We start from the raw sequence: 57,377 nt of genomic DNA, 5'->3' as shown, positions 1-57,377 counted from the left end.
CAAAGTGCTGACACGCTTGCGCGAAGAAGGCGTGATCAAGGGCTGGGGCCTGGGCGTGAACAAGGTCGAACCCTGCGAGCTGACCCTTGATCTGAGCGAGGCGCAACCGGACGGTTTTCTGCTGGCGGGTCGCTACACTCTTCTCGACCATGATCGCGCCTTGCAGCGTTTGATGGACGCCGCCCTGGCGCAGCATGTCGAAATCGTGGTCGGCGGTCCTTACAGCTCGGGCATCCTGGCCGGTGGCGCGCACTTCGAATACCAGCAGGCCAGCCCGGCGATCATCGACAAGGTCGAGCGGATCAAGCGTATCGCGGCGGCCCATGGCGTCGACGTCAAGGCCGCAGCCTTGCAGTTTTCGCTGGCTAACCCGGCAGTCGCCGCGGTGATTCCGGGTTCCAGCCGTCCGCAGCGGATTGCCGAAGACGTGGCCGCGTTGTCGGCGGTGATTCCCGCTGCTTTCTGGCAGGCGTTGCGTGAGGCGAAGCTGGTTTCCGAGCGCGCGCCCTTGCCCCTCACTGGAGCTTGAACATGAAGATTGATCTGAGCGCAAAACTGGCAATCGTCAGCGGCAGTACCGCCGGCATCGGCCTGGGTATCAGCCAGACACTGGCCGAGGCGGGCGCCACGGTGGTGGTGATCGGCCGCGATACGGCCAAGGTCGAGCAGGCACTGGCGAGCATCCGTCAGCGTGTTCCAGCTGCGCAATTGCGTGGCGTGACCGCAGACCTGGGCACCGCCGAAGGCGCCGAAAAACTGTTCGCCGCCGAACCACGGGCCGACATCCTGGTGAACAACCTCGGGATCTTCAATACGGTGGATTTCTACGACGCCCCGGACAGTGAGTGGACGCGCTTCTACGAGGTCAACGTGATCTCCGGTGTGCGCCTGTCCCGGCACTACACACCGGGCATGGTCAAGCAGGGTTGGGGGCGGGTGATCTTCCTGTCTTCGGAATCCGGCGTGGCGACACCGGCGGACATGATCAACTATGGCGTGACCAAAAGCGCCAACCTGGCGGTGTCCCATGGCCTGGCCAAACGCCTGGCCGGCACCGGGGTGACGGTCAACGCGATCCTGCCCGGCCCGACCTTTACCGATGGCCTGGAAGACATGCTCAAGGATGCCACGGCCGAATCCGGACGCAGCGCCCGGGACGAAGCCGATGCGTTCGTGCGCAAGGCCCGGCCGACGTCGATCATCCAGCGCGTGGCGGACGTCGAGGAGGTTGCCAATCTGGTGGCCTACATCGCTTCGCCGTTATCCTCGGCCACCACCGGTGCTGCCTTGCGGGTCGACGGCGGTGTCGTCGACAGCCTGGCCATCTGAACCTTATTGATTGGAGAAAGCATTCATGGCAACTGCAACAGCCTTCATCGACATCCCGGCTTCGGCCGATCAGGTCTGGCAATTGATTGGCGGGTTCAACTCGCTGCCGGACTGGCTGCCGTTCATTCCCAGGAGCGAGCTCAGTGACGGCGGGCGCGTGCGCAGCCTGCAAACGGCGGATGGCGCGGTGGTGATCGAACGCCTGCAAACCTTCGACAACGCGGGCCGAACCTACAGCTACTCGATTGAGCAGGCACCGTTTCCGGCGACTGATTATCTGGCGACGATCAAGGTCGAGACGCAAGGCGAGGGCGCGCGGGTGACCTGGTCCGGGCGGTTTGAACCGGTGGGCGTGAGCAATGAGGAAGTGGAGGCGTTGTTTACCGGGATTTATTCCGGCGGACTGCAAGCATTGCGGGCCAACTACCCGGGTTGAGATTTTTAAAAGATCGCAGCCTTCGGCAGCTCCTACAGGGTTATGTGTACACCTGTAGGAGCTGCCGCAGGCTGCGATCTTTTGGTTTTCAAGTCTGCGCTATCAAGCTTTCCCGACAATCAAGCACCAGCTGCGCGCCACCCAGTTCGCTGCTGCCCACCTCCAGCGTAAATCCGTGCAGGCTGACAATCGCCGCGACGATGGACAGTCCCAGCCCGAAGCCGGTCTTTTGATTGCCGACCTCGGCGCGATAGAAACGCTGGAATACCGCTTCACGCTCCGCCTCGGGAATGCCGGGGCCTGAGTCGAGCACTTCGATCCGTGTATGCCCGCCAGCATTGACCCCGCGCAGGATCACCGCCCCACCGGGCGGGGTGAATTTGATCGAGTTGCTGAGCAGGTTCGCCACAGCTTCGAACAGCAGCGCCCGGTCGCCATTGAGAGGTGGCAATGACGCGGGCAGGTGCAGTTGGAAAACCAGGCCGTCGTCTTCCGCCAGGGGCAGGTAGAACTCATGCAGTTCCTGCAGCAACGCCACGGGGTCCAGTTGCACGAAACCGGAGCGGCGCCGGCGATCTTCCAGTTCGGAAATTCGCAGCAGGCCACGGAAACGCGCCATCAGCGTATCGGCCTCGGCCAGCACCAGGTCCAGTTGCATGGCCTGCGGCGAGCCTTCGCCGGCTTGCTGCTGCATGCGGTAAAGCTGCGCGCGCAGACGGGTCAGGGGCGTGCGCAGGTCATGGGCGATGTTGTCGCACACGCCCTTGACCTCGTGCATCAGGCGCTCGATGCGCTCGAGCATGGCGTTGACGATGGCGGCGAGCATGTCCAGTTCGTCACGCCGATTGGACAGTGGCAGACGCCGGCTCAGGTCGCCAGCGACTATGGCTTCGGCACTGGCCTGGATCCCGCGGATGCGGCGCAACGGCCGGCGCCGCAGCAGATACCAGCCGACGATGCCCGGCAGGATGGTCAGGGTCACCCCCCAGAACAACGCGTGAAGAATGATGCGGGTCACGGCGAACAGCGAACCGTTGTCGCGCACCAGCACTAGCCAGCGGCCGTCGAGGGTGCGGGTCGCCACGGCGTCGCAACTGTCGGCGGGCAGCGTCTGGTCATCATCGCCGCCGGAGGCATCGCAGTCACGCAGCATGTGGATCTTGCCATCGAGCGGCAGGCCGTCCGGAATGTAGCGCAGGGCGCCACTGAGGTAACGGTGCCGGGCATCGAACAGGCCGTAGGCGTCGATGCCGCGGATGTCGAAGGTCATGCTGACGGCGAGGGCGTCCACCAGTTGCTCGCCCGAGAAGCGCGAAAACAGGTGCTGGCGCTGCATCAGTGAATGCTTGGCCAGGTTGTCCAGGTAGGCGGAAACCTCGTAGTACATGACCCCCATGAGGATCCCGCTCCAGATCACGAACAGCGAACTGTAGAGCGCCAGCAAACGGCTGCTGGAAGAGCGCCAGCCTTTAGACGGGTTCGGCAATGACATAACCGGAGCCTCGCACGGTCCGAATCAGTGGGACATTGCCAGGCGGGTCGATTTTCTTGCGCAGACGGCCGATGTGTACGTCGATCAGGTTGGTGCCGGGGTCGAAGTGGTAACCCCAGACTTCTTCGAAAATCATCATCCGCGAGAGGATTTGCCCGGTATTGCGCATCAGGAACTCCAGCAGTTTGTACTCGGTGGGCAGCAGCGTCAGCAGTTGACCGTCGCGGCTCGCTTCGTGGCTGATCAGGTTCAGCTCCAGGTCCGCCACCCGCAGCGTGGTGGCCTGGGCGGTCACGGTGTTCTGCCGGCGCAGCAGGACTTCGACCCGGGCGGCCATTTCATCGGTGGCGAAGGGTTTGGTCAGGTAGTCGTCGCCGCCGGCGCGCAAGCCGCGCACGCGTTCATCGACGTCGGACAGTGCGCTGATCATCAGGATCGGTGTCGCCACGCCCATGGTCCGCAGCGTGGTGACGATCGCCAGTCCATCGAGTTCGGGCAACATGCGGTCGAGGGTAATCAGGTCATAGTTGCCGCTCACCGCACGCTCCAGCCCTTCACGGCCATTGTCGACCCAGTCGACGTCGAGGCCGTGGCTACTCAGTTCGGCGACAATTTCCCGGGCGGTCACGGCGTCGTCTTCGATGGTCAAGATGCGGGTCATAAGGCTGGCCTGATTTGCAGTTCAATACGAAGTTGCGAGCATTTTGCCAAGAAAAAACCGCGAGTTAATAAATTAACTTTCATCTGGACGGGGTCGCTTCACGCATTCCCGGGGAATTGTAGGAGCCAGCCTGCTGGCGATGGACTCACATGCGCCGCGTTTATCCAGTTCACACGCGTCATCGTTAACGACCATCGCTGGCAGGCCAGCTCCCACAAAAGACCGCAATTGTAGGAGCCAGCTTGCTGGCGATGGACTCAAGTGCGCCGCGTTAATCCAGTTCACACGTGTAATCGTTAACGACCATCGCTGGCAAGCCAGCTCCTACAAAAGGCCGCGTCCTAATCGAAAAACCGGTGAAAGCCCCGAAAAAGGTTGTCTGACTCCCCAGTGGCAATAAAAGCTACAAATAACCAATGCATAAAACCCGTTGGATCAACCTGTTCCTTGCAGTTTGCATGGGTCCGGGAAGTTCAAACTTTCTAAGCGATTGAAGCGCAACGATTTATTCAAAGTGCGTGACTGGCACGGTGACTGCAATTCCTTCCTCGAAGAGTTGTAACACCATCTTTCTGCCTGGAGCGATACAACTATGAATAGATCCTCTGATGGTTTCTATCGCGCCATGGACGAGTCAACCACGCTGTCCGGCGTGTCCTGGGGAGCGATTTTCGCGGGTGCCGCTGCCGCGGCGGCGTTGTCGCTGATCCTGGTGTTGCTCGGCTTTGGCCTGGGTTTTTCGGCGGTCTCGCCTTGGGCCAATGAAGGTGTGAGCGCCAAAGGCCTGGGGATCTCGACCATTGTCTGGCTGGCCTTCACCCAGATTGTCGCTTCGGGACTTGGCGGTTACATCGCCGGGCGACTGCGGGTGAAGTGGGCGTACATGCACGGCGATGAAGTTTACTTTCGCGACACGGCCCATGGTTTTCTGGCCTGGTGCGTGGCGACGCTGGTGACGGCCACGCTGGTCGCCGGGTCGGTCAGCAGTCTGGTCGGCGGTGGCGTGCAGGCCGGGGCGAACCTGGTCGGCGGTGCGGCCAGTGCCGCGACGCAAGCCGTGGGCACTGCGGCGGGCAATACCCAAGGCGATGAGTACGGTTACTTCGTCGACAGCCTGTTCCGTGATGATCGCCCGGTTGCCGTCAGCGATGATGCGGCCCGGGGCACCGTCACCCGGATCTTTGTGCGTTCCCTGAACAGGGGTGAACTGGCCGCCGAAGACCGGACTTACCTGGCGCAACTGGTCGCGCAGCGGACCAACCTCACTCAGGCCGACGCCGAACGTCGTGTCGATGAGGTCTATGCCCGCACCCAGAAAGCCGTGGCCGACGCCAAGCTGGCCGCTCAACAAGCCGCTGACACTGCTGCGAAAGTGGCTGCGTGGACCACGCTGTGGATGTTCGTTGCGCTGCTGGCCGGTGCGTTCTTCGCCAGCCTCGCCGCAACCTTCGGCGGTCGTCGTCGGGATGCGGTGGTGTATCTGGAAACCGATACCTACGTCACCGCTGCACCGATTCGTTAATCCAGGAGAACTACCATGCGTTCATTACTGCTGTTCTTTCTCGGCGTGCCGATCCCGATCATCATTTTGATTGCGTTGTTTGTGCATTGATTCGACTGCCGCTTCTGCCTTTGGGTGAAGCGGCGCTTTTGCTTAAGCCATCGCGAGCAAGTCGGATCGCCGCACCGTCGCTCCCACAGAAAAGCGTGATTCCCTGTGGGAGCGAGCTTGCTCGCGATGGCGGTCGATGAGGCGAAATGAATCCGTCAGTCAATCGGCGTACTGACAAACACCTCAAGCCCTTCGGCATACGCCGTGAACGCGGCAATTCGCGGAAACTGCGCGGCACTCACCTGATCCGGCACCACCAGGTTGGTAAAGCTCCAGGCAACCGCCAGCGTGATGCCGTCCTGCTCGATCGCACCCTCAGTCTTCAGCGGCTGCCTTTCCAGCTCCCGCTCCAGCGCCGAATAGGCCGCCACCAGTTGTCCCTCGACCCGCTGTACCCAAGGCTCGAATTGAATTTCCGCCGGCCGCAGGTTGCGCTCGTAGTAAAGCTGCACGGATTTTTCGCTGGCGGCCAGCGCCAGGCCGATCAGGCGCAACGCGCGCAGGCGCTGAGCCGGTTCGACGGGCATCAGGCTGTTATCGGCGAGGGTTTCCAGGTAGTCGATGATCAGCGTCGAGTCCATCAACACCTCACCGTCATCCAGCACGAGCGTAGGCGCCTTGACCACCGGGTTGATCTGCCGGAATTGTTCGAAGTGGCGGAATACCGAGACCGATTGATGTTCCAGCGTGATTCCCAGGCATTTGGCAGAAATGGCGGCGCGCCTGACATAGGGCGAGTCCAGCATACCGATCAGCTTCATGGTCCTTTCCTTTATATGGCCATTTCGGGAGGGACAACCTTAGCTGAGGTTCGCAGCCATGCAAATGGCAGGGAAAAAGGCCGGGAAAATGGCCCGTGCAGGCCGTTTGTCTTCTATATACAGCCGCTCGATTGAATTTCTTGCTATAAACGCACTCCGATTACCGCCTCAAAGCCAGCCGTAGAGCATTTTCAGGGCTTTGTCGGACAAATTCGCTGTCTTTTCAGTTGCTGAGGCCTCAAGTCGGCCGTAGACTGCCGCCCCTCGTAAATTGAGTGCCGGGTGGCGCTTGGAACAAACGGCGCCTTTCCGATGGCCTGCCCAGGTCTGCCGGAACGCTCCCTTATTCGCCTTAATGCACGTTTTTTTATAGAGATATCAATGACAAAGGACAAGTTGCTGGCCATGCCGGCGGATGACTACATGAATGCCGAGCAACATGCTTTTTTCTCCGAGCTGTTGCAGAACATGAAAGTCGAAACCCATGAGCGCATCGAACAGAACCGCATCGCCATCGAAAGCCTGGACACCCCGGCCGATCCGGCAGACGCGGCTTCGGTCGAAGAAGAGCGCACCTGGCTGGTGAACGCGATCGATCGCGACCAGCGCATGCTGCCTCAGTTGGAACAAGCCCTTGAGCGCATCAAGGAAGACAGCTTCGGCTGGTGCGACGACAGCGGCGAGCCGATCGGCCTCAAGCGCCTGCTGATCAGCCCGACCACCAAGTACTGCATCGAAGCTCAAGAGCGTCACGAGCAAATCGACAAGCACCAGCGTCAGGCCTGATTCTGTGAGGCAGCCCTGTTAATCCCGGGCTGCCTGGAAAAGATCGCAGCCTTCGGCAGCTCCTACATTTGTTCCGTAGGTGCTGCTGAAGGCTGCGATCTTTGTTTTCTGCCGTCTGCGATTTCCCGATTCTTCTATTGATCTGCTGCAACGTTCGCGACTAAAGGCTCATGGATAATGGCCTTATGCTGGCGTTTAATGCGATGACAACAATTAGAAGTTTTGCGGGGTGACGATGATGACAAGAGACGGGTCTCTGGCTGCGGCAGTGCCTGCACCAGTGCTGTTGCCGAAAAACCGCTGGCTGACACCGACGCTGCAAAGCATCGCCCTGATGCTGTTGTTATGTGGCATGACGTTGGGCGGTGGGTCGCTCTACCTTGGCCTGCCCCTGGCCGTCCTGATCATCTGGCTGCCTCGCTTGCGTTCGCGTGCGACCCCACAGACGGTTTCCCCCGACAACCCCGATGCCATCGGCGAGTTGACTCGCGATCTTTCCTACACCACCAGCCATAACGCGCTTTCGGCCGCCGGGGTGGCGTTTTCGGTTCGGCAACTGGCGGAAAAACTGCAATCGCAACTCTCGGCGGCGGCACAGATTGTCAGCAACGCCGAGGTCATGATTACCACCGAACACGCCACCTCGCTGCTCAGTCGCCAGGCGCTGAGCGCCGCCAGTGAGGCTCATCAAAGCGGCGCGGTGGGGCGTACGGAACTGATCGAGTCCATTGCCCGCATGCATCAGCTCAGCCAACGCGCCAGCAACAGCCGTGAACTGATCGAAGCCTTGAGCCTGCGCAGCGATGATATCCAGCGCGTGACCCTGGTGATTCAGTCCATCGCCAGCCAGACCAACCTGTTGGCATTGAACGCCGCCATTGAAGCGGCGCGGGCGGGGGAGCACGGTCGCGGGTTTGCCGTGGTGGCCGATGAGGTTCGCGGGCTTGCCGCGCGCACGGCGACCGCGACGGGCGAAGTCGGCGAGATGGTGGCCGATATCCAGCAACGTACCGCACAGGTGGTTGAGCAGATCCGCCAACTGTCCAGCGACCTCGACACCGGCGTCGAGCAGGTCGAGCGCACGGGGCAGCATCTGGAGAACATTGCCCGTCTGGCGGCCAGTGTCGAGTCCCAGGTCGGGGAAATCGCCCAGGGCGCAGACACCAACCGTGAACAGCTTGACAGTCTGTTTCACGCCATCGAACAGATGCGCAGCGACCTGGCGGTCAGCGACCAGCAGACTCAGCGTCTGGCCCAGGCGGCGGTGCAAATGGAAGGGCAGGCCGAAACCATCAGCGAGCGACTGGCCGAGGTGGGGCTGGATGATTATCACCAGCGGATCTATGACCTGGCCCGGGAAGGCGCGAGCCGGATTGCAGAGCGTTTCGAGGCGGATATCGATGCCGGTCGAATCAGTCTGGACGATCTGTTCGACCGCAACTACCAGGTCATCCCCAATACCAGCCCGGCCAAGTTCCAGACGCGTTTCGACCGCTACACCGATCAGGTGTTGCCAACGATCCAGGAACCCTTGTTGCCGCGTCACGAAGGATTGGTGTTCGCCATCGCCTGCACCCAGCAGGGTTATGTGCCGACCCACAACCATGCGTTCAGCCAGCCGCTGACGGGGGACGCGCAGGTCGATGCCTTGCAGAACCGGACCAAACGCAAGTTCGCCGACCGCACCGGGATCCGCTGCGGCAGCCATCAGAAGGCCGTGCTGCTGCAAACCTATACCCGCGACACCGGCGAGTTGATGCACGATCTTTCGGTGCCGATCATGCTCAAGGGCCGGCATTGGGGCGGTTTGCGCCTGGGCTACAAGCCGGAAAAACCGCGCTAGAAACCCCGGGTTGCCGGGTAATGCTGTTCAACTGTAGGAGCGAGCTTGCTCCGGGCGGCGTTCCGACGATGGACTCAAGAGCGCCGCGTTTAGTCAGTAAACCCGCGGCATCGTTAACGACCATCGCGAGCAAGCTCGCTCCTACAGTGGATCGGGTTGCCGGGTGATTGTTACAAATCCTGCAACTGACCTGTGCAGCGTTTTGCTGTTTCCTCGCCGAAAATTTAACTAGCATGCCTATTAATTAGGTTGCTAATGAAATTCGAGGTCAGCATGCAAGGCAAAGTTGATGTCGCGGTCATGATCGGCAGCGGTGTGCCTGCCAATCTGCGCTCCATGGGGCGCAAGGTTTGCTGGGTGGTGTTGCTCAATGGCGAGCGCCGGGGCACGGCGTTTTCCAGTCGCGACGAAGCGGAGGAGTGCAGGGCTGCCTGGTTGGCGCAATTGAACGCCGAACGACCGGACAGCCTGCATTGAAGTGGTCAGTGGGTCTGATGCATGCGCAGGTTCAGGTCGTCGACCACCCGCGCCCAGTCTGCGTCTTCGCGTAGTTGTTCCTTGAGGAAGCCGGCCTGCTGCGGTGACCAGAACTCGGCGTCGATGAGCTTCTTGTTGTCGGGCAGGGAATGGCCGGCAATGAAGTCGTCGATCGCTTTCTGGCTCGAGTCCAGGCCGAGCTGGTCGAACAGGCCTTTCAAGTCGTGTGTCGGTGATTCCATCTTCATCTCCTTGCAGGTCATCAGTCGGGCCGAGGGGCGACGTGCGGTCTCCTGGTTTCGAGGGCGCCGCACGGGTGGAGTTCGATCACGATGTTCAAACGCAACAGAGAGCATAGACCGCCAATCCGGGTATCAGGCTTTCAGTGCCCCGGCATCGACCGCCGCCTTCAGTTCCCTGGCCGATTCCTGGGCCGCAATCGCAGCGACATCGGGGGTTTTGAACCAGCGATCTTTTTCGACCTGGTGATAGGTCACGGTCTTGAGCGGAGGTTTGGCGCGCATGACAATCACGGCCTGGAATTCACCCTCGACTTCTCTGGCTTCACCCCGGATAAAAAACTCGCCGATATCAAATTCCGTCACGTTGCAGACTTCCCCTGGAAATACATTGTTGTTGTCAACGCAATCCGATTGGTTACGGATTCGTTTTATTGGGCGGGCAGTATGGCAGTAGTTGCCCGTCGACGGCTGAGATAAGTCGACGGGCAGACCAAACGTCGATGAAAATGAGCGCGGCGGGGCTGTCAACCGTGTGATTCAAGGAACCGGGCGAGGGCGCAGGCTTCGTTATGATTGGCTCGGAAACCTCTTACACAGCCTGTAGAAATATCCTTGATGTGGAAGAAGGCAATGCCCGCCATCACCACCTGAAATCGCGGGCGGGGAGGGGCATCGGAAAGCGGTTCAGATCGGGCGAACGGTATCGGCTGCGAGATCGTTGCTGTTTCCGTGTCAGGCACCAAGGGATAGGCAAAGTGTGTCAGTGTGCGCATATGAAGTCCTTTTCATTGTTTTACCGACGTATGTACGTCGTTTTGGCTAGTCTCCAGGAGCATCGCTGCTCTAGAATCACCCTTACTGGCGGGTGAATGATGTTTATCTAAAGCAATTTTTTGCTGATGATATGTAGGAAATTTTTTTCTCTTGGTGAGATTTTTCCCCGAAGTTGATAGTCCATAATTTTCTGGCAGCAGGAAGGGCGTTTTCCTTCAGCCTGTGACGAACGCCAGTCAGGACGACGCGAGTGACGTTCCAGTAGTCTTCTCAAGCTTCGTGATGAATGAGTGCACTGCTCATTCAGGACTTCAATTCGGGTTCTCTGGCTACACCTTCGGCATTGCCGCTTTTTTGGCTGTGCGATTATTTTTCGCGTACGGCACCATTTTTCAGATGTGGGGATGTTTCCTTGGCAGTAAGTAATCTCGATATGCATGCCTTGTTCGTGCTGGGCGATTTGCGCGCAAAGCTGGTCAAGCAGTTTCAGTCACGTTTCGTTTACATCACCGAACAGAACGCTGAAGGCATCTACATTGCCGAAATCGACACCGAATCAGCCCTGGTGGTGGACGACAAACCCGGACTCAAACTCAAGGTCGGCGATCATTTCAGCGCGTCCGTGCTGCCCAGTCGCGAAGGCGGCAAGCTGGACATCAGGTTCCGCGACATCAAGCTGACGGTTTACGGCATTGGCGATTACGCCTTCGTGACCACGGCCGACGGTCAGGGGATCGTGTTCAAGGAAGGTCACAGCGTGGTGATGGTGTTTGCCGCCCACCAACAGTTGCAGGAAGGCCTGACCAAGACCCTCAAGGCCGTGACCGCCAAAGCGGCCAAGTGGCGCAAGGGCGAGCTGGTGACCTTCAAGGCCAGCGAATGATGACCCTGACCCGCGCCGACTTCCACGAACAGAACCTGGCCAGCGCTCAAGACGAAGCGCGGCGGCTGTTCGGGCAGAAGAAACTTCTGCAAGGAGCCTGGCTGAACTGGGTGGCGTCACAGCTTTACCAACTGCAACCGGCGCCATACGCCAGCATGGTCAGACGTGAGCTGACGCGTTTGCAGGAAACTTCCGAAAACTGATCCCCGCACCTCGAAATCAGGAACCTCTACTACAGTCATTGGACTGAGTATTCAGAGGCTTCGCGGTCTACTGCCAGGCCATCCTGCTATTGCTGTGAACAGCACGAGGTGCAAAAGCATGAACGGATTTCGACGGTTGCTGGCTGCTGTCCTGGCCACTTTCGGTTTGCTGGTGACACCCGCCCCGGTGTTTGCCGCCCAGGCGCCAATCCACTTCGCCGACTTGAACTGGGAAAGCGGCAGCCTGATTACCGATGTCCTGCGCATCATTGTCGAGAAGGGCTACGGGCTGCCCACCGATACCTTGCCGGGCACCACCATCACCCTGGAAGCCGCGCTGGCCAACAATGACATCCAGGTCATTGGCGAAGAGTGGGCCGGTCGCAGCCCGGTCTGGGTCAAGGCCGAAGCCGAAGGCAAAGTCGTCAGCCTCGGCGACACGGTCAAGGGCGCTACCGAAGGCTGGTGGGTGCCGGAATACGTGATCAAGGGCGACCCGGCCAAGGGCATCAAGCCGCTGGCGCCGGACCTGCGCAGCGTCAGCGACCTGCCGCGCTACAAAGACGTGTTCAAGGACCCGGAAGCCCCGACCAAGGGGCGTTTCCTCAACAGCCCTATCGGCTGGACCTCGGAAGTGGTCAACAAGCAGAAGCTCAAGGCGTACGGGCTGGAAGACAGCTACGTGAACTTCCGCAGCGGATCGGGCGCGGCCCTGGATGCAGAGATCAGTTCGTCCATTCATCGTGGCAAGCCAGTGCTGTTTTACTACTGGTCGCCCACGCCGTTGCTCGGCCGCTTCAAGCTGATTCAACTGGAAGAGCCACCGTTCGACGCCGAAGCCTGGAAGACCTTGACCGACGCCGACAACCCCAATCCACGGCCGACCCGTTCCCTGGCTTCGAAGCTGTCGATCGGTGTGTCCACTCCCTTCCAGAAGCAGTATCCGCAGATTGCCGAGTTCTTTGCCAAGGTCGACTTTCCGATCGACCCGCTGAACAAGGCGCTGGCCGAGATGAGCGAGAAACATACGCCGCCGCGCCAGGCAGCGCAGGCTTTCATGAAGGCTCACCCGGACGTCTGGCGGGCCTGGGTGCCCAAGGACGTGGCGGACAAAGTCTCCGCCGCCCTGTAGGCGCTGGCGCAGGCTGCAATCTTTTGATCTCGTCTGAAAAAGCAAAATCAAAAGATCGCAGCCTGCGGCAGCTCCTACAATGTTCTGTTCAAATCCCTTTCAAGGATTCCTGACCATGACCTTGCTGTTGGCTCAATGGCTGGTGACGATCTTCGCCGTGATCAGTCTGGTGCATGTGTATTGGGCGTTGGGTGGCGAGTGGGCGGCGGTGGCAGCGGTCCCGCAAGTACCGCAGGAGGGCAGCACAAAACTGCGACCGGCGTTCAAGCCTCGAGGCTGGATCACGCTGGTGGTGGCCGGGGCATTGCTGTTGATTGCCGTGCTGGTGTGCTGGCGGGTGGGTTGGTGCCTGCCACCCTTGCATCACTGGTCGTTGCAGTGGGCGATCAGCGCCATTGCGATCTTGCTGTTTGCCCGGGCCATTGGCGATTCGGAGCTGGTGGGCTTTTTCAAGGAGGTCAAGGGTTCGAAATTTGCCCGGCTCGACACCTGGGTTTATTCGCCCTTGTGTGTGGTGTTGGGGGCGGGGTTGTTGGCGGTGGCCTGGGTCTGATTGATCGACATTTCTTTAGTGACAGTACCGGCCTCATCGCGGGCAAGCCCGCTCCTACATTTTGACCTGTGTATGAAGATCAATTGTAGGAGCGAGCCTGCTCGTGATGGCGACAGACCAGGCACCACAAATTTTCGCCCTAACTGCCACTCTCCGTACGCCGACTACTCACCTCAGCCGGCACATCATCCCCGGCCATGCGTTTGCGAAACAGCGCCGCCCGGGCCAGCAGCAAGGTGGTCACCGGCACGGTAATCGCCAGCAGGATCGGAATCAGCCAGGCGTGCAAGACCGGCCCAGACTTGAGCGCCGAAAAATAGATGATCGAAGCCAGCGCCACGCACCAGGCCCCGAGTGTCGAGGCCAGGGCCGGTGGGTGCATGCGCTGGAAGTAATCCTGCATGCGCAGCAGGCCCGTGGCGCCGATCAAGGCAAACAGGCTGCCGAGCACCAGCAGGATCGCCACCGGGATTTCCACCCACAACGACAAGGGCGTATTCATTCGATCACCTCACCACGCAGCAGGAATTTCGCCAGGGCGAACGAGCCGACGAAACCGAACAGGGCGATCAGCAGCGCCGCCTCGAAGTAGGTGTCACTGGCATAACGAATACCCAGCGTCAGCATCATCAGCATTGCGACGATGTACAGGTAGTCCAGCGCCAGGACCCGGTCCTGGGCCGACGGCCCTTTGAACAGGCGGATCAGGGTCAGGATCATCGCCAGGGAAAACAGGAACAGGCTCAGCAGGATCGCGTTCGCCAGCAAGGGGCTCATTCGAAGATCTCCATCAACGGACGCTCGTAGGTCACCTTGAAGTGCTGGATGAACAGCGCCTCGTCGTCCAGGTCGAAGACGTGCAACAGCAGAATGCTGCGGTCCAGCGCCAGCTCCGACCAGACCGTACCGGGCACCACCGTGGTGATCATCGACAGCGCGGCCAGGCCATTGGCGTCGCGCAAGTCCAGCGGCACCTTGATGAATTGCGAGCGGGGCGGACGGCGACCGGCATTGAGCACGCCCCAGGCCACGGCGAGGTTGGACACCAGTACATCGCGCCCGACCAGCAGGACCAGACGCAGGATCACCCCCGGACGACGAATGCGCACCGGCAGCGGACGCAGCCTGCGCATCATCAGCGGCGCGCAGAACCCCAGCGCCGCACCCAGCAGCAGATTGCCGGGGCTGGTCGACAGGTTCAGCAACAGCCACAGCAGGCACAAGGCCAGCGACAGCACGGGTGCGGGAAACAGACGCTTCATGGTTGCACCTCCTGCGGGGTCGCCTTGGCCGTGGGGTTCGGTACGACGCGGGTGTCGAGCACTGCCATCACGTATTGCTGCGGGTTGTACAAGGCATCGGCGGCGGCCTGGGTGTAGCGCAGCAGCGGATCGGCCTTGAAGGTCAGCGCAATGCTCAAGCCCAGCAGTGCGAAGATCGGCACGCATTCCAGGCGTCGCAGCAGGGGCGATGGTCGTTCCGCCGGCGTCCAGAAGCGCTGGATGCCCAGGCGCGAGAACGCGACCAGCGACGCCAGCCCCGACACAATCAACAACACCAGCAGGCCCCACGCGGCATTGGAAATCGGTGTGTCGCCGCTGTTGCCCAGGCCCAGCGGATTGAGCAGTGCGCCGATCAACCCGAGTTTGCCGATAAACCCGGAGAGCGGCGGCATGCCGATGATCAGCAAGGCGCAGGCGATGAAGCTCAGGCCGAGAAACGCCATGGTCCACGGGATCACCTGGCCGACCACGGCTTTCTGGTCGTCGTCGAGGTTGGTGCCTTTGGGAGGATGCAGGGATTCCAGGGGGCGGGGCAGCAGTTCGGCTTCATCTTCGAGCTGTATCTCGTTGGCCGAGCGCGAACGCTCGATCAGTTCGGCCAGCAGGAACAGCGCGCTCAACGCCAGGGTCGAGCTGAACAGATAGAACAGCGCTGCGCCCACCAGGTTCGGCTGGGCGAAACCGATGGTCGACAACAGAATGCCCGCCGACACCAGAATGCTCAGGCTGGCCATGCGCTCCAGGCGTTGCGCGGCGAGGATCGCAAGGGCGGCGCAGACGATGGTCGCTATGCCGCCGTAGATCAGCCACTCCCCGCCAAAGAACGCCGATGCCCCGGCCTGGGCGGAGAACAGCAGCGTCCACAGGCGCAGCAAGGTGTAGACGCCGACCTTGGTCATGATCGCGAACATCGCCGCCACCGGCGCACTGGCCGAGGAATAGGCCGGCACCAGCCAGAAGTTCAACGGCCACATGCCGGCCTTGGCCAGAAACGCGACGGCCAGGATCCCCGCGCCGGCGTGCAGCAAGCCCCGGTCGGCTTCGGACACCAGCGGGATTTTTACCGCCAGATCGGCCATGTTCAGCGTGCCGGTCACCCCATAGATCAGCGCCGCGCCAATCAGGAACAGCGACGAGGCCAGCAGGTTGATCGAGATGTAATGCAGCCCCGACGACACCCGCGCCCGGCCCGAGCCGTGGAGCATCAACCCGTAGGACGCGGCCAGCAACACCTCGAAGAATACGAACAGGTTGAACAGGTCCGCGGTGAGGAATGCGCCGTAAAGCCCCATCAACTGGATCTGGAACAGTGCGTGGAAACTCGAACCGGCGCTGTCCCAGCGGGCCATGGCGAACAGCAGGGCACTGACGCCGATGATGCCGGTCAGCACCAGCATCAGCGCCGAAAGGCGATCGACCACCAGCACCAGGCCGAACGGCACTTGCCAGTTGCTCGGCAGGTACACACCGATGGAGCCTGGCACGCCGGTGGTTTGCGTCCATTGCAACAACGCCACGGCAATGCCCAGCCCGAGCAGGCTGGAGAACAGATTGATCCTGGCCTTGAGCGGCCGGTGCTTCTCGCCGAGCATCAGCATGATCGCGGCCGTCAGCAACGGCAGCAGAATGGGCGCGACGATCAGGTGGGTCATCGCCATCATTCCCTGGGCTCCCGGCCATCCACATGGTCGGTGCCGGTCAGGCCCCGGGACGCCAGCAGCACCACCAGGAACAGCGCGGTCATGGCGAAGCTGATGACGATCGCCGTCAGTACCAGCGCTTGCGGCAACGGGTCGGTGTAGTGCAACAGATCCTGCGGCACGCCGTCCTTGATGATCGGTTCCTTGCCGATGAACAGGCTGCCCATGCTGAAAATGAACAGATTGACGCCGTAGGACAGCAGGCACAGGCCCATGACCACCTGGAACGTCCGTGGGCGCAGGATCAGCCACACGCCGGACGCGGCCAGGACGCCGATGGCGATTGCGATGACTTCTTCCATCAGACGGCTCCCTTGGCGGCAACGGATTTAGGCTGGGCAGCGGTTTTGTGACCACGCACCGATTGGTGGGCGAGGGCGGTGAGGATCAACAGGGTCGAGCCGACCACCACGCCGTATACGCCGATGTCGAAGAACAGGGCGCTGGCCAGGTGAATGTCGCCCAGCAGCGGCAACGAAAAATGCCAGGTGTGGGTGGTCAGGAACGGGTAGCCGACCAGCATCGCACCCAGGCCGGTGGCCGTGGCAAACAGCAGTCCCGTGCCCATCCAGCGCAGCGGTCGCAGGCTCATTTGCGCCTCGACCCACTGCGTGCCGGCGACCATGTATTGCAGGATGAACGCCACCGACATCACCAGCCCGGCGACAAAACCGCCGCCCGGTTGATTGTGCCCGCGCATGAACAGGTAGAACGACACCACCAGCGCCACTGGCAACAGCAGGCGCACCAGCACCGCCGGCACCATCATGAAGCCGAGCGCGGTGTCGCTGGCGTGACGCGGGTTGACCAGGTCGGTGACCACATCCGGTGCGAGCAAGCGTTGCTGGGCCGGCAATTGCAGGCTTTCTTTCGGCGGACGGAAGCGGCGCAGCAGGGCGTAGACGGTCAGGGCCACGGCCACCAGTACGGTGATTTCACCGAGGGTGTCGAAACCTCGGAAGTCCACCAGCATCACGTTGACCACGTTGCTGCCGCCGCCTTCGGGCAAGGCGCGACTCAGGTAGAAGGAAGAAATGTCGTTGGGGGTCTGGCGCGTCAGCATGGCGTAGGCCAGCAACGCCATGCCGACACCGACCAGGGTCGACAGCAGTAAGTCGCGGATCCGCCGCACCCGCGCGCGACGCAGGCTGCCCGGCAACGGCGAGACTTCTTCGATCCGTCGTGGCAGCCAGCGCAGGCCCAGCAGTATCAGCACCGTGGTCACCACTTCGACCGCCAGTTGGGTCAGGGCCAGGTCCGGCGCCGAGAACCAGACGAAGGTGACGCAGGTCATCAGGCCGCAGACGCTGACCATGGTCAGGGCCGCCAGACGGTGATACTTGGCTTGATAGGCCGCGCCAAGGGCACAGGCGATGGCCAGCAACCACAGGGTGACGAAGACGATCGACCCGGGGATCTTCGGCCGGTCGCCCCAGTGCAGGCTGCTGTGCAGCATGGGAATCAAGCCGGCCAGCACGGCGGCGAGCACCACCAGGAACAACTGCATTTGCAGGCGCCGGGTGCCCATCCGCGGCTCCAGGCGACGGGCCAGGCGCAGGCTGGCGACCAGTGCCCATTCGAACAGGTGCTTGCCGTCCAGGCGACCAATGACGGGCGGGCGGTTGAAGCGTCCGCGCTTGAATTGATTGCGCAGCAGCAGGTAGAGCAGGGTGCCGCAGGACAAGGCGATCAGGCTCATGATCATCGGCGCGTTCAGGCCGTGCCAGATCGCCAGGCTGTACTCGGGCAGGGTGCCGCCCACCACCGGTTGCGCCGCCGCCGCGAGCAGCGGGCCGACCACCTGGGCCGGGAAGATCCCCACCAGCAGGCAAGTGAACACCAGCAGCTCGACCGGCGCGCGCATCCAGCGCGGTGGCTCGTGGGGGGTGTGAGGCAGGTCGGTCGCGGGCGGACCGAAGAACACATCCACGGTGAAACGCAGGGAGTAAGCCACGCTGAAGGTACCGGCGATCGTTGCCACGATCGGCAAGCTCAGCTCGACCCAGCGCGTGGCATTGATGAACACGGTTTCGGCGAAGAACATCTCTTTGGAGAGGAAGCCGTTGAGCAACGGCACGCCGGCCATCGAGGCGCTGGCGACCATGGCCAGGGTGGCGGTAAACGGCATCAGCTTGTACAGGCCGCTGAGCTTGCGGATATCGCGGGTGCCGCTTTCATGGTCGATGATGCCCGCGGCCATGAACAACGAGGCCTTGAACGTCGCGTGGTTGAGGATGTGGAACACCGCGGCGACGGCGGCCAACGGGCTGTTCAGGCCGAGCAGCAGGGTGATCAGGCCGAGGTGGCTGATGGTCGAGTAGGCCAGCAGTCCCTTGAGGTCGTTCTGGAACATCGCGCAGTACGCCCCGAGCAACAGGGTGCAGGCACCGGCGCCGCTGACGATGTAGAACCATTCTTCACTGCCCGAAAGCGACGGCCATAGCCGCGCGAGCAGGAACACCCCGGCCTTGACCATGGTCGCCGAGTGCAGGTACGCCGACACGGGGGTCGGCGCGGCCATGGCGTGGGGCAGCCAGAAGTGGAAGGGGAATTGCGCGCTTTTGCTCAAGGCGCCGATCAGGATCAGGGGCAACAGGATGGGGTAGAGGGCATGGGCACGAATCAGGTCGCCGGCGGCCAGGACCTTGTCCAGGTCATAGCTGCCGACCACATGGCCGAGCAGCATGACCCCCGCCAGCAGGCACAAACCGCCTGCACCGGTCACCATCAGCGCCATGTAGGCACCGCGCCGGGCATCGGCGCGATGGTGCCAGTAGCCGATCAGCAGGAACGAGAAGAGGCTGGTCAGCTCCCAGAAAAACACGATCTGGATCAGGTTGCCGGAGATCACCAGCCCCAGCATGGCGCCCATGAAGGCCAGGAAAAATGCGAAGAAGCGCGGCACCGGATCGTTCGGCGACATGTAGTAGCGGGCGTACAGCGACACCAGGGTGCCGATGCCCAGCACCAGCATCGAGAACAGCCAGGCGAAACCGTCCATGCGCAGGACGAAATTCAGGCCCAGGCTGGGCAGCCAGGAAAACTCTTCGCGAATCACGCCGCCATGGGCGATCTGCGGGTACAGGAATGCGACCTGGATGCTGCCGATCAGGGCGATCAGGCCAGCCAGCAGGGATTCGGCGTTACGGGCATTGTGCGGCAACACGGCCGCCAAACAGCTGCCTATGAATGGCAGAAGCAGTAGAACTATCAGGGACATAGGCTTCTAATCTGCGGAAGTTTGTGAAGCATCATACGTGCCAGCTCCCGGATCGCCAAACGCCAAGCTGTCGCAGAATCCTACACGGTAGACGGAAAAACCCTGATTCACATTGTTTCGTCGGAGGCAAAAAAAGATCGCAGCCTGCGGCAGCTCCTACGGAACAACGCGTTCCCCTGTAGGAGCTGCCGCAGGCTGCGATCTTTTTTTAGTTGCCGCTTTCGCTTCCCAGCCCCTCATCAACCTCGACTACCTTCGCCTTGGTCTTCAACTCACTGACAATCACCGCCGCGACAATCAACCCGGCCCCGACCAGGGCAATCGCCGGCAGGCGTTCCCCGGCGATGCGCCCGACAATCCCGGCCCATACCGGCTCGCCGGCATAGATCAGCGTGGCGCGGGTCGGTGACACGCTTTTCTGTGCCCAGTTCATCGCCACCTGAATCGCCGCACTCGCTGCCCCGAGGCCCAGTGCGCTGCACAGCAGCAGCCAGGAGAAATCCGGAATCGCCTCGTTGGTCGGCACCACCATCAGGAACGACAACACCGACGTGACCGCCAGTTGCACCACCGTTACCCGGCGCACATCGACCTGGCCGGCATAGGTGCTGATCAGGATGATCTCGGCCGCAATGGCCACGGCGCTGATCAAGGTGGCGATTTCACCGGGGCTGAAGTTGAACGACGCACCGGCCGGCCCGGACAACAGCATCAGCCCGGTAAAGGCCAGCATGATGCCGATGCTCGGCATCAACCCCGGACGCCGCCCCAGCACCAGCCATTGCAGCAATGGCACGAACGGAACATACAGCGCGGTAATGAATGCCGATTGGCTGCTGGGAATGCTTTGCAGGCCCACCGTCTGCAAGCCGTAGCCGAGCATGATCGCCACGCCGATGAACGACCCGGCCTTGAGTTCAAACAGGGTCAGGTCGCGCAGGTGACGCCAGGAGAATAGGGCGACGATGCTCGCGGCGGCGGCAAAGCGCAGGCCGACGAAAAACATCGGGCCGCTGACGGTCATCGCATGCTGGACCAGCAGGAAGGTTCCGCCCCAGACCATCGTGATCAGCACCAGCACGCATTCGGCCTTGCTAAACCTTGTGAAACGGGAGGAAGCCTTTGGGGAATTCACCGACGTCATGACCTTGCACGCTACTGGAGGGAGACGCACAATGCGCCGAATGTTGCGCAGTATACTGCCCAACCCCACTCAGTGAGCAATATAGTGCACAAAGATTCTACCCAACGGGCTTCGGTCCTCCAGCATGTCAGCCAAAATGTTCGTCGTTTGCGTCATGCCGCCGACCTGAGCCAGACCGCGCTGGCGGAAAAATCCGGTGTCAGCCGCCGAATGCTGGTGGCGATCGAGGCGGGGGAAAAGAATGTCAGCCTGACCACCCTCGACCGGGTGGCCGAAGCCCTCGACGTCGCCTTCAGTGATTTGATCCAGGCCCCCGATGCCCGCGACCCCAGCCGTATCAATGAGCTGGCCTGGACCGGCACGATTCCCGGCAGTAAGGCGGTGTTGCTTTCCAAGGCCAGCGCCAGCCGCGAAGTCGAGCAGTGGGAATGGTGCCTGCAACCGGGCGAGGTGTACCCCTCGGAGCCGGACGCCGATGGCTGGAGCGAACAGATTTATGTCTTCGCAGGTTGCCTGACCGTTATGCTCGGCGACCAGCCGCAGAATATTGCGGCGGGTGAATTCTTCATGTTCGCCAGCAACCAGCCGCACTGTTATCGCAATGACGGGACGGTAGCGGCGCGGTTTGTGCGTAATGTGGTGATCTGAACAGGGAGAGCAGGATGGGCCAGACCTTGAACAATGACGCCGAGGTCCTGATTGTCGGTGGCGGCCTCAGTGGCGCGATGCTGGCGGCGCAGTTGATGCGATTGCCGGGCCGGCGTCGGGTGCTGGTGATCGAGCCCCGGGCCGAGTTGGGGCGGGGCGAAGCCTACAGCGCGGTGGAGTTGGGCCATACGCTCAACGGCAACGCGGCGCGCATGAGTGTCGACCCGGACAACCCCGATGACCTGACCCAATGGCTCACCGACTACATTGCCGGTGGCGGCTGGCCGGAGTCGGACCAGCAGCACGTACCGATCAGCGAATTGTTTCCGCCTCGGGGAATCTTCGGCCTATACGCTCGGCAGCGCCTTGCAGAAGCGCAGGCGCTGGGCGCCTTGATCGGTTCGACGGTCGAGCATGTGCAGGCCGAGGTGGTTGATTTGCAAGTCGATGCAGACGCCGCGCGGTTGACCTTGAGCGACGGCCGATGCTTGCAGGGCGCTTTTGCGGTACTGGCCACGGGTATGTTCCCCGCCGCGCGCACGCCACAAACCCAATCCAGCGGCTTGAATGCGGCGGCCCTCGATCCGTGGGACGTGGCGGCGATGCAGCAGCTCGATGCGCAATCGACGGTCATGATCATCGGCTCGGGCCTGACCATGGTCGACGCCGTGGTATCCCTCGAACAGGCCGGACATCGCGGGCCGATCGAAGTGTTTTCCCGCCATGGTCTGCTGCCCCATGTGCGCCGTCAGCCACCGGCTTGGGTGGATTTTCTCGCCGAGGATCAGGACATCCGCACACCTCGCCAGTTGCTGCGCGAATTGCGTCGACACTGCCGGGACGCCATCGCCCAAGGCATCGACTGGCAGGCGCCACTGGACACGGTACGGGCACACATTGGCCGCTTGTGGCATCAGGCGACGGATGTGCAGCGTCGGCAGTTCGTACGGCATGTGCGGCCCTGGTGGGAAAGCCATCACCACCGCTCGCCACCCTTGAGTGCCGAACTGGTCGAGCGCTTGTATAAAGAAGGGCGGCTGCGTATTCACGCAGCGTCATACCAGGGCCTTGAGCCTTCGATCAATGGCGGGGTGAGCATCCGCCTTCGACGACGCGGCGAGGCGCAGGCCTGTGTGGTCAGCGGTGCTGCCCTGATCAACTCCAGCGGTATCGAATACGACTGGCGCCGGGTCGCGCGACCGTTGCCCCGGCAATTGCTCGCCCGTGGCCTGGTGCGACCCGGGCCGTTGGCCCTGGGCATTGCGGCAGAAGTCGATGGTGCGGTCCTGAACGCCGAGGGCCTGCCCGCCAGTCGTCTGTTTGCCATGGGCCCGCCGTTGCGCGGCATGTGGTGGGAAAGCACGGCCGTCACGGATGTGGCGAGCCAGGCGAAGGCGCTGGCCGAGCGACTGGTGCGCTAATACCGTCCATTCAACACACCGCGCCGGTAGGAGCTGCCGAAGGCTGCGATCTTTTGATCTTGATCTTCCGCGCCTTCGACATTGTCAAAAATCAAAATCAAAAGATCGCAGCCTTCGGCAGCTCCTACAGGGAAACACCGCGGGGTGTCAGGCTCCCCGCAGCCCCCCCAATTACTGCTGCACCACGGTGGCCTGGTTGGTCGAACCATACTGTTGCACGGTGGCTGTCTGGGTCATGCCGCTCTGGTCGATGTTGGCGATGTTTCCGGTGCCGCCCTGGGTCACGTACGCCACGTTCATGGTGTCGGCCTGTTTGACGGTGATCATGTTGTCGCTGCTGCCGGACAATTGCTGGGTGTACGCGCGGTTGCTGCTGCCGTCCTGATTGAACTCGGTGCTGTTGCCCGTACCCATTGTGCTGCCCATGGCCAGGTTGGTCTCGCCGCGCTGGTCGGAGATCAGGATGTTGTCGGTACCGTTCTGGTCGAAGTACAGCTCGTTATACACATTGTCCTGGCTGACGGTGGTTTTGTTGCCGGTACCGGTCTGGTTGGTGATCACGATATGGCCGGTGCCGTTCTGGGTGAAGTTGGCGACGTTGTCGTAGCCATTCTGGTTGATGGTCGCACGCTGGTTCTTGCCGAACTGGCCGCCGGTTTGCGGGCCTTTCCAGTTGCTGGCGTAGACCTTGTTGCCGTCGCCTGTGGTGGTGACATTGAGCACCTGGTCAGTGCCGTTTTGATAGGTGAAATGCACGTTGCTGTTGCCTTGTTGATACAGCGCCAGGGTCGAGTTGGCGGATTCGTACTGGTCGGCATAGATGGCATTGAGGTTGCCGACCTGCAGCACCGAAGCCACGTTGTTATCGCCAAAGCTCTGGTCGACTATGGTTTCGTTGGTGTTCCCGTATTGGTTGATGGTGGCCTGGCTGGTGACCTGTGTCTCTTGCCAGACTTCGGTGCCGTTGCCATTGCCGTACTGGTTGATGGTCAGGTTGCCGCCCTGGCCGTTGCGCTGGTCGCCATAGGCATAGTTGCCGTCGCCGTTCTGGTTGATGTCCATCCGGGCGCCGTTGTGCAACACCTGTTCGGCGGTGCCGTAGTTCTCGTTGCCGTGCTGGGTGACCGTCGCTTTATTGTCGATGCCCACCTCCGTCTGTTCGACGTTGGCTTCGTTGTTGTCACCGAACTGGAAGGTCTTGGCCGACGCGCCGTCCTGGCTGCTCTGGTAGATGAGCGAGAAGTTGCCGTTACCTTCCTGTTGCTGCAAGGCCTCGCTGCTACCCACACCGATTGACTGGCTGGCATGGGTGTTGTTGTACGTGCCGGACTGCAGCTGATGGATGGTGCTGCCGTCTTCGGACAGCTGCTCGGCATAACCGGCGTTGTACTGGCCGGACTGTTGCTGGTCGATGGTGCTGGTGGCGGTGTCCTGCACCGCTGCGGCATCGTTGCCCAGACCGTGTTGCTGTTGATTGGCGCTACTGAGCGGAGCCGCGATCTGCTTCACGTCGGCGATGTTGGCGGTGCCGTCCTGAAACTGGTTGGAAATGCTGTCTTCAGCCATGGCCTGGGCACTGACCATGACGAAGATCGCGGCGGTGAGGGGCGTCAATTTGAACATGATTGAATCTCCATATCGGGTGCAGTGCTTTAGCGATATTGTTTGACCGAAACGCTCATGCCGTTCCCGGACTGGTTCACGGCGCTTTGCAGCCCCGTGCCGGCCTGGTCGATGCTGGCGCTGTTGTCATTGCCGTTCTGCGAGATCTGCGCACGGTTGTGGCTGCCTGTCTGGGTAATCGAGGCATCGTTACCGGAGCCTTGCTGATTGATCATTGCCATCAAGTCGCTTCCTTGTTGCAGGATGTAAGCCTCCTGATTGCTTCCCGCCTGGACGATGGTGCCGAGCAACGACTGACCGTTCTGTTGCAGCATCGCGACGTTGGCCTGGCCGTTCTGGTCGATCAGCGCGTGCTGACCTGTGGGTGGTGGCAACTCACCAAGATCGCCACCGGGGCCGAGGTCATCGTTTTCCATCAGATCGTCGGCGTGCACGCCTGTAATGCCGCACAGCAGAAGCAGGCAGAGCAGGGTGGCAGTCGAAGTTTTCATGGACCTGTCCTTAGGTTTGAAGCCGGCCCCATCAACCAGCGTGGCTGATGGGGCGCGGGCTCAGTTGGCGATCACCGGCACCGAACGCACGGAGCCTTGGGACGAGGTGATCGTGGCAGTCGGGTTCGCCGACGGAACCACGGTGGTGGTGTTGTTCACCGTCAACTTCCAGCGTCCATTCACCGGTACGGAGGTGGTGCCCAGGGTGACCAGCCCGGCAGGGGTAGTGACCTTGACGGTGATGGTGTTGCCGGTGGTTACCGATGAGGTGCCGGCAAAGTCCCAGGTGAAGCGGTTGTTGGAGCGGGCGCTCACCGTTGCGGTGGTCACTGCGAAGGTTTCCGCAGCAGGCCGTGGCGAGACCTGCACCGTGACCGTGGCCGGCGTCGTCGACACGGCGCCGAAGCTGTCCCTGGCGAAGTAGGTGAAGCTCGTGGTGAAGGCCGTGGGGACGCTGGCCGGTGGCGTGTAGGTGAGCACCGTGCCGTTACTGCTGACGGTGCCGCGACCTGTCGGTGGTGGAGTGAAGCTGGCGACGGCCAGCGGCAGGTTGCCTTCCGGATCGGTGTCGTTGGCCAGCACGTTGATCGGGATCGCCACACCCAGGGTCGTGACGGCATCGGCGACTGCCACCGGAGGCCGGTTAGGCGCCACGGTAATGGTCACGGTTGCCGCCGTCGTCGAGGCCAGGCCTTTGACGTCCTGGGCCTTGTAGGTGAAGGTCGCGGTCAGCGGCGCGTTGACCACGGCGGGAGGGGTGTAGACCACCGCTGTGGTGCCGCTCAATGCCACGGTACCCTGGCCGGCGGCCGGTGGGGTCAGCGCGGTAATGCTCAGCGGTGTGTTGCCATCAGGGTCCCTGTCGTTGGCCAGCAGGTTGAGGGTGATCGGCACGCCGAAGCTGGTGCTGCCGGTATCGGCGACGGAGATCGGTGCTTGGTTGGCGCCGGTGTCCGGTGCAGTGCCGACGACGACAACCGGCTCGGTGTCACTGCCACCGGCGGCGGATTTCACCGTGACGGTTGCAGGTGGTTGGGCCAGGTCAGCCACCGTCAGGCGTTGCAGGGTGCCGGATTTCGTCAGCCGTCCGTAACCCTGGGCGACCATGTCCGGTACCGCCACTTCGTCTGTGGAGGTGGCCTCGATCAGCAGGCTGTGGTTGCTCCAGCTATACCGAGCGGTCTGGATTTTCACCACGTCCGAGAGCTTGCTCGACACCGCCGTCGGGCGGGTGGTGCCGGCCGGGTTGCTGGCGGTGACCACCACGACCGGCGGCACGGTGCCGTTGGCCAGCAGATGCTGGGCGAAGAACGTGCCGTTGTTATCGCTCACCATGTTGGTCTGGCAAGGCGTCTGTGGCGGGCCGGGCACCAGGGCGATGCTTTCGCGGAAGCACAGGGTCGAACCGTTGGCGGCTTTGGCGAACACTTCGACCCGGGTGTTGTTGCCCCCCGTGCCGGCGGTGCGCCGGTAGGTGGCACGGCTCATTTCCACCGCAGTTTGCGCGCGGCTGTCGAGCACCTTGCCGGCCACGGTGAAGAGGTTGGTCTGGATGGTCCCGGCCGGGCCCTGGATGCGTACGAAGTTGGTGTTGTTGGGGCTGCCGGTCACAGCCTCGGTGAGGTTCGGGTCGCCGATGAAGGTTTCGATGGCGCCGGAGTCGGGGTTCACCGCGGTGTAGGGACCGCTGACGCTGCGCAGGAACGGCCCGATCGCGCCGTTGACCGCACCGGTGAACACCCCTGGCGCACCGATGCCGACGTCCCGGGTGATGTTGATCGCGCGGCGGCCCGGGCTGGTGACGTTGACCGTTTCCACACCATAGGGGTGGGTAATGGTGTAGGTCCCGGCAGTGGGAATGTTTATCCGCATGCGAATCCGCGCGAAGCTGATCTGGTCGCCGTCGAGCGGGTTGCCGCCGGCAAAGGCAGCCTCGATCCCGGCGACATAAGCGTCCATGCCATAGCCGGCGGCGTTGTTGGGGATGGTGGTCTCGGCCAGATACCAGAAGGCTTCGTCCGGCCAGTTATCCGGGAAGACCATCGGCTGGGTGTCGTCGAAAATGCCGGGTGTTGGCAGCAGGGTGCACATGTACGCCGGTGGCACACTGGCAGCGACCCGTGTGCTGACGGCGCGGGACTGGCACAGCTCCATCGACAGCAGATTCTTGTCCTGATACCAGATCGGGAATTTCCCGGTGGCAAAGGTGTAAGGGCCGGGATCGACGGCGGCGAGTTGCGCGAAAGCACTGCCGGACAGCGATAGAGTCAGTCCCAGGGCGTTGACCGCCAGGCGTGGCCATTTGTTCATGATGCCTCCTGATGAGGATCTGGGCATGTGAGCGTTCATTGCACGATGACCACTTCTTCGGTATCGCTGCCGCCATTGGCTGACGTCACGCGAACCTGGGCTGGAGGAACCGGTGTGATGCCGGTGGCCAGACTTTTCACGGCGCCGTCGCCACTCAGGGCGCCGATGGCAAGACCGGTGCCGGTGGTAGCGGTGAGCACCGGTGGCGATGTTTCATCGCTGGTCGAGGCGGTGATGCTGATTTGCCCGGTGCTCAGGCTGTACTCGGCACGTGAGATCGTCACCAGGTCGGTCAGCGGCATGGGCAAGACGGTCGGCGTGCTGCTGGGGATGGCCAGGTGGTTGTCGGCGGTCACCTGCAAGGTGCTCGGCAGGGCCGGATTGGTCGGCGACTGCGCATACCAGTGGCCGGTGGTGTCCGCTTCGGAGAAGTTCAGGACCGGGTTGTTGCTGGTCAGGGTCACGCTGGCCGGTGGCGGCGGGCCCATCACGAACACATCCTGCTGGGCCACCGGTGCGCTGGCGCCGGCATGTCGCGAGTAGGTGCTGCGTTCGGCGATCACCGGGGTCGGCCGGACCACCGTCGACAACTTGCCGGAAACGGCGAAGAGGGTGGTGCGCAAGTCCAGGCCATTGGGGCCTTCGATGCGCACGTAGTTGGTGTTGAACGGGCTGCCGGTGACGGCTTCGTTGAGGTTCGGATCGCCGACGAATTTTTCCGCCTGGCCCGTGGTCGGGTTGGTCTCGGTGTAGGGGCCGTTGATGCTGCGCAGGAACGGTCCGACGTCACCCTTGAGCGCGCCGTTATAGGTTTTTGGCGCGCCGATGCCGATGTCCCGGGTCATGTTGATCGCCCGCCGGCCGGGGGTGTCGATATTGAATACCTCGACGCCGTAGGGGTGGGTGATGACATAGGTGCCGGCAACCGGCACGTCGACGCGGATACGGATACGGGCGAAGCTGATCTGATCGCCCTCCAGCGGATCACCACCGCTGAAGGCGGCTTCGAGCGCCGAGACATAGGTCAGGTCGATGCCTCGGGCGGCGTCGACGATGGTCGTTTCGCCTGTCGCCCAGAACGCTTCGTCGGGGAAATTGGTCGGGAAGACCAACGGTTTGGTGTCATCGAAAATCCCGGGGTTCGGGATCAACGAGCACATGTAAGTCGGGGCGCCAGGCGCGCTGGCAACCCTGGAACTGACAGCCTTTGACAGACACAGGTCAAGTGTTCGGCCGTGGGTATCCTGATACCAGGCGGCGAAATTGCCGTTGGCTGGCAGGTAGGGGCCGGGGTCTACGGCAAACAGCGCTGCCTGGGCGATGCCTTGGGCCAGAGCGGTCACGACCAGCGCGGTCGTGGTTTTGTACAGTAAAGGGTGCATGAGTATTCCCTCTATCGAAGTACCTGCCCCTTAGGGGTGGGTCAGTTGGCTGGGAAGTTGGCAACTTCCATACCAATTAGCGAAAACGCCCGTGAGAGGCCCGGAGTAAAGGCGTTGACGCAGTCGCCGCCGACAGACCGGGAAGTGCTCAAACGGGCGGTTGTCCCCAATGTTGGGGGTGATGGGGCGTAGGGGAGGGTGGGGAATCACAGCCCCCAGGTTCGGGCAATCTGCCCTGAGTGGGCTATAAACCTATGGGGGGTTACCGGGAACGTGTCCATGACCACAATCGCTAAAGTGCTTGCGAGCGAAAGCGAAGTCCGCTTGAGAACACGCAAGCAGCCGTTCGATCTGCTGCGCTGGTTCTCGCTGATCAGCATGGCGGTGATCGGCACGGTGGCGGTGGCGCTGGGGGCGGTGTCCACGCGGTTCGTGATTACCGAAAGCGTGCAACGCGATGCGCTGTTGACCTCACAGTTCGTCCAGGCGATTGCCACGGCCGAGGTGCGCCATGTGGCGATTCCCAACGTGCGGACCATGGGCGAGTTGCTCGACCCACGAACAGACAAGGACTTTCCCGACGTCGACCCGCTGGTCCGGGCCAGTGCCCGTGGTGAATTCCTCGACCATATCGAAAATCTGCCGGACATGATCCTGGCCAATATCTATGCCCCCGACCGCATGGTGATCTGGTCGACCAACCCGTCCTTGATGGGCACCACGATTCATGACGATGAAGACCTCGAGCGGGCATTCAACGCGAAGACTTCCGTGTCGACCAGTTACCACGAGGTGGACAAATCCCGCATGGAGCAGAAGTTCGCGGTGCGCCCCAAATTCATCTTCCTCGAGAACTACATTCCCCTGTTCGACGCCGATGGCACCACCGTCACGGCGATGGTCGAGATCTATAAGGAACCGCAGGACCTGATCAACCGCATGGAGCGCGGCCTGGTGCTGATCTGGCTGGCGACCGCCCTGGGCGGCGCTCTGATTTACCTGGGGCTGTACTGGATCGTGCGGCGTGCGGCGATCCTGCTGGCGACGCAGCAGAAGCAGTTGATCACTAACGAAACCTTCGTCGCGCTGGGGGAGATGTCCTCCGCGGTCGCCCACAGTCTGCGCAATCCGTTGGCGAACATCCGTTCAAGCGCCGAGCTGGCGATAGAGTTCGACGACGGTCCGGCACACGGCAACATCACCGACATCATCGGTCAGGTCGATCGCATGTCGAATTGGGTACGAGAGTTGCTCCAGTCCCTGCGACCGCTCAATGACGAGGCGGAACCGGTGAACCTGGTGGCTGCACTGCACGACAGCCTGCTGGCTTACGAGCAGCAGATCGGCAAGGCCAGGGTCAACGTGGTGTTCGAGCCGGACCAGACGCCCATGGTCCTGAGCCAGCACGTGCAACTGACCCAGATCCTCAACAGCCTGCTGTCCAACGCGGTGGAAGCCATGGACAGCGGCGGAACGCTGACCATCCGGATCGAGCCGCGCGAGGCCGAGCGTGTCAGCGTGACGGTCAGCGATACCGGCAAAGGCATGAGTGAAGAACAGCGCACCATGGCCTTCCGGCCGTTCTTCACCACCAAGCAGAGCGGGCTGGGCGTCGGGCTGGTGCTGGTCAAGCGGATCATGGAGCGTTTTGGCGGTGTGGTGACCCTCGATAGCCGTGAAGGCGAGGGTACTACTGTCCGTCTGTCATTCATGCTGGTCCCCTGAAAGCGGGGATGAACTATCCCCGTTAGCGGGTGTCACTCCCCAGCCGTTTCCACGCTCATGGCACATTGATGTTGATAAGCCATTGTTTTGTCGAGTGTTAATACTTTTGTATAAAACAGTTACAAAACTGGCGAGGTCCTTGCACAACCACCATCACCCCCTTTATGACATTGAGGCGGCTGGTGATGGAAAAAAAAGCGCGGCACAACTTAAAACGTTTAACACTGTTAACGCCTTTGGGCGTCTTGCTGACAATGGCGCTGGGCACCGCGACACTGCGCGCCAGCCCCATCGATGACGAGCGACAGCCAGAGCCTACCGATCCTTCGGCGTATTACGATGAACCCGCGGATGAACCGGCGGCGCTCAATGCCATTTTGAGCATGCCGGAGGCCAACCAGGATTCCTTCGATTTGCCTAACGGGAACAAAGGCTCACGGGATTCCACCCGGGTGGAAAACCAACTTCCACCGGCACAGCAAACCAGTTTCAACTACCCCACCAATGGCAAGCCCAGCCCGTTGTTCGGCGCGCAGCCATTTACCCAGCAACTGGTGTTGTTCGAGGAGTTCGGGCCGCAAAAACTCGACCCCACCACGCCGTCGGCGCCGCTGCCGTTTCCGCCACCGGCCATTGGCCCGTTGCCACAACAGGACCCAACCAGTGCGGCGCGCAGTGCACCGCCCAGCGCAGCGCTCGACGCCTTTTTGCGCCAACCGGGGCTGACACCGTTTCCGAGCCAGTATTCCAATGCGGTTGACCGCAATCCGTGGCAGGCGCAGATCGAATATTTCCTCAACCGTCATATCGGTTCTTCCGCCGAAGGTCGTCCACCAGGAAAGGGCTGGTCCCATCAGCGCTGGAACGAGTTCTACCCGCAGAACGCCTACAAAACCGTGCAGACCGGCGCACGGGTCAATGGCGGTATCCGTGATACCGTGCAAATGCACCACTACGCCGTGGGCGAGTTCGGTCCTGGCGGTCTGTATCACAACGTCGCCGGTGTACCGGCTACGGATGGTACGTCCAAAGGCGTCGATGCTCGCTTCCACCCGAACATGCCGGTGCAAAAGCACAACTCGGTGTGGACCTTCGACGGCACCTTGCCGCCAAAACTGCTGATGGTCAGGTATGGCCAGCCGGTGTTGATGCGTCACTACAACGGCTTGCCTATCGACCCGGGTGCGAACATGGGGTTCGGCCTGCACACCATCACCACCCACGAGCACAACGGTCACGCTCCGGCGGAAAGCGACGGCTATGCCAACGCGTTTTTCTTTCCGGGACAGTATTACGACTATCGCTGGCCGATCCAGTTGGCCGGCTATGACAGCATCAATACCGATGCACAGGATCCACGCGCGGCGTTCCCTTGCGCCCCGGGTGAAACCCTGTGGACCAACGACGGCAGCCCGGGCCGCAAAACCTGCGACCACGGCACCATCAAGATCCGCGGCGACTGGCGTGAAACCATGAGTACCCACTGGTTCCACGACCACATGCTCGATTTCACCGCGCAGAATGTCTACAAGGGCAACGCGGCGATGATGAACTACTACAGTGCCCTGGACCGTGGCAACGAGTCGGTGAACGACGGCGTCAACCTGCGTTTCCCCAGCGGCAGCGCCTTGCCTTGGGGTAACCGCGACTACGACGTCAACCTGGTGGTGGCCGACAAGGCCTGGGACGCCAACGGCCAGCTGTGGTTCAACCCGTTCAACACCGACGGTTTCATCGGTGACCAGGTGCTGGTCAACTGGCAGTGGAAACCGACCCTGGACGTGCGTGCCCGCAGCTACCGGTTCCGCATCCTCAACGGTTCGGTGTCGCGCTACTACAAACTGGCGCTCGTGCGTGAAATCAAGGGCTCCAGCGGCGAGTTCCAGGGCCCCAAAGGTTCCGGGGTGTCCTATGCCCGGGTGCCGTTCCACATGATCGCCAACGACGGCAACATCATGGAACACAGCGTGCCCTTCGACGGCAGCATGGACCTGGACGCCGACGGCGACAAACAGAACCACAACGCCATCCTGCCCACCCAGGGCATTGCCGAGCGGTTCGACATCATCGTCAACTTCGCGAAAAACGGCATCAAGCCAGGCGACAAGATCTTCTTCGTCAACCTGCTGGTGCATGACGACGGCAAAGGCCCGAAAGAGCCGGTCGCGCTGGCGGACGTGCTCTCGGAGAAATACCTGGCGGTGATCAAGCAAAGCAGCAAGGGACCGCAGTGGGACAAGGGTGACCCGGCGGTGGGAAAAATCCTGCAGCTCAACGTCAAAGCCTACACTGGCCAGGACCTGGCCATGGACCCGGCGCTGTACGAGCCGGCCAAACCGGGCAAGGCTGAAGGCCTGGTGATGATCCCGCTGAAGATCCATCGTGACAACGCGGCCGACAAGGCGCTGCTGGCCCAGGCCCGCCATCGCACCTTCACCTTCGGCCGCTCCGACGGCACCGATGAGGCGCCCTGGACGGTCAAGACCGATGGTGGCTTCGGCTTCCACATGGATCCACGTCGCCTGAACACTGCCACCCAGTTGGCCAGTGGCCCGACCGATGCCGGCGTCAAGGGCTTCGGGACCCTGGAGGTGTGGAACATCAAGCTCGGCGGCGGTGGCTGGAGCCATCCGGTGCATGTGCACTTCGAGGAGGGGATCATTCTCAGCCGCGGAGGCAAGGCGCCGCCAGAATGGGAAAAATGGGCGCGCAAGGACGTGTACCGCATCGGGACGGAAAAGGATGGCCTGGACAGCGTAGAGATGGCGATCAACTTCCGGGAATTCGCCGGGACCTATATGGAGCATTGTCACAACACCCAGCACGAGGACAACTCGATGCTGCTGCGCTGGGACATTGAACATCCGGGGCAGTTCCAGTTGATGCCGACGCCGCTGCCAAGCTGGGATGGTGTGCGCTACGTGAGCTCTGCCGCGCTGCCAACCTTCCGTACCGGTGATGGTTTCGGTCCGAAAGCGACCGCCAAAAAATGAACCGGGAGGGTGTCGACATGAACACGAAGCTGCATTCACCACGCTCACGCGCTTTGGGCATGCATCTGGTGCTGATGCTGGTGACCGGTTTGCTGGCCAGCCAGCTGCTGGTCGCCAGCCAGCCATTGTCGACGCCCATACCGGCTCCGGCAGCCGCTGCCGAACCCGCTGTCGTTGAGGACGCCACCCCCTGGGGTGGCGGCTATTTTCCCAACACCCTGCTGACCGACCAGGACGGTCATCAACTGCGTTTTTTCGATGACATGATCAAAGGCAAGGTGGTGGTGATCAATTTCATCTTCACCTCGTGCAGCGACTCCTGTCCCCTGGAAACCGCGCGCCTGCGTCAGGTGCAGAAACTGCTGGGAGACAGGGTCGGCAAGGACATTTTCTTCTACTCCATCAGCATCGACCCCTTGAGCGATACCCCCGAGGTGCTCAAGGCCTATGCGCAACGCTTCCAGGTCGGGCCCGGGTGGAAATTCCTCACCGGGGAATTCGCCGACGTCACCGAGCTGCGGCAGAAGCTGGGCCTGTTCATCGAAGGCATCGATAACGGACGCAACAAGGACCACAACCTGAGCCTGATCGTCGGCAACCAGGAAACGGGCCGCTGGATGAAAGCCTCGCCATTCGAAAATCCGTGGATCCTGGCCGACCAACTGGCCAATACCCTGCAGAACTGGAAGCAGCCCAGTGTGGAAGAAAGCTACGTCGATGCGCCGGAAATCCGTCCCCCAAGCAATGGCGAAGAGCTGTTCCGCACCCGCTGCGCGTCGTGCCACAGCCTCGGCCCAATGGACGGGCAGGGCATCGGGTTGCGCAGCATCGGCCCGGACCTGATCGGCGTGACCCATCAGCGCGATCCGGCCTGGCTCAACCGCTGGATTCGCGAACCGGATCGCATGCTGGCGGAAAAGGACCCGATTGCGATGGAGCTGTTCGAGCGCTACAACAGGATCTCGATGCCCAACCTGCGGCTGGACCAGAAGTCCGCCCAGTCCATCATCGACTTCCTGCAAGAGGAAACCGACCGTCAGCATCCACCGGTGGCACCGTTGGTCAGCGGTAACGAGGAGCCCGAACATCACCACGCCGTCGAACCACCGGACGTGCCCCCGGTGCAATAGTGTCGAAATAGTTAAGTGGGCCAGTCAATTGCTATCAATGTTACCTACACTGACTTGATACATGGCTGGAAAGACTGGCTTTCAAGGACTCAGGACAGACCCATGCAGATACTGGAACAACAGAAAGTACCTGCGCCGCAGGCCCCGGCAGCGCCGCGCAAGGGGTGGCGGCCGCAGTTCAACTTGCTGCGCTGGTTCTCCCTGGCCAGTTTTTTCATCATTGCCGTGGTGGCGCTGGGGCTGGGTTACATCTCTACGCGCTTCGTGGTCGATGAAAGCATCGAGCGCGATTCGATGCTGACCGCGCAGTTCATCCAGGCCATTGGCGAGGCCGAAATCCGTCACGCCGCGATTTCGCCGGGCAGAACCATGGGCGAAATGCTCGACCCGCGCCTGGACCATGCCTATGCCGACGTCCGCCCCGAATCCCGGGCCGCCGCACGCGCCGAGTTTCTCGACCATGTGGAGCATCTGCCGGACATCCTGCTGGCGACGGTGTATGCCCAGGACCGCACCGTGGTCTGGTCGACCAACCCCGAGTTGATCGGCGTGCGCATCGAAGACGACGATGAACTGGACGAATCCTTCGAAATGAAATCGCCGGTGTCTACCAGCTATCACGAAATCGATGAAGAGCGTCCCGAGCAGCGCCTGCTGCACGAACCGGAATACCTGTTCGTCGAGAACTACATTCCGATGTTCAACGCCGACAAAAGCAAAGTGATCGCCATGGTGGAGATCTACAAGGAACCGCTGGACCTGGTGGGACGCATCCAGCGCGGCTTCAAGGCGATCTGGCTGGCGACCCTGATTGGCGGGGCGGCGATCTACCTGGGATTGTTCTGGATCGTGCGGCGTGCGGCGATACTGTTGCAAAGCCAGCAAAAACAGCTGATCGCCAACGAAACCTTTGTCGCCCTGGGGGAAATGTCCTCGGCGGTCGCCCACAGCTTGCGCAATCCACTGGCCAACATCCGCTCCAGCGCCGAACTGGCCCAGCACATCGCCAGCCAGCCGGCCCAGAAAAACATTGGTGACATCATCAGTCAGGTCGACCGCATGTCGCGTTGGGTCCGGGAGTTGCTGGTGTCGTTGCGGCCGATGAATGACGACTTTGAAACGGTCGACCTGGTGCTCGCCATCGAAGACACCCTGAGTGCCTTTGAGTCCCTGATCAAGCGTTCGAACGTCAAAGTGCGTTTCTCTCCCGCCAGCGTGCCACCGGTCGTCAGCCACCAGGTGCTACTGACGCAAATACTCAATAGCCTGTTTGCTAACGCACTGGAAGCCATGCCCAAGGAGGGCATGCTGACGATCGAGATCGACTCCTCGGTGCCCGGCTACTTGAGCATGATCCTGACCGACACCGGCAAGGGCATGTCCAAACAACAACAGCAAATGGTCTTCAAGCCGTTTTTCACCACCAAACAAGGTGGATTGGGTGTGGGCCTGGCCCTGGTCAAAAGAATAATGGAGCGTTTTGACGGCTCGGTCGAACTGACCAGCCGGGAGCAGGAAGGAACCCGCGTTTGTCTCAATTTCAAAGTGGCAACGGGAGGGGTATATGGAGCACAGCATTCTGCTGGTCGAGGATGACGAGATCCTCGCCGAGAATATTCAGACTTACCTGGAGCGCAAGGACTTCGAGGTGACCGTCTGCCACTCGGCTGAAGATGCACTTGAGCAATTGGGTTCTTTCGCACCTGACGTGGTACTGACCGACAACTCGTTGCCGGGCATGAGTGGTCACGACCTGATCCAGAAGCTGCGCATCAGCGCGCCGGATCTGAAAGTGATCATGATGACCGGTTACGGCAACGTCGAAGACGCCGTGGTGGCAATGAAAGAGGGCGCCTTTCACTACGTCACCAAACCGGTGGCCCTGCCCGAACTCAAGCTGCTGCTGGACAAGGCCCTGGCCACCGACCGCATGGAGCGCACGCTGTCCTTTTACCAGGAGCGTGAGGCCCAGAAGTCGGGGGTGCAGGCACTGATTGGCGAGTCGGCACCGATGGTGTATCTCAAGGGCACCATCAGCCAGTTGCTCGACGCCGAACGGCGGATGGCCAACAGCGATCTGCCGCCGGTCCTGGTGGAGGGCGAGACCGGTACCGGCAAGGAACTGGTGGCCCGGGCACTGCACTTCGACGGCCCGCGCAGCAAAGGCCCGTTCATTGAATTCAACTGCGCTTCGATCCCGTCCAACCTGGTGGAATCAGAGCTGTTCGGCCACGAGAAGGGCGCCTTCACCGATGCCAAGGACCGTCGCATGGGGCTGGTGGAAGCGGCCGATGGCGGCACGCTGTTCCTCGATGAAATCGGTGAAATGGACCTGCTGTTGCAAGCCAAGCTTCTCAAGCTGTTGGAAGACCGGACCATTCGCCGGGTCGGCTCGGTGAAGGAGCGCAAGGTCGATCTGCGGGTCATCAGCGCCACCAACTGCAATCTCGAACAGATGGTCCAGCAAGGCAAATTCCGCCGCGACCTGTTTTTCCGCCTGCGCATCATTTCAATCAAGGTACCGCGTCTGTACGCCCGTGGCGCCGATATCCTGCTGCTGGCCCGGCACTTCCTGGGGTTGCATGGCAAACGCTATGGCAAGCCGAACCTGTATTTCAGCAACCAGGCCGAAGAGTTGCTGCTCAGCTACAGCTGGCCAGGCAACGTACGCGAATTGCGCAACATGCTCGAGCAAACCGTGTTGCTGGCGCAAAGCGACACCATCGCCGCCCATCAGTTGAACGTCTGTTTGAGCCTGGTGGATGAGCCACCGATGTTTCACCACGAGCCGCAACATTTCAGCGAACAGCGTCCGTCCTACAACGGCAGCGAATCCATGAACCTGCCGGAAGTGGAGCGCGACATGGTGCGCAAGATGCTCGACAAGACTGACTGGAACGTCACCAAATCGGCACGCCTGCTGGGTCTTAGCCGTGACATGTTGCGCTACCGGATCGAAAAGCTCGGCCTCGCCCGGCCGGACAAACGCCAGTGGTAATCATTGCAACATCGGGACCTGTCTCAGGCAGGACAGCATGCAATCGGGATTTTCGACTTCCTGGTTCACGTAGACACCACGCTCCGGATCGTAGGAGCGGATAAACACCCGGACCGTGGCGTCGGCCACGGTTGGCAGGCGCGAGTCGGTAAACACGTGCTGGCTTGAAACCGGAATGAAATCCCCAGGCGCGGTCGGGATGTATGAGCCCGGCGGGATGATGTTCATGGACGGTGGTGAGGGGTGGGCGAAGGGTTGGTCGGCACCGTAGTAGTTGAATTCACTGCTGTAGTCAGTGGTGTTTGGAAAGTCGTCGGCACGGGCAGCAGCGGACACGCTCAGGCAGAAGGCGAGCAAAAGCGTCAGGTCGGTCTTATTCATGGCAACACCTGCTAAATCGGTTTAACCACATTTCCTCCAAGGTCATTAACTATAGCTCGCGCCGGGAGCGGCTGTCGGCGCTGCACGGATTACAAGTTCGCAACACCTGTCAGGATGGGCTTGATCTAGACTTCGGCCGGTCAATTCGACGACCCGAACCCTGGAGCGTGCAATGGAACTGCCGACAAAAGAACAAGCCATCGCCAGCAACCGCGAGGCCTGGAATGACTCCGCCCGCCACCACAAAGACTCCAGCGAATGGCAAGTCTTGTTGAAGGGCGTGGAACAGGCGGATTTTTCCTGCCTGGATGACACCCTGACCGCGCTGCTGGCCCAGACCGGTGTCGACGGCAAGGAAGTGCTGCAACTGGGCTGCAACAACGGCCGCGAAAGCCTGTCTCTGTTCGCCCTGGGTGCACGCAGCGTGGTGGGTGTCGACCAGTCCGGCGCATTTCTCGAGCAGGCGCGGGAACTGGCTTCCCGCTCGCCCCATGCGCCGCAATTCATCGAAGCGGACATTCACCACTTGCCTGCGTCACTGCAGGAGCGCTTCGACCTGGCGCTGATCACCATCGGGGTCTTGAACTGGATGCCGGACATTGGCGAATTCTTCCGCCATGTGGCGCGTACGCTGAAGCCGGGTGGCGCGCTGGTGGTGTACGAAACCCACCCGTTCCTGGAAATGTTCGACCCCGAGGCCGCCGATCCTTTTCGCCCGACCAGTTCATACTTCCGTCGCGACCCGTTCGTGCAGCACGAACCGATCGTCTACGAGGGCAAGATCGAACAGCCGGCTGCGCCGTCCTACTGGTTCGTCCACACCCTGGGCGACCTCTTCGGCGCCGCCATTGCCGCGGGGCTGCAGATCCGTCACTTCAAGGAGTACCCGCACTCCAACCGCGAAGAGCTGTATGACCGCTATCAGCAGCAGGAGGCGCAGTTGCCGTTGTGTTTTACGTGGGTGGTGGTGAGGGGCTGAGTAGCGGCTGCTGACGCTATCGCGGAGGCGGCCTTCGAGCCGACCAGGTTCTTGGGTGATTGAGTACATATCCGTTTCTTCGGTTACGGCGGCTGGCGGTTTCGCCCTTACGGCGAGTCCCTTTGGCAAACGCCGGAGTGCCGGCCCAGCCCAAAGGAACCAAAGGTCTCGCCCCTTACGTACGGCCCCTCGCTGAGGCTCGGGGTTCCTTCGCTGCGGTATTCATCCGGGGGCATTGCCCTCCGGTCGGCTTCGCTTCGACCTACATGCAATGAGTTCGACTGCGTCGAACGGCGCTGCGCGCCCATCCCCGGATGAACACCTCCACTCAGCCTGCCGAGGGGGCGGGTGGATCAAGAGCTGCAGGCGAGCTAACGCTCGGCCTGATGAGTGGTGAAGAGCGTTTGTGTACGCCGGGCGAACCTGCTCTTCGGCTAAACGCACGCCCCTGTAGGAGCTGCCGCAGGCTGCGATCTTTTGATCTTGATCTTCCGCTCTTTCGACATGGTCAAAAATCAAAATCAAAAGATCGCAGCCTGCGGCAGCTCCTACATGGAAACGTATCAGAACCAGGTCGGCCGGTTTGCCGCGGCCGGCCATGGATGGCCATGGCGGCGGGCCCTGTAGGAGCTTGCTCCGGGCGGCGTTCCGACGAAAAACCTGAGAGCACCGCAGGGTGTCAGGCTCCCCGCATCATCGTTGACCTCCATCGCGAGCAAGCTCGCTCCTACAGACCGCCCTGCGCACGGTGAGGCGCAACGTCGCCCGCAGCGGTATAGGCCACCCGCGGCACACCCGGCAAGCGCTGTTCCAGCAACGCGCTCAAGGACTCTCCCGGCTCCAGGTAGGCATCACCGAAGTCGGCGCCGAGCTGGTTCGGGTGGGCGACGATTTCCAGCAGTCCGTCGGGTGGCGGCTCGCCGTTGCGCAGATCCACCGGGGTGCACACGTAGTCGGCGGTGGTGCCGGCCAGGTGGCTCAGGCGACGGTTGAGCAGGTCCTTGAACACGCGCTTGGGCAAACTGAGGTTTTGTCCCAGGTTGCGCGCCAGACGCACCGGTACCCCCTGGCGGGCAGCGAAGCGCGCGACGATCTCGCCGATTGGCCAGATGTTGTGCACGTGTTGATGGGAGTCCAGGTGACTGGGGCGCACGCCGTTGTCCAGGCAGCGTTGCCACTGGGCTTCGAGTTCTTCGAGCACGGCGTGGCGATCCCGGCGCCCGAGCCAGAGGCGGGTGCGGGGCAGGTTGAGGTCGAACACGCCGGCACCGTCGCAAAACGTCGGGCGTTGCACAATGCTTTGGCTCAACGGACGGCCGTAGGTCAGGTTGAAGTGCAGACCAATGCGGCCTTCGAGCAATGGATGCCGGGCCAGGACGCAGGCCGCTTCGAACGCCGGCATGTTGGCCATGGCGGTGGCGGAGCTGATGAGCCCGGCCTGAAACGCGCCCAGGATCACCGCGTTTTCGCAGGCACTGAGGCCGAAATCGTCAGCGTTGACTATCACTTGCCGAGGCATGTTTACCCTCCTTGAGGTTTTCCGCAGGCGCTTTGACTGTAGTCGTTGCGACGGGCACCGGGGTGGAGATTGCGGCCGCCGCGCGTCGGGCGCGCCATTGCTGCAATCGGGGTTTGAAGCGTTGCCAGACCCGCAAGGCCAGACCCAGCAGCAGGCCGCCTGGACGCCAGGAGTAAAAACTCCAGCGCCAGTGCTCCAGTTGCCCGGTCATGCGTTCGTGCAGTTGATGGCTGGAGTTTTCCAGGCTGACCCGTGACGCGTCGATCCAGTGCCAGTTGTCTTCCAGGCCCCAGCGAATCCACTCTTCGAGCAGCACCCGGCCGCTGCCCAGATCGGCATATTGCGGCAGGAACGCCAGGTTGTAGTCGTACAGTCGGCCCTGTTCCAACAAGCCGAGGCGATAGCTGATGCAGCGCCCCTCCAGCTCCAGCACCACCACGCGCACCAGGCCTCGGGCCGCCAGGGCGGTGAAGGCGCGGTCCATCCACTGGCGATGACGGGCATCGGAAAAAATTCCGACCCCTTCATCGCCTTTCCAGCTCACCGCTTCGACTTCACTGATTTCCTGCAACAGCGGCCCCATGGTCAGGGCGTCGGGAGTAATCCGCCGTACCAGGGCACCACACGCGGCGATGCGTTTGCGCGCGCGGCGCAGTTTGTAGCGCGGGTCGCCGGAGACTTCCTGATGGTCGGCCTCGCTGATCAGGTGCACCGGCACTCGACAGCTGAGGCGTTGTTCGGCGGTCGAACTGTTCGCCTGCCACGGTGCCAGGACCTGTGCCTGGGCCGTGGAACCGGCCAGTTCGTTGAGTTGCAGCACGGCATGGGGCAGACGTTGACGGATCTGCGTCAGCGCCTTGCGCAAATTGTCGCCGTCCAGCCTCGTCAGCAGCGCGAGGCGGTCGGCGAGGGGGTAGCCCAAATAATGCAGGACTCGAAACGGCAAACGCGCAAAGCGCTCCACCGACGCCACCAGCGGCAGGCACAACGCCAGTTCTTCACCCTGCCAGCCGAGCAGCACATGCAATTGCTCGCCGGGCTTGAGCGCCTGCTCCGAGGCGCACATCCAGGCCAGTGTGTTGAACGGCGTGTGGTCCGTTATCCGCAGCCGCAGCGCCTCATAAGCCTCTGCCGGAAAGTCGGGGGCGCACAGTGACGTGCGCCATTCGAATCGTGCAGACATAAGGTCAGCTCGCCTCGGCTGGAACAGGAGAGGGCGCCGGTTTGCGCAAGGCATCCAGGCGTGAACCGCTGTAGCGGGTTTCGCGGAAGAAGCGCCAGCCGAACAGGTGGTAGATGTTCATGATCCGTCCTTGCTCGTGATACCCCATGCGGATGTGCAGCTTGAGAGCGGGAATGTTGTGGGACTCGCAGATATCCACCACTTTGTTGCAGCCCTGATCAGCCATGGCTTTCCACAGGTTCAGCTGGAAATCGACTGACAGCGTGGTGCCCCGGTAGGCACGAATCTGCTCGAGACCGAACAGGAAGAACTCACCTGGCTTCACCGGGAACAGGCAGCCGTAGTAATGACGGTCGAGATAATCGCGTTTGCTGCCCCAGATAAAGGCCACGGTATCGCCGTTTTCATCCAGGTACATGTGCCCGGTGTACCCTTCGCACGCCAACTCGGCCATGGTGCCCACGCGATCACCGAAGTGTTTGGCAAACGCCACGGCGTTCTGTGGGGTGATGGTTTCCAGTCGCAGCGGTGTATAGGGCCGAAGCGTGTGTGCCGGTACCGGGCTCACCAGATCGCGCTCCATCCACAACAGTTCTTCGTGGAAAAATACGTAGTGTTTCCACACCTTGGCGACAGTGGCGCGCAGGCCTTTTTGCTTGATGTGATCGCTGAGTTTTTTTAGAACATTCATGTTTTTGACTCCTGACGGTGTCGGTCATGAGCGGAGTGATTCGGTGCGCGACGAATCGTCCACGGGGCAAAAATCAACGACGTTCATGAGGTGCTCCAGCTGAGGGCAAACAGGGTTTCTCCAGGTAAATCGAAGCTGATGCGACCTTCCAGGCATTTGAAAGATGCGTCGTGACTGCGATTGTCGGCGCCGAAATAGTGCAATGATCTCCGGGTCAATGGACATTCCGCGCCAGCCAGGCTCACACGCTGCAAGCGTGAGCCTTTGTTGACGCCCAGCAGGCTGCGTTGGAGCCCGGCAGACATGGCCAGCACGTCAACCTCGAAGGCGTCGTTCTCCAGCCGCATGACATCGTGTAGCCAATGCTTGCGGATAAATTGCTGCGCCAGGCCTACGGGCTTGAGTTCGAATTCATTCTCGCCGAGCACGCGGAACATGCCCTTGGGATACTCGGGTTCGTCGTCGGCCTGGAACCAGCCGAGCATGTCGAGCAAGCCATCCTGGGAAGCATTGATGATGACCGAGGCCCACCATAACGAGGCGTAGTGGGTTTCCTGATCGTAAGGGCTGAGGCTGGCCCCGCTGGACATGTTGGTCTGGTCCAGCAACAAGGCTTTGCGCGGTCGTCCCTGGGCGTCGAGCCCCACCAGCTCCGCCGCTTTGCGTACGCTATGGCGGTAGACACGGGTCGCCAGCAGGTCGCGGATCATCCATTCGTGCCACGCCAGCGCATCGATCTTGTCGCCGGACTCGGCCAGCAAGCGTCGGGCCCAGTCGATGCCGCGCTTGTCGGCGGCATTGTCGACGAACGGGCCATTGACGAACCGGGAGCTGGCCGGCATGGCGATGCGTACGCCGGCTTTGGCGTTGTCCGGGTTGCTGCGCACTTGCCAGGCCATGCTGTTGAAGATGCGCTGGTAGCTGGCGTAGTCCGGGTAATTGAGATTCGGTTCGTCGGCAAAACCGATGTAATGCGTGCCCTTGCCGCCAAGTGCGCGTGTGGCGGCGAGCCAGGCGTCGAGGCCGGCGTTGCTGGTGGTGTCGGCGCGCAGGTCGGCCCGGCGCTGACGGCCGGCCAGCAGGGTGATGTCCTGAGTGATGCCGAAACGATCCTGATACAGTCGGCGGAACACGTCTTCGTAATGCGGCCGCGTCGCCATGATATCGACCAGGCTGTAATAGGTTCCGGCCTGTGGTTGCAGGGCATCGAGCACGGCGAAACTCGAATCCGGCGGTCGCGCATAGGGCAGGGCGAGACCCAGGTTCGGGGTCTTGCCGAGCACCTCTTTGTACAGCGTCAGCCGGGTCTGGCCTTCGTCTTCGTGCAAGGGTTTGAGCTGTTGGGGGTTCTGGGCGAACAGGTTGGCCGTGCCGTCGAGCCAGAATGCGACCTTGCCGCTGCCGCGCAGGTGCAGGCGCCAGATTTGATCGGTGGTTGCAACGGGCAACTCGACTTTGTCGAACTGCCAATAGGCGGGGTAAGGCTTGAGAGGCAGCGAGAACTGTTGGCCATCACTCACGCGCTGCGCTTGCAACGCGCCGACACCGCCGTGGAATTTCCCGGCCAGTACCGCGTGTTCACCGGCCGCGACCTTGAAATACAACTCGTCACCGTCCCGGGGCTCGGAGCTGAAATGCACCTTGGCCGGGGCGAACAGTGCGACGGTGTGGTCGTCGTGCTCAACCGTATAACGACGGAAGCTGTAGCCAGGAATTTCCAGTCGATAACTGGCGGCGCCCGGCGCCAGGTCCCAGCGTTGACTACCGCTGGGCTCATTGGCGGCAATCAGTCGTTCGCTCTGGAGTTTGCCCTGGCCGTCGAGCAGGTAGAGGTGTTCTTCGTTGGCTTCAGCCTGCCACACCGGTGCCCAGAGCACGGTCAAGGTGTCGGGGCGGTCCGTTTGCAGGTACAGGCTGCCGTCGCGGATATCGGCCCAACGCATGGGTGCAGCTTCTGCGCTCAGCCCGAGGCCAAGACTCATCAGCAATAACAGGCGTTTCATGCCGATTTCCGTTGCAGCATCAGCAACATCGGCGCGATGTCGCCGGGCAGGACGATGAGCGTTTGCCAGACCGGCACGTGGCTCAACCGGCAATACATCACCAACAGCGCCAGGGTCACGGCCAGGTACGCGATAGAGGACGCCACTGCGGCGCCGACGATGCCGTAGGTCGGGATCAGCAGCACATTGAGCGCCAGGTTGAGCAGGGCGCTGAGGCCCATCAACAACGAAATCGTGCCGGGCCGGTTTTTGCCCAACAGGTCCAGGCGCAGAATGCTCATGTAGCACAGGCCCAGCAGGCCTGGCAGCAGCGCCAGCAATGCAGGATAGGCAGGCTGATAGGCCTCGCCAAACAGCGTCACGATCAACCATTCACCGACCACTGCCATGGTCAGGCAAGCACCGAGCATCACCGTAGCGGTCAAGCGCAAGGCCAGTGGCGTGACTTTTTCGATGCCTTCTTCCTGTTGCAGCAGGCGCTTCATCAGCGGCGTGGTCACTGCTTCCGGAACGATCAGCAGCAACTCCGCGGCCGCGCTGGCCATGGCGTAGTGACCCAGCGCCGTGGTGCCGAGAAGGGCGCCGATGAACAGGTAGTCCGAGCGCAGAATCATTTGCTGGAACAGCAGGTCCGGATGGCTGCGGGCGCTGTAGCGCAGCAGTTCGTTTTGACTGGCGCGGTCCCATTGCAGGCTCAGCGGATGCCCGCGCTTGAGCCAGACCCAACCGGCCAGCACCACCAGGCTGATCCCCGTCAGCCAACTGATCAACGCCGCTTCCAGGGCCGCGTTTTTCCACATCCAGAACAGGGCAAGGAACACCAGCAGCGGCGCCAGCGATTCGATCAGGCGCAAGGCATTAAAGGCGACTACGCCACCCGAGGCGTTGTGCAGGGTCAGCAAACCGCTTTTGAGCACGGTCAGCGGCACCGCCAGCAGCAACAGCCAGGCGAGTAGGCCCAATTGCGTGGTGATGTCCAGTTCACTGCCGAACTCGCGGGTCAGCGCCACCACCAGCAAGGTCAGCAACGCCGCCAGCAGACAACCGAACACCAGCACCTGGCTGAGCAGCAAGCCCATTGGTCGTTGCTTGGCCGCCTGATAGCCCACCGCTGAATTCAAACCGCCGCTGGTGGCAGCGCTGATCAGGTCGGGCAGGGTGTTGAGCAAGGCAAACAAGCCCCGTTCGCTGGGGCCGAGAATCCGCGCCAGCAACACGTTTCGCAGCAAGCGCAGGGCAATCATCGCCAGTTTGGTGCCCATGCTCACGGCCAGGTGCTTGAGGTAGTTGTTGCGGCTCATGGACGAGCCCCACGGTAGATGCGCCAGGACAGCAACCCGGGATTGCGCGCAGTACGCTGGCTGACGCCGAAGCGTGGCAGGGCCAGTGGATCTCCGGCCCCTCGATAAATGCCGGTGCCAGTACCCAGGGCAAACGGGAAGTCATGCCTGGCCACCTGTTGCCGTACCCGCGCATCGTTGTCGCCATTGGGGTAGCAGTAAACCGGCAACGGCTGGTTGCAGCCGTGAAGCAACGCATCGCGACTGCGGCTCAGTTCTTCATCCAGGCGTTGATCGTCGAGACCGGTGAGGATGGCGTGGCTGGCACCATGGGGGCCGAAACGCACCAGGCCGGACGCTTCCAGGTTGTGCACTTGCTGCCAGTCCAGCGCCTGGGGCAACGACTCCTGCGGGCAGTCGTCGGTCAGACGATTGAGGTCCAGGGGCGACAGGGTTTTCAGGCCCTGCAAAAAGTTCAGCAACGCCAGGCTGCGGCGTTGCTGATCCGGGTCATCGCATTGTGTCGGCAACGGGCGCCCCAGGTACTGCAAGCGTTCGATCAGATGCAGGCGTGCCTGTTCGCCATGACTGTTCCACAAGGTTTCGCCGATGCTTTCCCACCAGAACCGCTGGTGGCTACCGATGAAATCGGTGGACAGAAAGATGCTCGCCGGCACCTGGTATTTTTGCAGCAATGGGAAGGCATTCACCGCGTTGTCGCGCCAGCCGTCGTCGAAGGTCAGCGCCACTTTCGGCCGTTCCGAGCGCGCGCCCGGTTGCAGAATGTCCATCAGCGGCACGCAGTCGAAGTGTTTTTTCAACCACACCAGCAAATGTTCAAACGCCTTTGGCCCGACGCACAGTTCATTGCGATGGGGCAGTTCGGCGGCCTGATCGCTGGCCAGCACCCGGTGCAGCATCAGGATTACCCCGGCGCCGTGCAGTTGATTGCGCCCGACAGGGGAGTTGAGGTACAGCCAGCCACTGGTGCGTTTTAACAGTTGTTTGATCGCCACGGCACGCACCTCTCATCGATTTTGCTCGGGGTTCCATTGGGCGTAACGCTGACCGCGCAGGAACTGCCACAGGCCGATGCTCATCCCGGCAAGGGTCACCAGAAGGAACGCGGCCAGGCGAAAGGGTTTGGGCAAGCGGTGTTGCGTATCCAGCAGGCCGGCAATGGCCATCGTGTAACCGAGCAGTTGCGCGATCAGGCTCAGGCGATAAAAACCGTGGTCTTCCCACAGCCAGAAATTGCTCAGCAGCAACGGCAGCAACAGGATCGGCGCCAGCCGCCGGATCAGTTTGTGGCTGATCAAGGCAATCGCATACAGGCCATGGGTCAGCGGATTCAGCAGCTCCCGGCGCTGGGCCAGGCTTTGCAAGCCACCCACTGTGACCCGCTGGCGGCGACGGAATTGCTTGTCGGCTTCGTCCACACCCTGGTCGATCACCCGGGCCTGGGGCACGTAGACAATCCGCTTGAACGCCACCGGCGCGCAGGTGCTGATAAAGAAATCGTCGTTGACCTCCGCCGGCACGTTCTGAAACAACTCGCGGCGCAGGGCGAGCAACGCGCCATCGGCGGAGACCATGCAGCCGGTGCGATTTTCCACGTAGCGCAGCCAGCCTTCGTAATGCCGATACAGGCTGTCGCCAATGCTCAAGCCTTTGCCGGTCACGGGGATCACCATATGCCCGGCGCAACCACCGACCTGTGGGTCGTTGAGCGGCGCGAGCAAATGGCCGAGGGTGTCGGTCGACCATTGGTTGTCGGCGTCGGTGAACACCAGGATCGCGCCGCTGCTGATCGCAACCGCGGCATTGAGCGTCGCCGCCTTGCCCTGGCGGAGCAGGTCGAGCACGGTGATGCGCGGGTCATTGACCTTGTGTGCACAGGCCACGGTGTCATCGGTCGAGCCGTCGCTGGCGAGGATGATTTGCAGCGAGCTGGCCTGATAATCCTGGGCCAGCACGGTGCGCAGTTTTTCTTCGATATGCCGCGCTTCGTTATGGGCGGCAATCACGATGCTGACGTCCATCGGTTGTGCCGGTCCGTAGCGTGATGCTGGATAAAACGGCGCCAGCAAGGTCAGTAACAGGGGATAGCCGAGGTAGGCGTACACCGGTAGCAACAGGCACAACCAGAAAATGAATTCAGCCACGGGCGGGCCTCCTGGCATTCCAATGACAAAGGCTGAGAATGAGCCCGGCGCCCGCCAGGTGCAGGCGAACCCAGTGCAGGCCCCAGAGTTGCAGGGTCAGGAGCGGGTCGCGGTGCCTGGCACTCTGACGCAGGCTCAGGGCCAGGGCGGGCAGGACGGTCAGCAGCTGCATCAGCAACGAATGATGGGGGTAACCGTCGAACAGGGCGCAAATGGCCATGAAATCGATCACCCAGGCGGCAATCGACAGTAGCGGAAAGCGCAGCAAGCGCAGGCTCGGGCCATGGGTGCGCAGCAATTGCAGATGACTGCCCTGGCGCCATAATTCCTTGCCCATCCATTCCCGCCAACTGCATTCGTAACCCCAATGCAGCGCCACGCTTTGGTTGACCGCGAGCAGTTTCGCGCCCGCGTCGGCCAGGCGCATGGTCAGTTCCTTGTCTTCGCCGGTGCGCAGTTGTTCATTGAATCCAACGACCTTGTCGAACCAGCGGCGGCGCATCAGCAGGTTGCAAGTGGGCAGCCATTGCGCGACATGCAGCGGCTGCGTATCGGGGCGCAAGGTGCGGCGCTGCCAGGCGTCGGCGTACCACGGCGCCTCGGCCGGGGTGTGCAGGTCAAGGCCAATGACATCGGCCTGGCCGCCGGACTCGAGGTCGAGCAACAGCTTGAGCCAGTTCTCGGGCATCTCGACGTCGGCATCGATAAAGGCCAGCCATTCGCCGCTGGCAATCGCCGCTCCGCGATTGCGCAATGCACCGATGAGCAGGCCGGGCAGGACCAGCACCTGGGCGCCGAACTGCCGGGCAATGTCCGGGCCCTGGTCATCGGAGCCGTTGTCGACCACGATCAACTCGCATTCGACGTTGGCCGCCTCGGCGGCCTGTCGTGCCGCTTGCAGGGTCCGGGCAATGTGCCGGGCCTCGTTGTACATCGGGATGATGATGCTGATGCGGTTCATGCCCTGACCTCCGTCTGGGGGGCTTCTTCGGCTCTCGTGCGCAGCACGCCGGTCAACGCGAGCATGATCCACAGGTACTTATGGTTCGGCGCGCTGAGGAACATCAGGAACAACATCAACGACAGAAAGCTCATGCCGAGGTGGGTCATCAAATCCGCCTGATGCCCGTTTCGTCGCAACAGACAGGCCCGGCGGGCGCGGATCAGGTTGTACAACCCCAGGGCGAGCATGCCGACGAACATCAGGCCGGCGGGAATCCCCAGTTCACTGAAGATTTCCAGGTAGGTGTTGTGGGCGCGGCGGTACAGGTCGTCGGTCTTGCCGCTGACGGCAAAGGTCTTGGCATAACCGGTGTTGGCGTAGTGCAGCGGGAACGTGCCGGGGCCGGTGCCGAGCAAGGGGTTCTCGGCGATCATGGCGCTGCCCACCACAATGTAGGAGGCGCGACGGCCCAGGGACGCGTCCTGACTCTTGGCCCCGGAGCTGAGGATGCTCAGCGACTGGATGCGCGCCACGTAACTTGCCGGCATCGCATAAAGTCCCAGCGGAATCACAATCGCCAGGCCGAGCATGGCAAAGCCCAGGTGGCGTGGACGAATATGGGGTAACTGCGCGCGATAGTGCCACGTGCCGATCAACAGGCTGAGGAGCAACACCACCAGCCCCGAACGGGATTCAGTCTTGGTCATGCCGGCCAGCAGCACGAGGGCACAGGCCCCCCAGAACAACCGGTGCAACCGGTTCGGGCTGCGGACAACCAGCAACAGCGCCATGGGCACGGCGAAGGCGATCATCAGGGCAAATTCGTTCGGGTCGTTGAGCATACCGGACGCACGGCCTTCGTCCTGGTATTTGGCAGAGAACATCGCCATGGCGCAGGTCATCGCGACACTGACGGCAACCAGTTTGGCGAACAGGTCGAGGTTCAACTCACGCCCGACCAGCAGGGTGATGACAAACAGAATCAGGCCGACGCTCAATTCGCGCAGGTGGCCCAGGGATAAGCCCATGTCGTCGGTGTTCAACAGGCTCAGCAGGTACAGCAACATGAACCCGACCAGGAAACGCCAGATATTGCTGCGCAGGCGCTCGGACGGCAGTTGGTGAATCGCCAGTTGCAGTATCAGGATCAGCGCCAGTGAAGCCCCGAGGAACTTGGAGCCCGACAACGCGCTGTCCTTGAACAGGCCCTCGAAAGGCAGGATGGCGACAATGCCCAGCAGGCCCAAGGTCGGCTTGCGGTACAGCACCGCGACACCCACCAGGCCCAGCACCGCTCCCGGCGCCAGATACGGATAAGGGCTGGCCAGCAATCCGAGGCAGACCAGGCCGAGCAAGCTGACGATCGAGAGCGGAACAATCACGCGCGTGCCTCCCGTGCCGTGCGGATATAAAGCTGCGACCAGCGTTCGGCCAGGACCTTGAGGTCGTAGCGATCCCGTTGCGTACGTTTTGCGTTGTCGATCAACTCGCCGGCCAGGGCCGGGTCACCCAGCAGCGCGCCGATCTGGCGGGCGAGGGCGGTGCTGTCGGTGGGCGCGGCGAGCAGGCCGTTGTGGCGGTCCTGCAAGACATCGGGAATTCCGCCGACGCTGAAGGCCACCACCGGCACCCCGGCCTGCATCGCTTCGAGCAGAATCATGGGCGTGCCTTCGGTGCGCGAGCTGATCACCAGCGCATCGAGTTGTCGCCACCACACACGCATGTCGGTCTGGTAGCCCGGCAGCGTGATGCGCGCCTGCAATCCGGCTTCGTCTATGCGCGTCTGCAGGCTTTCGCGCTCCGGCCCGTCGCCGAGCATCACCGCGTCCAGTTGCGGGTACTGCTGACACAACGGGATCAGCGCATCGAGAAACAGGTCAGGGCCTTTTTCGCTACTCAGGCGCCCGACGTAGCCAGCCAGCCAGCGTTGTCGCTCGCCACTGTGCGGCAGCAAGTCGTCGGCCTCCGGCAGGCCGTTGGGGATCACCTGCAATTTGTCCGTGCGCACATTGGCCTGACGGTGCAGCACCGCAATGCTTTCGGCGACACACACCACCCGGTCCACCGAGGCCGTGCGGCACAGTTGCAGGCTCAACCAGGTGTAGAACTTCTGCTTGCGACTGCGCGGGGTGAAGCCGTGTTGGGTGATCACTAGTGGCAGACGCAACAGCGTCGCACCGATCCAGCCGAACAACAGGCCCTTGAAGTTGTGCGTATTGATCAGTGGCCGCTGATCCCGTCGCTGGCGCAAATGCCCAAGCAATGCGCCCAGGCCTGCACAGCCGAGGCAATCGACACCGGCCTCACGAAAGCGCGCGATCAGTTCTGGCGGCGCATCGAGAAACAGCACCTGGTGCTGCCCCGGCGTCGCCAGGCAATGATCCAGCAGCATCCGCTCGGCCCCATAGAAGCCGCCACTGCTGAGCAAATGAATGATCGGCAGGTCGTGGGTGGTGCCGAGCGGCGCGTTCAATTGCGCACCCAATGCAAGAGGGCCGGTACGCTCCAGTTTTTATGCGGGTTGTTCGGCAGGGTGCTTTGATCGTTGATCACCAGCAGCACCGGCAAGCCCAGTTCATGGGTGATTTGCGCAGGGTGCTTGAAGCGGTGGTCGAAGAACTCACGCACGTAGACCAGGGCAATCGCCAGCAGCAAACCGGTAAACAGCCCGAACGGAATGATCAGCATCGGTTTGGGGAACGCCGCTTCGGTCGGTTCGAACGGCGGGCTGAGCACCCGTGCGTTGGACAGGTCGTTGTCCAGCGCGCGCGCGGTGCTGCTTTCGGCGAAGCGCTGGGCATAGGTGCCGAACGCCTTGTGCAGCGCGTTGATTTCGGTGTCCATCTGCCGCAGCTTGCTCCGGGTTTCCTGCAACTGGTGGATGCGATTCTTGAACTCGGCAATGCGCGCGGTTTTCTGGTCGATGACCGAGCTGATCGTCGCCAGGTCGCTGGTGCGCTCCTGAATCCGGTTGCTGACAATCTTCAGGAATTGCCCACGGGCCCGGATGATTTGCTCGCGGGTCATTTGCATCGGCTCACTGCCGGGCTGAAAGACCGCCAGGTCGTCCATGTAGCGGCTGACCAGCGTCGTCAGTTGCTCACCCAGTTGCTTGATCTCGCGGTCTTCTAAAGCGACGCTGTCGACCGTGGTGGTGAAGGTGTAGGGGAAGGTGTAGTCGGTGAATCTGGCATTGTTGGCGGTCGCCAGGCTGGTTTTCAGGTAATCGAGCCAGCGCTGGCTTTGCAGTAGCCGGTCCTGATACAGGTTGAGCGCCTGCTCCTCGGTGTTGATCGCGTTGAGGCGGAACGTGATTTCTTCCTTGGGGTCGGACGAACCGATGCTTTCGAGCAAGGCCAGGCGATTGGCTTCCAGGCCATCGAGACGCACCTGGTACTGCAATTTCTTGGTCTCGTAGAAGCTCTGCGGCAGGTCGATCGATTGCATTTCCTGGCGGATCACCAGGTAGTTTTGCAACAGGGCGGCGACGAATCGGGTGCCCTGGGCCGGGTCAGGGAAGCTGTAGACGATCGAGATCACGTTGGAGCCCGGCAAGGTTTCAACCTTGAGGGCGCTGGACGCTTGCTGCGTGAGGGCATCGAGCACGGTGTCGCGTACCGGATCGGTCTGCAGCCCGAGCAGGCTGCGAACCGGGTTGATCACGTGTTCGCGAACAGGATTGGTGACAAACCGTTTGAACGGCTGCACCAGCAGATTGTTGAAGGCGCTCACAGGCAGCGTGTACTCACCCTTTTCGCGCAACTCGCTGATGGTCTGGCGGATCAAGGCCGGCGAATGCAGGATATTGCTCTCGGTCTCCATGTCCGCCAGCGACGGCGGAATGAAGGAAGCGTTTTCCTGATTGAGGGTGCTGGTGGCATCCCCCTGGGAGATTTTCTTGGACTGCACGATCACCTGGGCGGTGATATCGAAACTCTGCTTGAGCAACAGCGGCAAGACCACGGCGATCACGGCAAAGACCAGGAAGACTCGCTTCACCAGCTGCTTGTTGGCGAAGAAGATCCTGAAGAACTCATGCAGGTAATTTTCCTTTGGATTCATGGGTCACCTGAGAGTCAGTTGTTGCCGCCGCTGTCGTTTTTGTTGTCCACGCGGTAGCTGAAGCTGAAGCCCACGCCCTGGAACAACACGACGTCCGCCAGTTGCCGCGCGAGCTCACCGGCGCTCGCCAGTTTGGTCTTGGGCACGTACAGCATGTCGTCCGCTTGCAGGTAGGCGATCTGGGTGGCGTCGCCGGACAAGGCTTTTTCCACGTCGTAACGATGCGCGACCACCTGGTTGCCGTTGCGCCGCATGATCATCACCGAGTCCAGGCGGGCCTTGACGTTGGAGCCGCGGGCCATGGTCAGGGCTTCGAGCACCGACACCGGGCGGCGGATCGGGTAGGAGCCCGGCTGGCCGACTTCACCCAGTACATAGATTTCGTTGCCGGCGGTGGACTTGAGCAGCACGTCCACGGTCATGCGCCCCGGCAGGGTGGCATAGCGTTTATTGAGGAAGACCTCCAGTTGGTTGATGGTCATGCCTTGCAGCGGCACGGCACCGATTTCCGGGAAGCTGGCGTAGCCGTCGGTGCCCACGGTGATTTCCCGGCTCATGCCGGTGGTGGGGTGGTTGAGCACGGACTTGAGGTTCCACTCATTGGCCAGCGGGTTCACCACCATCACTGACAGCTGATTGCGGTTGGGCTGGAACAGCTGTTTGCGATCGTAGGCGCGCTGAATCGCGTCCCGTGCTTCATCGCGGGTCAGACCCTCGATTTTCACCGTGGTGTGGGCCCCCGGCAGTTCGATGGTGCCATCGGGCAGCACCAACTGGTTGCCGTTGAACTGACTGGCGGCGGTGAAGTTCAGCGCGATCGTGTCCCCTGACTGCACGCGATAGGCGGCCGAGCCACTGGTGCTGATGTGGAAGATCACGTCCAGCACATCCTGTGGGCGCAGAGTCTGCTCGACCTTGGGCACGTCAGTGGCCTGGGCGTTGGCCGGTGGAGCCGTGAGGATTTGCACCGGCATGCTTTGCGAATCGTCGGAGGAAGTGCTGGTGCAACCTGCAAGGGGCAGCAAAAGCAGGACAAGCATCTTGGCGTTCATGGCGTCACCCTTGTCTGATTGCTCACAGGTTTTTGTACAGCCATTCGGGCATGTAGTACTTGCGTCGGTTGAACACGCTGCCGACCAGTTTTGCCCCGGCCTGGCTCAGGCGCTGGGCCGCGGCCTGGGCCACTTCCCAGCGGGTGTCTTCCGCGCGCACGACCAGGACCACGCCGTCCACCTGGGTGCTGATGACCAGGGTGTCGGAGGCCGAATACACTGCGTCGCCATCGATCACCACGAACCGGTACTGGATGCCGAGTTGATCGAGCAGTGGGCTCAGGCGCTCGGGTGTCAGGTGTTCCTTGCCACGGGAGTAGCGGCCGAATGGCAGAACGTGAAAGGGCAGGCTGGAGACGTCCACCACGCAGTCCTGCAACAAGGGCGGGCTCTGGGTGTTAAACAACAGATCGCGAAACCCCCGTTCCTTGCTCAGCCCCAACTGTTGCGTGAGGTTAGTCTCCGACTGGCTGGTATCCACCAGCAGCACCAGGCCGCTGCTCATCTTCGCCAGTTGACTGGCCAGCGCCAGGGCACTGGTGGTGGTGCCTGCGCCGGGGTTGGCGGCGGTCAGGAAAAGGATCCGCAGGTTCTGATCCAGCACGGTGGATGTCAGGTTGGACTCGCTCGGGCTGACAATGCTGAGGCTTTTAGCCGTTGAACCGTCCATTTAACTGGCTCCGTGACCGCTGAACACTTTGAAAGGGGTTTTCAACAGAATCTTCAAGTCAAGCAGCAGGCTCTGCTCAGTGATGTAGGTGAGGTCCAACTCAACGCGCTGGTCGAAATCGATATTGCTGCGCCCGGAGATTTGCCACAGGCCGGTCATGCCGGGGTAGATGCTCAGGCGAACGAGGTGTTCATTCTTGTAGCGGTAGGCATTGAACGAAGTTGGCCTGGGGCCTACCAGACGCATGTCGCCGGTCACCACGTTGAACAGGTTCGGCAGCTCGTCGAGACTGGTGCGCCGAAGGAAGCCGCCGATACCGGTGATGCGCGGGTCTTTGTCGATCTTGAAATCGATAGCGTCGGTGCCGTGCTTGTTCAGGTGCCGCAGGGACTCCTTGAGCTCCTCGGCATTGGCGACCATGGTGCGAAATTTGTACATGCCGAACATGCGGCCACGGTAGCCGGTGCGTTTTTGCACGAACATCACCGGCCCAGGGCTGGTGAGTTTGATGGCCAGCGCCAGCCCCAGCAGCACCGGGGAAATCAACACCAGGACCAGCAGCGCGCCGAAGGAGGCCAGGACGCGGTTGGTGCGCGACAGGGTCCACGGCCGGCCACCTTCGCGACCGGTCATCCAGCCACAACCCTGCATGTGGATGGCGGCATCCATTCGCCTGCGTTGCTCGGGGTCCAGGCGCTTGTCCCTGCGCATTTTGTCGAGGGGCACACTTTTTTCGTGATCAGACATAAATTCTCCGCAGAGTTAAGCCGTGTGCGGTGTGGGCGACAGGCAGTCAGTCGTTAATGAGGAACCAGGCAACGAAGCACCTCAGTTCCTCATCCAGCTCGATGGGCGGCTGGAATTCGGTAGCGCGGGCCAGGTCGCTGGCAAACAGCGGCTCTACGGCCGGCGTATCGGCCAGGTCAACCGTTGATAGCGGTAAAGGGTGTGCCTGCTCCTGCACCCAACGCATGCGATCGTGCTTGAGTTGCGGGTCGCAGTAGCTGTTGAAGTTGTCCAGGCCGAACACCTGGTGTCCATCGTGCAACCGTCGCAGCACGCAATGGGCATCAATAAAACCGGTCGCTCCGGTGTCGAGAGTCTTCATGGCCGTACGTCCTCGGGCACGATGTGGCGCAAGCCAATGCCGCTGTAATGCAGGCCGGCGGCCGCCACCTGTTCCGGGCTGTACAGGTTGCGCCCGTCCACGATCACCCGTTGACGCAGTTTGCTCGCCAGCCTGTCGAAATCGACCACGCGGAAGTTCTTCCACTCGGTGCAGATCACCAGGGCGTCAGCGTCTTCGAGGGTGTCATCGCGGGTGGCGCACAAATGCAGGTCGTCGCGGTAGCCGTAAAGGCGCCGGCATTCGGACATGGCTTCCGGGTCGTAGGCCTGCACGCTCGCGCCTTCGGCCCAGAGTGCTTCCATCAGGTAGCGGCTGGGTGCTTCGCGCATGTCATCGGTGTTGGGTTTGAACGCCAGGCCCCACACGGCGATGGACTTGCCGGCCAGTCCGCCGGGAAATTGCGCCTTGAGTTTGCTGAACAGGATATGCCGCTGGTGGTCGTTGACGTCGGTCACGCTGCGCAGCAACTTCAGGGGCATTCCGGCGTGTTCGGCGGTGTGCAACAGGGCGCGCAGGTCCTTGGGGAAGCACGAACCGCCGAAGCCGCAGCCGGGGTAGATGAAGTGGTACCCGATGCGCGGGTCCGAACCGATGCCTTTGCGCACCGCCTCGATGTCTGCGCCCAACAACTCGGTGAGGTTGGCCAGTTCGTTCATGAAACTGATGCGCGTGGCCAGCATCGCGTTCGCCGCGTACTTGGTCAGCTCGGCGCTGCGGTTGTCCATGAACATCAATTTGTCGTGGTTGCGGCAGAACGGCGCGTAGAGGGCGCTCATCTGTTCGCGGGCTTGATCGTCGCCGGTGCCGACGATGATCCGGTCCGGGCGCATGCAATCGGCCAAGGCACTGCCTTCCTTGAGAAACTCCGGGTTGGACACTACCCGTACCTTCAGCGAGCTTTTGCTGCGGCGTTGCAACTCTTCAACGGCAGTAGCGCTGACCTGGTCCGCTGTGCCGACCGGCACCGTGGACTTGATGATCAGGGTACGGTCGGCCTCCATGAAGCTGGCGATCTGCCGGGCCACCTTCAGCACATGGCTGAGGTCGGCTGAACCGTCTTCGTCGGCGGGTGTACCGACGGCGATGAAGATCAGCTCGGCATGCTCCACCGCATCGCTGGCCTGGGTGGTGAAGAGCAGGCGACCGGCCTTGATGTTTTCTTCAAGGGTGCCGGAAAGCCCCGGCTCACTGATCGGTGGCACGGCCTGTTGCAGTTGCCGGATCTTGATCGGATCGATGTCGACACACAGGACGCGATGTCCGACATCGGCCAGTGCCGCTGCTTGTATCAGGCCAACATAGCCCGTACCAAATACGCTTACGTCCATATTAGCGTGCCTCATAAGACGGTGGAGAGTTGCAAAACAAGACTGTCAAAAGGGGTATAGACCAGCCTCGGCAAACCGTGTCGGCAAACCGGCCTGTTAAAGGGGCGAGACACCCCCAAATGTGGGGGCGATTGCCATCAAAGTCGCACGACCGTTGGGTTCGCCCCACGATTTTGACAGTTTGACGAAAATCTCAAGAAAGCGAAAAGCGCTAGTAAGCCTTGAATTACAAGGGTTTTATCTGCTTGGGTGGGTCAGGTGAGTTACCGAATTGATTTCGTTTTTTGACAGGGTCCGACAGTTCTTACGCACAGATGGCGCAATGCCGATGTTAAGAAATGTCCAACAATCCATTGCTCAAGTGCCTGTCGAGTCATAGCAAATTGCGTGGCTTTTCATTGACCTTGCCGGGTTCGCCAGGCGCCCGGCGCGCACCCCAGCCACCGCAGACATGCACGGTTGAAGCTTTGCACATCGCTGTAGCCCAGGCGGTCGGAAATCTCCACCAGTTCCAGGTCTGTTCCCTGCAAAAAGTCTTCGGCCCGGTAGCGGCGGTACTCGTCGAGCAACTCGGAAAAACTCCAGCCCAACGCCTTCAAGCGTCGGGCTGCGGTGCGCTCGAGCAGATGCTGGGTGCTGCACCATTGCTGCCAGTTGGCTTGTGCGAGGTCGACGATCAAGTGGTCGCAGACTTGCTCCAGCAAGGTCGGTTCGCTGTTGCGTCGGGTCTGCTCCAGCAG

Annotated in this window: 53 protein-coding genes and 1 pseudogene (2 of these 54 cut by a window edge); 19 read left to right on the top strand and 35 right to left on the bottom strand. The window is 61.6% G+C overall.

Annotated features, from left to right (window positions below; all coding sequences use genetic code 11):
* The 3 genes in view from CD175_RS03465 to CD175_RS03455 are tightly spaced (at most 25 nt apart) and all read left to right on the top strand, a layout consistent with a single transcriptional unit that may run on beyond the window.
* Positions 1-529, top strand: the 3' portion of a protein-coding gene (locus CD175_RS03465; protein WP_104447673.1) for an aldo/keto reductase. Its footprint begins 488 nt before the window's first position; 529 of the gene's 1,017 nt are visible here — the last part of the coding sequence; its start codon lies beyond the left edge, outside the window; the stop codon is at positions 527-529.
* A gap of 2 nt (positions 530-531) precedes the next feature.
* On the top strand, positions 532-1,329 hold the full coding sequence (locus CD175_RS03460; RefSeq protein WP_104447672.1) for an SDR family NAD(P)-dependent oxidoreductase: 798 nt from the start codon (positions 532-534) through the stop codon (positions 1,327-1,329).
* A 25-nt stretch (positions 1,330-1,354) separates the two neighbouring features.
* Positions 1,355-1,765, top strand: a complete 411-nt coding sequence (locus tag CD175_RS03455; protein ID WP_104447671.1) for an SRPBCC family protein — start codon at positions 1,355-1,357, stop codon at positions 1,763-1,765.
* Positions 1,766-1,853: 88 nt separating this feature from the next.
* Here CD175_RS03455 and CD175_RS03450 read toward each other — a convergent pair whose 3' ends face one another.
* Both CD175_RS03450 and CD175_RS03445 read right to left on the bottom strand, forming a co-directional pair.
* Positions 1,854-3,257: a sensor histidine kinase gene (locus tag CD175_RS03450; RefSeq protein ID WP_104447670.1), complete on the bottom strand. Its 1,404-nt coding sequence runs from the start codon at positions 3,255-3,257 to the stop codon at positions 1,854-1,856.
* On the bottom strand, positions 3,235-3,918 hold the full coding sequence (locus CD175_RS03445) for a response regulator transcription factor (RefSeq protein ID WP_020796732.1): 684 nt from the start codon (positions 3,916-3,918) through the stop codon (positions 3,235-3,237). The genes CD175_RS03450 and CD175_RS03445 overlap by 23 nt, the downstream gene beginning before the upstream one ends.
* A 592-nt stretch (positions 3,919-4,510) precedes the next feature.
* Here CD175_RS03445 and CD175_RS03440 point away from each other — a divergent pair.
* The gene (locus CD175_RS03440) at positions 4,511-5,440 is read left to right on the top strand and encodes a hypothetical protein (protein WP_104447669.1); all 930 of its coding nucleotides are present in this window, start codon (positions 4,511-4,513) and stop codon (positions 5,438-5,440) included.
* A gap of 245 nt (positions 5,441-5,685) precedes the next feature.
* Here CD175_RS03440 and CD175_RS03435 read toward each other — a convergent pair whose 3' ends face one another.
* Positions 5,686-6,291, bottom strand: a complete 606-nt coding sequence (locus tag CD175_RS03435) for a glutathione S-transferase (RefSeq protein ID WP_104447668.1) — start codon at positions 6,289-6,291, stop codon at positions 5,686-5,688.
* 381 nt (positions 6,292-6,672) lie between these two features.
* On the opposite strand from CD175_RS03435, the gene CD175_RS03430 reads away from it, so the two are divergent.
* The 3 genes from CD175_RS03430 to CD175_RS03415 all read left to right on the top strand — a co-directional run bounded on the left by CD175_RS03430 (position 6,673) and on the right by CD175_RS03415 (position 9,397).
* Positions 6,673-7,077, top strand: coding sequence for a TraR/DksA family transcriptional regulator (locus CD175_RS03430; protein WP_007935965.1), 405 nt, complete (start codon positions 6,673-6,675; stop codon positions 7,075-7,077).
* 235 nt (positions 7,078-7,312) lie between these two features.
* Positions 7,313-8,920 (top strand): methyl-accepting chemotaxis protein, encoded by a 1,608-nt coding sequence (locus CD175_RS03425; RefSeq protein ID WP_420849083.1) that lies wholly within the window; start codon positions 7,313-7,315, stop codon positions 8,918-8,920.
* 273 nt (positions 8,921-9,193) lie between these two features.
* A complete protein-coding gene (locus CD175_RS03415) occupies positions 9,194-9,397 on the top strand; it encodes a hypothetical protein (protein ID WP_102701451.1) in 204 nt (67 codons plus the stop codon).
* A gap of 5 nt (positions 9,398-9,402) precedes the next feature.
* Here CD175_RS03415 and CD175_RS03410 read toward each other — a convergent pair whose 3' ends face one another.
* The 3 genes from CD175_RS03410 to CD175_RS03400 form a co-directional block, all read right to left on the bottom strand.
* The gene (locus CD175_RS03410) at positions 9,403-9,639 is read right to left on the bottom strand and encodes a DUF2789 domain-containing protein (RefSeq protein WP_104448070.1); all 237 of its coding nucleotides are present in this window, start codon (positions 9,637-9,639) and stop codon (positions 9,403-9,405) included.
* 132 nt (positions 9,640-9,771) lie between these two features.
* A complete protein-coding gene (locus CD175_RS03405; protein WP_007973761.1) occupies positions 9,772-10,002 on the bottom strand; it encodes a hypothetical protein in 231 nt (76 codons plus the stop codon).
* Positions 10,003-10,163: 161 nt separating this feature from the next.
* Positions 10,164-10,412 carry a hypothetical protein gene (locus CD175_RS03400; RefSeq protein WP_104447666.1) on the bottom strand — a complete coding sequence of 83 codons (249 nt, stop codon included), beginning with the start codon at positions 10,410-10,412 and terminating at the stop codon, positions 10,164-10,166.
* A gap of 434 nt (positions 10,413-10,846) precedes the next feature.
* Between CD175_RS03400 and CD175_RS03395 the strand changes: the two genes are divergently transcribed.
* From CD175_RS03395 to CD175_RS03380, 4 genes are all read left to right on the top strand, one after another.
* A complete protein-coding gene (locus CD175_RS03395; protein WP_172435400.1) occupies positions 10,847-11,296 on the top strand; it encodes a hypothetical protein in 450 nt (149 codons plus the stop codon).
* Entirely contained in the window at positions 11,296-11,499 is a 204-nt protein-coding gene (locus tag CD175_RS03390; protein WP_104447665.1) for a hypothetical protein, read from the top strand. The genes CD175_RS03395 and CD175_RS03390 overlap by 1 nt, the downstream gene beginning before the upstream one ends.
* Before the next feature lie 118 nt (positions 11,500-11,617).
* Positions 11,618-12,631: an ABC transporter substrate-binding protein gene (locus CD175_RS03385; protein ID WP_104447664.1), complete on the top strand. Its 1,014-nt coding sequence runs from the start codon at positions 11,618-11,620 to the stop codon at positions 12,629-12,631.
* Positions 12,632-12,746: 115 nt separating this feature from the next.
* Positions 12,747-13,184 (top strand): DUF3995 domain-containing protein, encoded by a 438-nt coding sequence (locus tag CD175_RS03380; RefSeq protein WP_104447663.1) that lies wholly within the window; start codon positions 12,747-12,749, stop codon positions 13,182-13,184.
* Positions 13,185-13,323: 139 nt separating this feature from the next.
* On the opposite strand, the gene CD175_RS03375 is transcribed toward CD175_RS03380, so the two are convergent.
* From CD175_RS03375 to CD175_RS03345, 7 genes are all read right to left on the bottom strand, one after another.
* Entirely contained in the window at positions 13,324-13,686 is a 363-nt protein-coding gene (locus CD175_RS03375) for a Na+/H+ antiporter subunit G (RefSeq protein ID WP_104447662.1), read from the bottom strand.
* Positions 13,683-13,961, bottom strand: a complete 279-nt coding sequence (locus CD175_RS03370) for a K+/H+ antiporter subunit F (protein WP_007973773.1) — start codon at positions 13,959-13,961, stop codon at positions 13,683-13,685. The genes CD175_RS03375 and CD175_RS03370 overlap by 4 nt, the downstream gene beginning before the upstream one ends.
* Positions 13,958-14,446 carry a Na+/H+ antiporter subunit E gene (locus tag CD175_RS03365; RefSeq protein WP_104447661.1) on the bottom strand — a complete coding sequence of 163 codons (489 nt, stop codon included), beginning with the start codon at positions 14,444-14,446 and terminating at the stop codon, positions 13,958-13,960. The genes CD175_RS03370 and CD175_RS03365 overlap by 4 nt, the downstream gene beginning before the upstream one ends.
* Positions 14,443-16,128, bottom strand: coding sequence for a monovalent cation/H+ antiporter subunit D (locus CD175_RS03360; RefSeq protein ID WP_104447660.1), 1,686 nt, complete (start codon positions 16,126-16,128; stop codon positions 14,443-14,445). Before CD175_RS03360 ends, CD175_RS03365 begins: the two co-directional genes overlap by 4 nt.
* Complete coding sequence (locus CD175_RS03355; protein WP_007973781.1) at positions 16,125-16,469, bottom strand: Na+/H+ antiporter subunit C; 345 nt, start codon at positions 16,467-16,469, stop codon at positions 16,125-16,127. The genes CD175_RS03360 and CD175_RS03355 overlap by 4 nt, the downstream gene beginning before the upstream one ends.
* The gene (locus CD175_RS03350; protein WP_104447659.1) at positions 16,469-19,387 is read right to left on the bottom strand and encodes a monovalent cation/H+ antiporter subunit A; all 2,919 of its coding nucleotides are present in this window, start codon (positions 19,385-19,387) and stop codon (positions 16,469-16,471) included. The genes CD175_RS03355 and CD175_RS03350 overlap by 1 nt, the downstream gene beginning before the upstream one ends.
* Before the next feature lie 208 nt (positions 19,388-19,595).
* Positions 19,596-20,600, bottom strand: a complete 1,005-nt coding sequence (locus tag CD175_RS03345; protein ID WP_104447658.1) for a DMT family transporter — start codon at positions 20,598-20,600, stop codon at positions 19,596-19,598.
* Positions 20,601-20,615: 15 nt separating this feature from the next.
* Between CD175_RS03345 and CD175_RS03340 the strand changes: the two genes are divergently transcribed.
* Entirely contained in the window at positions 20,616-21,179 is a 564-nt protein-coding gene (locus CD175_RS03340; RefSeq protein WP_104447657.1) for a helix-turn-helix domain-containing protein, read from the top strand.
* 14 nt (positions 21,180-21,193) lie between these two features.
* Positions 21,194-22,600: an FAD/NAD(P)-binding protein gene (locus CD175_RS03335; RefSeq protein ID WP_104447656.1), complete on the top strand. Its 1,407-nt coding sequence runs from the start codon at positions 21,194-21,196 to the stop codon at positions 22,598-22,600.
* A gap of 171 nt (positions 22,601-22,771) precedes the next feature.
* On the opposite strand, the gene CD175_RS03330 is transcribed toward CD175_RS03335, so the two are convergent.
* The 4 genes from CD175_RS03330 to CD175_RS03315 are packed head-to-tail and all read right to left on the bottom strand — an operon-like array spanning position 22,772 to position 28,406.
* The gene (locus tag CD175_RS03330; RefSeq protein WP_104447655.1) at positions 22,772-24,223 is read right to left on the bottom strand and encodes a curlin; all 1,452 of its coding nucleotides are present in this window, start codon (positions 24,221-24,223) and stop codon (positions 22,772-22,774) included.
* Between the two features lie 29 nt (positions 24,224-24,252).
* Positions 24,253-24,714: a curlin gene (locus CD175_RS03325; protein WP_104447654.1), complete on the bottom strand. Its 462-nt coding sequence runs from the start codon at positions 24,712-24,714 to the stop codon at positions 24,253-24,255.
* A 60-nt stretch (positions 24,715-24,774) separates the two neighbouring features.
* Positions 24,775-27,024, bottom strand: coding sequence for an Ig-like domain-containing protein (locus tag CD175_RS03320; RefSeq protein WP_104447653.1), 2,250 nt, complete (start codon positions 27,022-27,024; stop codon positions 24,775-24,777).
* A 35-nt stretch (positions 27,025-27,059) separates the two neighbouring features.
* Positions 27,060-28,406, bottom strand: a complete 1,347-nt coding sequence (locus CD175_RS03315) for a hypothetical protein (protein ID WP_104447652.1) — start codon at positions 28,404-28,406, stop codon at positions 27,060-27,062.
* 279 nt (positions 28,407-28,685) lie between these two features.
* Here CD175_RS03315 and CD175_RS03310 point away from each other — a divergent pair, with 279 nt between their 5' ends.
* The 5 genes from CD175_RS03310 (at position 28,686) to CD175_RS03290 (ending at position 37,252) form a co-directional block, all read left to right on the top strand.
* Positions 28,686-30,131 carry a sensor histidine kinase gene (locus CD175_RS03310; protein WP_104447651.1) on the top strand — a complete coding sequence of 482 codons (1,446 nt, stop codon included), beginning with the start codon at positions 28,686-28,688 and terminating at the stop codon, positions 30,129-30,131.
* A 185-nt stretch (positions 30,132-30,316) separates the two neighbouring features.
* Complete coding sequence (locus CD175_RS03305; RefSeq protein WP_104447650.1) at positions 30,317-33,124, top strand: multicopper oxidase domain-containing protein; 2,808 nt, start codon at positions 30,317-30,319, stop codon at positions 33,122-33,124.
* 17 nt (positions 33,125-33,141) lie between these two features.
* A complete protein-coding gene (locus CD175_RS03300; RefSeq protein WP_104447649.1) occupies positions 33,142-34,254 on the top strand; it encodes an SCO family protein in 1,113 nt (370 codons plus the stop codon).
* A gap of 102 nt (positions 34,255-34,356) precedes the next feature.
* On the top strand, positions 34,357-35,850 hold the full coding sequence (locus CD175_RS03295) for a sensor histidine kinase (protein WP_104447648.1): 1,494 nt from the start codon (positions 34,357-34,359) through the stop codon (positions 35,848-35,850).
* Positions 35,819-37,252, top strand: coding sequence for a sigma-54-dependent transcriptional regulator (locus tag CD175_RS03290; protein ID WP_104447647.1), 1,434 nt, complete (start codon positions 35,819-35,821; stop codon positions 37,250-37,252). Before CD175_RS03295 ends, CD175_RS03290 begins: the two co-directional genes overlap by 32 nt.
* On the opposite strand, the gene CD175_RS03285 is transcribed toward CD175_RS03290, so the two are convergent.
* Positions 37,253-37,633 (bottom strand): hypothetical protein, encoded by a 381-nt coding sequence (locus CD175_RS03285; RefSeq protein ID WP_104447646.1) that lies wholly within the window; start codon positions 37,631-37,633, stop codon positions 37,253-37,255.
* Between the two features lie 172 nt (positions 37,634-37,805).
* On the opposite strand from CD175_RS03285, the gene CD175_RS03280 reads away from it, so the two are divergent.
* A complete protein-coding gene (locus CD175_RS03280; protein ID WP_104447645.1) occupies positions 37,806-38,612 on the top strand; it encodes a class I SAM-dependent methyltransferase in 807 nt (268 codons plus the stop codon).
* Positions 38,613-39,339: 727 nt separating this feature from the next.
* Here the strand turns inward: CD175_RS03280 and CD175_RS03270 are convergent.
* From CD175_RS03270 to CD175_RS03190, 17 genes and pseudogenes are all read right to left on the bottom strand, one after another.
* Entirely contained in the window at positions 39,340-40,131 is a 792-nt protein-coding gene (locus CD175_RS03270; RefSeq protein WP_104447644.1) for a ChbG/HpnK family deacetylase, read from the bottom strand.
* Complete coding sequence (locus tag CD175_RS03265) at positions 40,103-41,314, bottom strand: GNAT family N-acetyltransferase (RefSeq protein WP_104447643.1); 1,212 nt, start codon at positions 41,312-41,314, stop codon at positions 40,103-40,105. The genes CD175_RS03270 and CD175_RS03265 overlap by 29 nt, the downstream gene beginning before the upstream one ends.
* Before the next feature lie 4 nt (positions 41,315-41,318).
* On the bottom strand, positions 41,319-42,005 hold the full coding sequence (locus CD175_RS03260; protein WP_104447642.1) for an N-acetyltransferase: 687 nt from the start codon (positions 42,003-42,005) through the stop codon (positions 41,319-41,321).
* An 83-nt stretch (positions 42,006-42,088) separates the two neighbouring features.
* A complete protein-coding gene (locus tag CD175_RS03255) occupies positions 42,089-44,008 on the bottom strand; it encodes a hypothetical protein (RefSeq protein ID WP_104447641.1) in 1,920 nt (639 codons plus the stop codon).
* Positions 44,005-45,309: a lipopolysaccharide biosynthesis protein gene (locus CD175_RS03250; protein WP_104447640.1), complete on the bottom strand. Its 1,305-nt coding sequence runs from the start codon at positions 45,307-45,309 to the stop codon at positions 44,005-44,007. The genes CD175_RS03255 and CD175_RS03250 overlap by 4 nt, the downstream gene beginning before the upstream one ends.
* A complete protein-coding gene (locus CD175_RS03245; protein ID WP_104448069.1) occupies positions 45,306-46,304 on the bottom strand; it encodes a polysaccharide deacetylase family protein in 999 nt (332 codons plus the stop codon). The genes CD175_RS03250 and CD175_RS03245 overlap by 4 nt, the downstream gene beginning before the upstream one ends.
* Positions 46,305-46,316: 12 nt before the next feature.
* Positions 46,317-47,453 (bottom strand): glycosyltransferase, encoded by a 1,137-nt coding sequence (locus tag CD175_RS03240; RefSeq protein ID WP_104447639.1) that lies wholly within the window; start codon positions 47,451-47,453, stop codon positions 46,317-46,319.
* Positions 47,446-48,414, bottom strand: a complete 969-nt coding sequence (locus CD175_RS03235; protein WP_104447638.1) for a glycosyltransferase — start codon at positions 48,412-48,414, stop codon at positions 47,446-47,448. The genes CD175_RS03240 and CD175_RS03235 overlap by 8 nt, the downstream gene beginning before the upstream one ends.
* Entirely contained in the window at positions 48,411-49,778 is a 1,368-nt protein-coding gene (locus CD175_RS03230) for an O-antigen ligase family protein (RefSeq protein ID WP_104447637.1), read from the bottom strand. The genes CD175_RS03235 and CD175_RS03230 overlap by 4 nt, the downstream gene beginning before the upstream one ends.
* Positions 49,775-50,869: a glycosyltransferase family 4 protein gene (locus tag CD175_RS03225; protein ID WP_104448068.1), complete on the bottom strand. Its 1,095-nt coding sequence runs from the start codon at positions 50,867-50,869 to the stop codon at positions 49,775-49,777. Before CD175_RS03225 ends, CD175_RS03230 begins: the two co-directional genes overlap by 4 nt.
* Positions 50,866-52,458, bottom strand: a complete 1,593-nt coding sequence (locus CD175_RS03220; RefSeq protein WP_104447636.1) for a GumC family protein — start codon at positions 52,456-52,458, stop codon at positions 50,866-50,868. Before CD175_RS03220 ends, CD175_RS03225 begins: the two co-directional genes overlap by 4 nt.
* A gap of 14 nt (positions 52,459-52,472) precedes the next feature.
* Complete coding sequence (locus tag CD175_RS03215) at positions 52,473-53,510, bottom strand: polysaccharide biosynthesis/export family protein (protein ID WP_104447635.1); 1,038 nt, start codon at positions 53,508-53,510, stop codon at positions 52,473-52,475.
* 22 nt (positions 53,511-53,532) lie between these two features.
* On the bottom strand, positions 53,533-54,180 hold the full coding sequence (locus CD175_RS03210; RefSeq protein WP_104447634.1) for a CpsD/CapB family tyrosine-protein kinase: 648 nt from the start codon (positions 54,178-54,180) through the stop codon (positions 53,533-53,535).
* Complete coding sequence (locus tag CD175_RS03205) at positions 54,181-54,927, bottom strand: sugar transferase (protein WP_104447633.1); 747 nt, start codon at positions 54,925-54,927, stop codon at positions 54,181-54,183.
* A 142-nt stretch (positions 54,928-55,069) separates the two neighbouring features.
* A pseudogene (locus tag CD175_RS31860) lies at positions 55,070-55,288 on the bottom strand (UDP-glucuronate 5-epimerase); the annotation flags it as partial.
* Complete coding sequence (locus tag CD175_RS03195) at positions 55,285-56,637, bottom strand: UDP-glucose dehydrogenase family protein (RefSeq protein WP_104447632.1); 1,353 nt, start codon at positions 56,635-56,637, stop codon at positions 55,285-55,287. The pseudogene CD175_RS31860 and the gene CD175_RS03195, both read right to left, overlap by 4 nt.
* Before the next feature lie 395 nt (positions 56,638-57,032).
* Positions 57,033-57,377 carry the end of an AraC family transcriptional regulator gene (locus tag CD175_RS03190; RefSeq protein WP_104447631.1) on the bottom strand. Its footprint extends 696 nt past the window's final position, so the window shows 345 of its 1,041 coding nt (coding positions 697-1,041); the start codon falls outside the window, past its right edge; it ends in the stop codon at positions 57,033-57,035.

Origin of the sequence: Pseudomonas laurylsulfatiphila (genome assembly GCF_002934665.1) — a bacterium.
GTDB classification, from domain to species: domain Bacteria; phylum Pseudomonadota; class Gammaproteobacteria; order Pseudomonadales; family Pseudomonadaceae; genus Aquipseudomonas; species Aquipseudomonas laurylsulfatiphila.
The sequence above is the reverse complement of the archived record's forward strand: the minus strand, read 5'-3'. Positions and strand labels throughout refer to the sequence as shown.

Coding starts and splice junctions, on each gene's coding strand:
- CD175_RS03460 (WP_104447672.1), top strand. CDS start 532: ATGAAGATTGATCTGAGCGCAAAACTGGCAATCGTCAGCGGCAGTACC.
- CD175_RS03455 (WP_104447671.1), top strand. CDS start 1,355: ATGGCAACTGCAACAGCCTTCATCGACATCCCGGCTTCGGCCGATCAG.
- CD175_RS03450 (WP_104447670.1), bottom strand. CDS start 3,257: ATGTCATTGCCGAACCCGTCTAAAGGCTGGCGCTCTTCCAGCAGCCGT.
- CD175_RS03445 (WP_020796732.1), bottom strand. CDS start 3,918: ATGACCCGCATCTTGACCATCGAAGACGACGCCGTGACCGCCCGGGAA.
- CD175_RS03440 (WP_104447669.1), top strand. CDS start 4,511: ATGAATAGATCCTCTGATGGTTTCTATCGCGCCATGGACGAGTCAACC.
- CD175_RS03435 (WP_104447668.1), bottom strand. CDS start 6,291: ATGAAGCTGATCGGTATGCTGGACTCGCCCTATGTCAGGCGCGCCGCC.
- CD175_RS03430 (WP_007935965.1), top strand. CDS start 6,673: ATGACAAAGGACAAGTTGCTGGCCATGCCGGCGGATGACTACATGAAT.
- CD175_RS03425 (WP_420849083.1), top strand. CDS start 7,313: ATGATGACAAGAGACGGGTCTCTGGCTGCGGCAGTGCCTGCACCAGTG.
- CD175_RS03415 (WP_102701451.1), top strand. CDS start 9,194: ATGCAAGGCAAAGTTGATGTCGCGGTCATGATCGGCAGCGGTGTGCCT.
- CD175_RS03410 (WP_104448070.1), bottom strand. CDS start 9,639: ATGGAATCACCGACACACGACTTGAAAGGCCTGTTCGACCAGCTCGGC.
- CD175_RS03400 (WP_104447666.1), bottom strand. CDS start 10,412: ATGCGCACACTGACACACTTTGCCTATCCCTTGGTGCCTGACACGGAA.
- CD175_RS03395 (WP_172435400.1), top strand. CDS start 10,847: ATGCATGCCTTGTTCGTGCTGGGCGATTTGCGCGCAAAGCTGGTCAAG.
- CD175_RS03390 (WP_104447665.1), top strand. CDS start 11,296: ATGACCCTGACCCGCGCCGACTTCCACGAACAGAACCTGGCCAGCGCT.
- CD175_RS03385 (WP_104447664.1), top strand. CDS start 11,618: ATGAACGGATTTCGACGGTTGCTGGCTGCTGTCCTGGCCACTTTCGGT.
- CD175_RS03380 (WP_104447663.1), top strand. CDS start 12,747: ATGACCTTGCTGTTGGCTCAATGGCTGGTGACGATCTTCGCCGTGATC.
- CD175_RS03375 (WP_104447662.1), bottom strand. CDS start 13,686: ATGAATACGCCCTTGTCGTTGTGGGTGGAAATCCCGGTGGCGATCCTG.
- CD175_RS03370 (WP_007973773.1), bottom strand. CDS start 13,961: ATGAGCCCCTTGCTGGCGAACGCGATCCTGCTGAGCCTGTTCCTGTTT.
- CD175_RS03365 (WP_104447661.1), bottom strand. CDS start 14,446: ATGAAGCGTCTGTTTCCCGCACCCGTGCTGTCGCTGGCCTTGTGCCTG.
- CD175_RS03360 (WP_104447660.1), bottom strand. CDS start 16,128: ATGATGGCGATGACCCACCTGATCGTCGCGCCCATTCTGCTGCCGTTG.
- CD175_RS03355 (WP_007973781.1), bottom strand. CDS start 16,469: ATGGAAGAAGTCATCGCAATCGCCATCGGCGTCCTGGCCGCGTCCGGC.
- CD175_RS03350 (WP_104447659.1), bottom strand. CDS start 19,387: ATGTCCCTGATAGTTCTACTGCTTCTGCCATTCATAGGCAGCTGTTTG.
- CD175_RS03335 (WP_104447656.1), top strand. CDS start 21,194: ATGGGCCAGACCTTGAACAATGACGCCGAGGTCCTGATTGTCGGTGGC.
- CD175_RS03330 (WP_104447655.1), bottom strand. CDS start 24,223: ATGTTCAAATTGACGCCCCTCACCGCCGCGATCTTCGTCATGGTCAGT.
- CD175_RS03325 (WP_104447654.1), bottom strand. CDS start 24,714: ATGAAAACTTCGACTGCCACCCTGCTCTGCCTGCTTCTGCTGTGCGGC.
- CD175_RS03320 (WP_104447653.1), bottom strand. CDS start 27,024: ATGAACAAATGGCCACGCCTGGCGGTCAACGCCCTGGGACTGACTCTA.
- CD175_RS03315 (WP_104447652.1), bottom strand. CDS start 28,406: ATGCACCCTTTACTGTACAAAACCACGACCGCGCTGGTCGTGACCGCT.
- CD175_RS03310 (WP_104447651.1), top strand. CDS start 28,686: ATGACCACAATCGCTAAAGTGCTTGCGAGCGAAAGCGAAGTCCGCTTG.
- CD175_RS03305 (WP_104447650.1), top strand. CDS start 30,317: ATGGAAAAAAAAGCGCGGCACAACTTAAAACGTTTAACACTGTTAACG.
- CD175_RS03300 (WP_104447649.1), top strand. CDS start 33,142: ATGAACACGAAGCTGCATTCACCACGCTCACGCGCTTTGGGCATGCAT.
- CD175_RS03295 (WP_104447648.1), top strand. CDS start 34,357: ATGCAGATACTGGAACAACAGAAAGTACCTGCGCCGCAGGCCCCGGCA.
- CD175_RS03290 (WP_104447647.1), top strand. CDS start 35,819: ATGGAGCACAGCATTCTGCTGGTCGAGGATGACGAGATCCTCGCCGAG.
- CD175_RS03285 (WP_104447646.1), bottom strand. CDS start 37,633: ATGAATAAGACCGACCTGACGCTTTTGCTCGCCTTCTGCCTGAGCGTG.
- CD175_RS03280 (WP_104447645.1), top strand. CDS start 37,806: ATGGAACTGCCGACAAAAGAACAAGCCATCGCCAGCAACCGCGAGGCC.
- CD175_RS03270 (WP_104447644.1), bottom strand. CDS start 40,131: ATGCCTCGGCAAGTGATAGTCAACGCTGACGATTTCGGCCTCAGTGCC.
- CD175_RS03265 (WP_104447643.1), bottom strand. CDS start 41,314: ATGTCTGCACGATTCGAATGGCGCACGTCACTGTGCGCCCCCGACTTT.
- CD175_RS03260 (WP_104447642.1), bottom strand. CDS start 42,005: ATGAATGTTCTAAAAAAACTCAGCGATCACATCAAGCAAAAAGGCCTG.
- CD175_RS03255 (WP_104447641.1), bottom strand. CDS start 44,008: ATGAAACGCCTGTTATTGCTGATGAGTCTTGGCCTCGGGCTGAGCGCA.
- CD175_RS03250 (WP_104447640.1), bottom strand. CDS start 45,309: ATGAGCCGCAACAACTACCTCAAGCACCTGGCCGTGAGCATGGGCACC.
- CD175_RS03235 (WP_104447638.1), bottom strand. CDS start 48,414: ATGAACCGCATCAGCATCATCATCCCGATGTACAACGAGGCCCGGCAC.
- CD175_RS03220 (WP_104447636.1), bottom strand. CDS start 52,458: ATGAATCCAAAGGAAAATTACCTGCATGAGTTCTTCAGGATCTTCTTC.
- CD175_RS03215 (WP_104447635.1), bottom strand. CDS start 53,510: ATGAACGCCAAGATGCTTGTCCTGCTTTTGCTGCCCCTTGCAGGTTGC.
- CD175_RS03210 (WP_104447634.1), bottom strand. CDS start 54,180: ATGGACGGTTCAACGGCTAAAAGCCTCAGCATTGTCAGCCCGAGCGAG.
- CD175_RS03205 (WP_104447633.1), bottom strand. CDS start 54,927: ATGTCTGATCACGAAAAAAGTGTGCCCCTCGACAAAATGCGCAGGGAC.
- CD175_RS03195 (WP_104447632.1), bottom strand. CDS start 56,637: ATGGACGTAAGCGTATTTGGTACGGGCTATGTTGGCCTGATACAAGCA.